This window comes from Photobacterium kasasachensis (assembly GCF_050336885.1).
GTDB lineage: Bacteria > Pseudomonadota > Gammaproteobacteria > Enterobacterales > Vibrionaceae > Photobacterium > Photobacterium kasasachensis.
Genome location: NZ_JAKJSH010000020.1, coordinates 1 through 57,671 on the forward strand (window position 1 = coordinate 1; position 57,671 = coordinate 57,671).

The following is a 57,671-nucleotide window of genomic DNA, read 5'->3' on the forward strand; positions in this document are numbered from 1 at the left end:
CATCAGCCAGGGCATCAGCCAGGGGGGGGGGGAGAATACCCCTGTTCATAAAAATTACAACGGAAATCGACTATGAAACGTGTTCTGAAAACTCTGACTCTTTGCTCTCTTACAACTGCACTAGCTTTTCCAATGGCAGCGTCTGCCATGGAAGAAGGTGAAATCCTGATTTGGATTAACGGCGATAAAGGTTATGAAGGCCTTGCAGAAGTTGGTCGCAAGTTCGAAGAAGATACCGGTGTCAAAGTTAACGTTCAGTACCCTGAGTCTCTGGAAGCTAAATTCCAGCAGGTAGCAGCAACAGGTGGCGGTCCGGACATCATCTTCTGGGCTCACGATCGTTTTGGCGGATACGCTAAATCAGGTCTATTGGCTGAAGTAAAACCTTCTGCAGAGTTTAAGGACAAGTTTGTCGATTTCAGCTGGGATGCGGTGACGTACGATGGCAAGCTGGTTGGCTACCCAATGGCTGTTGAGTCTCCATCTCTGATTTATAACAAAGACCTGCTTCCTGAACCACCAAAAACATGGGAAGAGCTGTATGCCATTGAGAAGCAAATGCAGGCAAAAGGCAAGAAAGCCATCATGTGGGATGTGAAGAATGCTTACTTCACATGGCCGATGATTTCTGCCAACGGTGGTTATGCGTTTAAGAAAACCGAATCTGGCTTTGATGGCAAGCAGGTGGGTGTGAACAGCGACGCGGGTATTGCCGGTTTGAGCTTCCTGGTTGACCTGGCTAAGAAAGATGTTATTTCACCGGATATGGATTACGCGGTCTCTGAATCTGAATTCAACAAAGGTAATGTCGCGATGACCATCAACGGTCCATGGTCGTGGGGTAACCTTGAAAAATCAAACCTAAACTACGGTGTTGCTGTACTGCCGACGCTTGACGGTGGTGCTTCTAACCCATTTGTTGGCGTACTGAGTGCCGGTATCAACGCCGCTAGCCCGAATCAGGACCTGTCTGTTGAGTTCCTTGAGAACTACCTGCTAACCAACGAAGGCCTGAAGATGGTTAACGATGACAAGCCTCTTGGTGCAGTAACACTGAAATCATTCCAGAATGTTCTGGCTAAAGACAGCCGTATTGCGGCTACGATGACCAATGCCGAAAACGGTGAAATCATGCCTAACATTCCTGAAATGACGGCTTACTGGTTCGCTGAAGGTGCAGCTATCGAAAATGCACTGCTTGGTCGTCAGACAGTTAAAGAAGCGTTGGATACCGCGGCTTCTCAGATTAACAAGTAAGACGATTGTGAGCCTTTAATGGCAATAGCAACGTCATAGCAATCAAATCAATGCGCAGCCTAGTCTGCGCATTGTGCTATCTGAATAAGACATTTTTGCATTTGATATCAAGTAAAAACGATATATCGCTTATTGATAAGGAAGATATGTGAACGGGTTAGAACAAGCTCCGTATAGCGAACAGTTGTATGTAAAGGGCACGTTTAATGGCTGGGGAGATGATACTCCAATGGCCTATATGGGCGAGGGATGCTATCAGGCGGTTATTTGTCTGTCGGCAGATCAGCACAGCTTTAAGGTTTCTGATCAGCAAGGCAGTGAACAGCTGACTTTTTCTGCTGACAAATACAAGGCAGTATCATGTTTTGTCGATCAGTCTCAGCCGTTAATCGCAGCCAAAGGGATCGGCAATGATCTATCATTCCTGGCCCCTGAGACCGGCCTTTATACTGTCTCGTTGATCGTGACAGCAGGTGAGCCTTCTTTGCTGATCGCAAAGGGCGGCGAGAATCGAGATGCCGAGCCGAGTCGTGATTTGGTTCAGGCTGATTTTTCCATCGTGGCAGAATCGGGTTCATTACAGGCTAAGCCCGAGCCAGTATTGGCACCTGATGCGTTGTTCGAGCAACTGGCTATCACTGCAGATAGCAGCGTCCCGTTTGTCTTTGGCGATAATGTTGATGGTTATTTTGAGGGTGTCACCCATGGGTTTGTAGCTGCTGGTAAATACCGACATAAACAAGGCTGGTATCTGGGGACATTTGCGTCTTTTGTCGACGGTAAGATTAATGACAAGAACGTTGCACCCGAAGCGGCGATTTTCCCTTATGGCGTGACTCATCATTACAATAATGAGGTTTCGGACACCTTTATGCTGTTGACTCAGCAGCGAGGAGCGGTAATCAAGGTTTCCTCAGTGCATGCGGCAACGCTGTCGATTGCTCCGCAACTAAACCTTGCTATAAATGCCTCGACGGTTACCCGTTTTGATAATGGCGTGGTATACGCTCTTGATCCGGCGCTGAGACAGGACAACAACCCGTCATTTATTGCTTTGAGTGCCAACCGGGCTTTCCGCTTCAAGGAGTCAACGTTTGCAGATCTTCCGGCCTTGAACGATGTGGTGCACCTAAGCGGCAGCCATGTCAAGCCTGTGATTGAAACTCTTGAAAAAGAAACCAGTATTACGCTTTATCTGGCATTTGCCGAAACGGAAGCGGAGGCGGTCGCACAGGCCAATAAGCTGTTGAAGCAGGACGGTTATACCCGCCACCAGCAAAACACTTATGACATGTTGGCGCAGTCGTACCTTTGGACATCGGATCTCGAGTATAACCGCGCGCTGATGTGGGCCAAGGCATCTGGCAAGGTGTTTGTTTCCAATGAGTTTGGCAAAGGGATCTGGGCCGGTTTACCGTGGTTCAAAGACTGCTGGGGACGCGATTCCTTCATTGCCTTGCCGGGTATTACTCTGGTAAACGGGGATTTTGATGATGCAAAAACCATCATCGATAACTTTGCCTCAATGCAGCTGACAGACGAGCAAAGCATCAACTATGGTCGGATCCCTAATCGGGTGACTAGCCTGACCAATATGATTTACAACACCACGGATGGCACACCCTGGATGGTGAGGGAGGTGTGGGATTATCTGAGGTACAGTGGTGATCTTGAGTATGCCAAATCGATTTATCCGGTAGTCCAAACTTATATCGACGGTATCGAGAAACATTACCTTGATGAGTACGGCCTGATGACCCACCGGGATCCCGATACCTGGATGGATGCCAAACTAGAAGGTAAGCTGCCGTGGTCTGCCCGGGGTAACCGCGCTAACGACATTCAGGCGTTGTGGTATACCAGCCTGAAGGTAGCTGTAGAGCTGGCAAGGTTGAATGATGATCTGGAATCAGCACTGCATTATCGCACGCTTGCCGATAAGGTGCAGTCGAGCTTCCAGGCAATGTTCTGGGATGAGAGCAAAGAGCAACTGGCAGATCGTTTGCGGGAAGATAACAGTCGTGACTTGCAGGTACGCCCTAACCAGCTGATGACACTGACCGTACCGTTTGACGGTGGTCTGGTTGATAAAACAACCGGGGCGAAGGTGGTAAAAAATGCGGTGACTGAACTGTTGTTCCCGTGGGGGATCACGTCACTTTCTCAGTATGATCCCGACTTTCACCCGTATCACGCGAACCGTGAGGAATATCATAAGGATGCTGCCTATCATAACGGCACTATCTGGGGCTGGAATGCGGGCTTTACGGTTTCAAGCCTAATCGCTTACGGCTATGCTGATTTTGCTTACCAGCTGACCAAAGATCTGTCGCGACAGATCTTGTCTATCGGCCATCGAGGAACAATGAGCGAGAACCTGGATGCGTTTCTGGACATCGAAGGTAAAGTGACGACGACAGGTACCTATGCCCAGGCATGGTCTGTTTCCGAGTTTACCCGTAACGGCTATCAGGATTATATGGGCTTTGCTCCGAACTTAATGGCTGATAGGGTGACACTGTCACCTTGCCTGCCGTCGACGTGGTACTCAGCTCATGCGTTATTGCGCTTTGGTACCGATAACGCGCTGAACGTCGCTATTGATCGTACCGAAGGGGGCGTAGAGAGCTACCAGTTGAGTTATACACATGCATCCGGCGAATTGCTTGAGCTGATCCTAACGGCTGATAACAAGGCTAAATACCTGCTTGAACTAGATCTGGGTGAGGAGCTGGTTAGTGTACGTTTTGATCCATTAGCCATTGAAGCTGAAGTAAACGGCAAACGTATGGCGCTGGTTTGTGTTCAGCCTAGCTACCAGGACCAAATTGGCCAGCTGCAGTTTGCCAGCCCAGATCTTACAACCGGGTTCCCTGTGCTAAAAGGGCAGCATGTATTGCAAAAATTCGTAGAGGATAGTGATCTCGTCAAGGCGGGGGACTAGTCATACGCCCTCCTATGAATACAGAGCCCATGGTTACAGAGAATGGCTACTGAGCCATCGTTATTGAACTATTGTTACCGAGCACCGTTCTAGCAGGTGCTTAGTTGGGGAAGTCAAAAAGGCGCAGCTTGATGAGCTGCGCCTTTCGTTTATGGCGTTGATGTTGAGCTAATCATACCGGTAAGGGTATCTAGCTTGGCTATAGGTTACTGGTCGCATAAGGTACTGGGCACCGCTTGAAAGCCGGATATATCATTGTTTACTCATCGATAAATACTTTCCCTTCTATTGAATAGGGCTCGTTATCGTCATAGAGGTGTGAGTTTCCCTTGAGCCTTTTGACTTTTGCTTCAAGCGTTTTTGCCTCCTGGTAATTGCCTTCCTGATAAGCCATATAGATCAGCTGCTCGATATCTTCAATTCTGTCGTGGCTGCTCATGTAATGATCCTCCATCAAAGATAAATCCAGATATCTTTACCGGTATTATTTGGACCGGGTGTAATTTATTCCGGGTCATTATTTGCTCGTGTATGCCTTACGGCGCCAACAACCCCAGACTGTTTAAGTTTAGGTGTGAAGCGGATTCCCCTCCACCAAACTACTGTTGAAAAGCCTCAGTTCTAGCGAGCAGAAAGTTGCCTCACCATATCAGGGAAACGCCGTGCCCAGGCACTTTCACTGTGCACGGCATCTTGTTCAACAGTAAGGCTACAGCTTAGCATGTTGCTTTTGTCCTGAAGCAACTGGTGAATACGCTTGGCACCGTTAAGATAGACAGAGGGAAATGCTGCAATCGAGTGGTCGCTGGTTTCTGCGGTGCCAATATCCATATAGATATTCAGCGGCAATAAGATAGCAGTTTGCTGGATAAAGTCTGTTATCGGTTTGTCGGCGAACCAGAATGCTGGTGAAAATACACCGGCACTGGCAAAGTTTTGTTGATAGCGAAGGGCAATGTATAAGCTGATCAGTCCGCCCATAGAGCTGCCGGCAACCGTCGTATGCTCACGTTCTTTACAGGTTCGGTAATGCTGGTCGATATAGGGTTTGAGGGTTTCAGCGATAAAGGCGCCATAGGCTTCTCCTTCGCCGCCCAGAGTGAGTTTGATGTCGTTCCATCCTTGAAGTTCTGAGTCCAGTTCACAGGCCCATGGCGAGTATTCATTCATCCGTCCGAGGCCGTCATGAAGCGGGCTGTTATCAACAGCGACAATGATTACGCCATCCGTTTCATTGTTTGCCTGCATATGATCGAGTTGCTCGCCGGCCTGCCAGCTCATACCTGAAATACAAAGCTCCGGCTCGAAGACATTCTGCCCGTCATGCATATAGATGACCGGGTATCGCTTGCTGCTGGTTGCGTAATCTTCAGGTAGGTAAATGCGTACAAGTCGGCGGCGGTTGAGCTGAGGCATGTCAAACTCTTTTAGCAAGATCATGCGATTAGGATCATAGTTTTTTATTCGGGCATCGAAAGGGCTGATGTGTAACGTCATCGCGGGCTCCAACAATTGCTTAGTTTGTGTAACTGACAGGTACAAAAAAGCGCTGTTAAAAACTAACAGCGCTTTTGTCTAGGGGGAAAGAGTTGGCTTATACGCCTGGCTCTTTGTATAGACGACGACAAGCTTTACCGTCGCTGTGGAACAGGTGACAGCGGTGGGCAGGGATACCAACCTTAAACTTGTCACCCGCTTCGAGATCTAGGGTATCCGGACGGCGGTAGATAAAGTCAGCATCCATATGCTCAAGGTGCAAGTAAGCTTGAGTCTCGTAGCCTAGTTTTTCGATGACCTGGATCTTACCTTCGACACATACATCACCTTCTTCACAAGATACCAGATGCTCTGGGCGAATACCCAGTGACATACGATCACCCTTGTTTACAGTGCTGCCGTCAACCGGGATCCAGAACGTGTTTCCGTCGCCCATCTGGACCATTACACGTTCATCTTCAACCTGCTCAACGTTCACGCTCATGAAGTTCATTTTCGGTGAGCCGATAAACCCTGCAACAAAACGGTTCTGTGGGTAGTGATAGAGTTCAAGAGGCTTACCAACCTGAGACACATAACCACCATCAAGAACAACGATTTTCTCTGCCATGGTCATGGCTTCGATCTGATCGTGGGTTACGTAGATCATGGTACAGCCAAGTTGTTTGTGTAGCTTGGCAATTTCGATACGCATCTGTACACGAAGGGCGGCATCAAGGTTAGATAGCGGCTCATCAAGCAGGAAGACATTTGGCTGGGAGACAAGCGTACGGCCGATAGCAACACGTTGACGTTGACCGCCAGAAAGCGCTTTAGGCTGGCGATCTAACAGGTGACCAAGTTGAAGAATGTCAGCAGCATGATCAACACGCTTTTTGATTTCTTTCTTGTCAGCCTTTGCCAGTTTCATACCGAACGACATGTTGTCGAACAGGTTAAGGTGTGGATACAAAGCATAAGATTGGAAAACCATGCCTACACCGCGCTCAGAAGGAGGAACATCGTTCATTCGCTCCTCACCGATGTACAGGTCACCTGATGTAATATCTTCCAAACCTGCGATACAACGAAGAAGGGTAGACTTGCCGCAGCCTGATGGCCCTACAAATACAACGAATTCGCCTTCGGCAATATCGAGATCAACATTTTTGGAAATCAGGTTATCTCCATATGCTTTACATACATTTCGTAAAGTGACACTCGTCATCGAGCCTATTCCTCTAAGTTTGTTGTAGCCTGTAAGGCGTGTTAATACGGCATGATATTCATGCCTGGCCTTACGGGTAAAGAATTTTTAGGTGTAGTGAAGAAAAAAATGGGTAGCGTGAGTATCACTCAGGCAGTGGAATGAATTGCTACCCTGACCAAATCCACCTTACTTACTTCCCCAAGAAGTAAGGCGGTGCTGTCGTTTCCAATTAAAGTGGTTACTACTAAAAAGTCAAAACTGCGAAATAGAACAGTAAAAGTCTCTTCATCTACCCCGTTGGGTATGAGGCTATTCTCACCCAGCTGTCACGGTGAAACATCCTCCTTTGTCAGAATAAAAAAGGGGGATGAGGGGGGGAGGAGTGTTTAGATCACACTTTGATATTCCTGTTGCTGATGTGGGTATTTAATCGAAGTACTATGTGCGTTGCATCACATTCAGGTGTCTTTTTTAGATCTGCGTCACTAAGCCGGACGACGCAGATCACGCTTTTAAATCTCAGGGTCAGGGGGCGTAGGGCACAGGATGATGCCGAGTGCTGATTCCTGATAGATGATACAACCTGCAAATTGTGCTGCAGAGTGTCTCTGCGGTACGACATATAACAATCATGAAGGATGTTAAAAATGAAGAAAGTCCTCAGCACTGTAGCTTTTTGTACCCTTGCCGCACTTGGCTCTGTAAATGCACATGCCGCGATTGAAGAAGGTCAACTTACTATCTGGATCAATGGCGACAAAGGTTATAACGGCCTGGCTGAAGTAGGTAAGCAGTTTGAAGAAGACACAGGTGTTAAAGTAACTGTTGCTTTCCCTGATGGCCTGTCTGAGAAGTTCCCTCAGGTTGCTGCAGCAGGTGACGGTCCGGATATCGTATTCTGGGCACACGACCGTTTTGGTGGCTATGCTAAATCTGGTCTGTTGGCTGAAATTAAGCCATCTAAAGAAGTAAAAGACAAAATCATTGACTTCACTTGGGATGCTGTCCAGTACGACGGTAAGTACATCGGCTACCCGGTTGCTGTTGAAGCACTTTCTCTGATTTATAACAAGGATCTTGTTCCAAACCCACCTAAAAACTGGGAAGACGTTGAAGCACTAGACAAGAAGCTTCAGAAAGATGGCAAGAAAGCTATCATGTGGAACCTGAAAGAACCGTACTTCACATGGCCGCTACTATCGGCTGATGGCGGTTACGCGTTCAAGTTCACTGCAAGCGGATACGACGTGAAAGATGTGGGTGTGAATAACGCCGGCGCGAAACATGGTATGAACTTCATCAAGTCTTTGGTAGACAAGAAGGTCATCTCGCCAGATATGGACTACAGCGTATCTGAAGCTGAGTTCAACAAAGGTAATGTGGCAATGACTATCAACGGCCCATGGTCTTGGGGCAACGTTGAGAAGTCTGGTATCAACTACGGTGTAACTGTTCTGCCTAAGCTGAACGGTAGCCCATCTAAGCCGTTCGTCGGTATCCTGACTGCGGGTATCAGCTCTGCATCGCCAAACCAGGATCTAGCGGTTGAGTTCATCGAGAACTACCTACTGACTGACGAAGGTCTGGGTAAAGTAAATGATGACAAGCCTCTTGGTGCGGTAGCTCTGAAATCATTCCAGAAGAAGCTGGACAAAGATGTTCGCATTGCAGCCACTATGGATAACGCAATGAACGGTGAAATCATGCCGAACGTTCCACAGATGGCAGCATTCTGGTACGCCCAGGGTAATGCAATCAAGAACGTTGTTGATGGCCGTCAGGACATTAATGGCGCGCTAGACGAAGCTGCGGGCCACATGCTTAAGTAATACCTTTTTGCGGGGAGGGGTAACTCTCCCCATTTTATTGTCATTTTTTGCTAGCAAGGAGCTGAGATGCAGTCAGTTCAAGGTGCAGGACTTTTGGAACCACAACAGGAAAGTCCTAAATTAAATTATCGCAAGTGGCTGAAATGGTCGCTTCTGGGCATGATCGGCGCAGTTAATGGTTATGCTACCGTATTAATGTATGCACAAGGTGAAATGCCTTTTGCACTTCTTACCGTTGTCCTAACCGCACTTGCTCTTTATATTTTTGGAAGCAACAAAACTTACGCCCACCGTTACATCTTCCCTGGTATTGCAGGGATGCTTATTTTCATTATTTTCCCATTGGTGTATACCGTTGGGCTTGCTTTTACTAACTACAGTGCATCGAACCAGCTATCGCTGGAAAGAACACAGGCTGTTCTGGAGCAAAGAAGCTTCCAGTCTGGCGAGAGTTTCCGCTTTGATTTGTACAAAGTGGATAACGGCCACCAGTTGATAATCAATGCGAACGGTGAACTGCTGGCTTCTGACGTTTTCGACCTTGTCGCTCCGACAGAGGACGCGATGAGCCTGCGCGCTGTTGACAGCGTTCAGGGTGAGAAAGAGAAGATCAAGACGATCGTTCAAAACCGTGCCAGCTTGTCAAAAGTTGAATTGGTTATGCCAAGCGGCCATGAGATCAGAATGAGTGGCTTGCGTAAGTTTGCAGCCGATACTCCTCTGTTTACGCTGCAGGAAGACGGCCTGACCATGCTGAACAATCAAACACAGCAGCTGTATAAGCCGAATATGGAGGTAGGTTTCTACCAGCCTGTCGATGCTGACGGTAACTTTGTTGGTAAGACAATCTCTCCGGGATTTGCTGTCGGTGTTGGTATGGCTAACTTCGAGCGAGTGATGACGGATGATGGTATTAAAGAACCATTTATCGGTATCTTTATCTGGACTGTTGTTTTTGCTTTCCTAGCGGTCGCTTTAACACTGGCTTTAGGTATGGTACTAGCGTGTCTCGTTCAGTGGGAGCCATTGAAAGGCAGCAGTATTTATCGCGTACTTCTAATTCTTCCCTATGCGGTACCGGCGTTCATTTCCATTTTGATATTCAAGGGTTTATTTAACCAGAGCTTTGGTGAGATAAACTTGTTCCTTGAAGCTATATTCGGTATTAAGCCATCGTGGTTCTCTGATCCAATCATGGCAAGGGTCATGGTGGTGCTGGTCAATACCTGGTTGGGTTTCCCTTACATGATGATCTTGTGTATGGGCCTGTTGAAATCTATTCCGTCTGATTTATACGAGGCCTCTGCGATTGATGGTGCGGGTCCGATTCAGAACTTCTTCAACATTACACTACCGATGTTGATCAAGCCGCTGACACCGCTACTTATTGCGAGCTTCGCATTTAACTTCAATAACTTTGTAATGATTCAGCTACTGACTGCTGGTGGTCCGAACATGGTGGGCACCTCGGAGCCTGCTGGATACACGGATCTGCTCGTAAGCTATACCTACCGTATCGCCTTCGAAGGCGGCGGCGGTCAGGACTTTGGTCTTGCTGGTGCAATCGCGACAATTATTTTCTTACTGGTGGGTGGTATGGCACTACTTAATCTTCGATTCACTAAGCTTTCACAGGACTAAGGAGAGACGTTATGGCTATGGTTCCATCAAAGTCATTGAAGTACAGGGTATGGGCAACACATATCGGCTTATGTATTTTCTTATCAATGATTATCTTTCCGTTATTAATGATCATTGCGATTTCCTTCCGTGAAGGTAACTTCGCCGGTGGTGAGATAATTCCAACTCATCCAACATTGGATCACTGGCGTCTGGCATTAGGTTTTGCGGTAACTAACAGTGACGGTACGGTAACACCACCACCATTCCCAGTACTGCTGTGGCTGTGGAATACAGTGAAAGTTGCAGGTATTACCTCAATTATCATTGTTGCACTGTCGACAACCAGTGCTTATGCATTTGCCCGTATGCGTTTTAAAGGTAAAGACACAATCCTTAAAGGGATGATGATTTTCCAGATGTTCCCAGCTGTTCTGGCTCTGGTTGCCCTATACGCATTGTTTGACCGTTTAGGCCAGTACATTCCGTTCATGGGACTGAATACGCATGGTGGTTTGATTTTCTCTTACCTGGGGGGTATCGCTCTTCACGTCTGGACTATCAAGGGCTACTTTGAAACGATTGACGTTTCACTTGAAGAGGCAGCAGCACTTGATGGCGCAACGCCTTGGCAAGCATTCCGTTATGTTCTGCTTCCACTATCAGTGCCAATTCTAGCGGTAGTATTCATTCTGTCGTTCATCGGTCTGGTTGGAGAAGTACCTGTAGCATCGTTGCTACTAACGGATGTGGAGAATTACACCCTGGCAGTAGGTATGCAGCAGTACCTGTATCCTCAGAACTACCTGTGGGGCGATTTCGCGGCAGCTGCGGTACTATCAGCAATTCCTATTACTATCGTGTTCTTGCTGGCTCAGAAGTTCCTTGTAGGTGGCTTGACAGCTGGTGGCGTGAAAGGTTAACTGGTTATCACATAACAACAAAAGGCCTGTCTTCGGACAGGTCTTTTTTTATCTCTTAAGAAAGTCGCTGATTATCTACCCTTCCCGCATTTCAATTGCTCTTGTTCCAGGAAATAAACATCAAATACGATAACGCCGAAGGATAAGAGGATATCTCAATTCACTGCATTTTTAGTTTTAAAGCGCGGCATTGGCTGCTAGTATAATGCGCATAAGGTATTAATTTTCCTCGTGAGCTTATTGTCAGTTATTGGTCTGGGCTCGGGTGATTAGATTTCCACGGGAAGCACTGAGATGAAAGTGCTTTCTGGTAAGTATTAAGAATAACAATAACGCTCATTTGCTTATGGTGAGCGACTCCCAAGTGCAGTTCCTGACAATGGTTTGGCCGCCGATCTGTTAGGGCTCTCTGTACTTAACCTTATATTGGCGTTGCTGCATAGCTGGACTTACTCTTCTGCTAGCAATAGGAAAAGATAAGTTTTATTGGTAACCGATACCCGATGATTTCATCGGGTTTTTTATTTCTGGTGAGAAGGTTGTTACTGACTGACTTTATTGCGGCCTGATTTTTTGGCTTTATACAGTGCCTCATCGGCAGCCTTAAGAACGGCGGCAGGGTTGTGATCGGGAAAGCTGTCGGCAAGGCCGATACTCACTGTGACGGTAACAGTCTCCTGTTTAGACTGCTTTTTCCGCATTTTTACGCCTTTCTGGTTGTTTGAAGGCCGATCATCGTATTGGCGAATGACCATCTCATAGTTGGCAATATCTTGCCTGAGCTGATCGAGATGATCGATACACTCGTTACTTTCCTTCCCTTTAAATAACACCGTAAACTCTTCTCCGCCGTAGCGGAATACCTCGGCGCCGCCTCTTACTCGCTGCATAAACTGGGCAACTAGCCGTAACACATCATCACCTGTTTTGTGTCCGTGTGTGTCATTGAATTTCTTGAAGTGGTCAACATCAAGCATCGCCAGCGTATAGGTTCGGCCTAGGTGCTTGAGCTCAGTTTCTAGTGCTCGGCGGCCGGGGATCCCCGTTAACTGGTCGACATAGGCCAGTTCATGGCTACAGGTGATGAGGTTAAGCAGCAGCAGTACTGCTGCGACCGAGAAGGCCGTTGATGATATGAAGTCCTGGTCAAACGCACTGAATGTAATACCGGCAAACAGCAGGCTGGTAAAGATGGCCTGATCGTAGCCATGATTACGTTTGAGGATTGCCGATGCGCAGGCTAATCCGATACTCAGATACAGCAGGATCAGCAAAACAGGAAGAGGGGAGACATCAGGCAATGCGTAGAGGTAGCTATCCCATAGCCCGCTGAGGTCCTGCTCGGCAAAATGATTGACAACCAATGCCCCCCAGGCAAGCTGGCAGACGAGAAAGATTAGGTAGCCCGTGCCAAAGCGGGAAAATAACCGTCGCTCTGGAAGTAGGTGAAGCTGTAGCAGGTTTAAAGGTAACAGGGTGGCCAACAACACATAGATAATATGTGTCTGATGATCTGAAAGCGGAGACTGCAGGTAGTTCTGGATGATGTAAAAGGCAACCATCATCAGCAAGGCTGTCAGCGCCGTTTTTCCCTGATTGAAGGGTTGGCTGAGAAGAATAACAAGACTTAGCAATATATACGGAAGCACCAGCAACAGGCCGCGATAAGGGGAAAAGCTGGCCAGAACCGGTTCTAATGAGAATATCATTAGAACAGCAAGTATTAACGGCAATCCGAAGCGAACGCCTGCGCTTCTAAATATTGCAAATGAAATCGATGGCATTACAACCTGTTTCTCTAATTAGGGCACATTATCACGAATCGAATAATCATCGTCCTTTGGTTATCTATTTATCGTAACTAAATTGAATTACTTGATAAGAAAAGGAAATAATTTTCGAATCTGTTCCGGGGACAAACCTTCTACGCACTCAATATTTCGCTCCGGTATACCTTCCGGATCCGGGTAGTGTTTCAGCACTTTTTCCATGCTGGCTTCACGGATCAGGTGAAAGATCGGATAAGGAGAACGATTGGTGAGGTTTTCGGCATCGTCCGGCTGGGTTCCATAGAAACAATAATCTGGATGGAAGCTAGCAATTTGGTAGGTCCCTTCTTTTCCGGTCTGGATGATCAGGGCATCGACAAGATTGAGAAACTGATTGTAGTCATCAAAATGTTCAAACAGGTTTGGGGCTACAACGAGCGTGGTTTCAAGTTCTTCGGCCGATGTGTCGTCAAGGGTGACGATCTGCTGGTAGATTTCTTCCAGTAGCTGCTCTTCTGATTTGGTTTCGCAAACATGGATCTTGATCTGCTTGTTGCGGTTTGGCTTGGCGGCAAAAGGGCATAGATTGAGGCCAATGACTACGTCTTCCAGCCATTGTTGAACATGTTGAATAACGTCTGATTTTACTGCTTCTGACATTGCTGACTCGATGTACTGCTTAAAATAATTATGGGCTAAGAGTAACAAGATTGAGCCAGAAAGAAAGCGGTATAGGCGGTCGGCTTGGGTATAGATATAAAAAAGGGCCAGTAACGACTGACCCTTTGCATGATGAAAAAGGAATTAGGCTTTTTCTTCCGACGGCTGAGCGGTGTTCTCGCCTTCGGCAACCGGAGCCGGAAACTCTTTCAGCGGCTTGGCAACCAGCTGGCGGGTTACACTACGCACTTCTGTCAGTTTCACTTCGAAAGAGTCACCGAGCTGATACTCTTTGACCTTATCGATGTTGATGATACCCAGATCACTGTTACATTCGATGCGCTGCTTGTTATCAAGGATAAGCGGAGCCGGGATGAATGCGGCAGCACCGTTCTCCAACAAGCGTACGCGCATACCCGCGCGGTTGATGTCAAAGATTTCGGCAGTAAAGACGGTTTCTTCCTTCACAGCATCTTTAAGCAGGCGTACGTATAGCCAATCTGATACATCACGCTCGGCCATACGATGGTGGCGGCGGTGAGTGGCAATCTCTTCACCAACAGAGTCATCCGGGGTCTGAGTCGGCTCGGTACCCGAAATCACTGCTTTAAGCAGGCGATGGTTAATCATATCACCGTACTTACGGATCGGGGATGTCCATGTCGCGTACACATCGAGTCCCATTGCATAATGAGGAGCAGGCTTGTTGCCTACTTCACTGTATGCCTGGAACTTGCGAAGGCGGTTATCGAGATACGGCGTCTCCTGGGCATTTAACCAGCGACGTAGGGCACTGAAACCTTCCAGCAAAGTCAGTTCTTCTTTCTCGAACGGCGCTTCTGCGTTATTAAGGAAGTCCATTGCGGCATCCAGTTTTTCTGGATTGAAGCCATTGTGGTAGTTGAAGACACCCATGCCGAACTTCTCTTGCAGCACACGACCGGCACAAATATTCGCCGTGATCATCGCTTCTTCGATCATTCGGTTCGCGGTACGACGAGGATCGGTATGAATGGCAACCACGTCGTTATCTTCGCTAAGCTCAAAGCGATAATCCGGACGATCCGGGAATACAACGGCGTTGTTGGCCCGCCACTCGCTGCGCGCGTTGGCAAAGCCATGCAGTGCATTGATCTGCTCCGCGATGATAGCGTTTGGTGCCCAGTCCTCGCACTGACCGTGTTCGATCAGATCTGATACTTTGTCATAAGCCAATCGAGCCTGAGACTTAATCCATGCCGCAAAGAAGGTAATATCGTCTTGGATAACACCATCTGCATTAATGGTCACACGGCAGCAGATCGCCGGGCGTTTCTCGTTTTCGATCAGTGAGCAGAGTTCGTCACTCAGCTCTCTTGGAAGCATCGGGATGTTTCTACCCGGCAGGTAGATGGTAAAGCCGCGCTGGCGTGCTTCGTCATCCATTTTATCGCCAACGGAGATGTAAGATGTCGGATCGGCAATAGCAATCGTGATCTCAAAGCTGCCATTATCTTTGGCGACAGTATAGAGAGCATCATCCATATCTTTGGTGGATTCACCGTCGATAGTAATGAAAGGCAGATCAGTAAGATCCTGGCGTTCCAGCTCTTCGTCGAGCATGCTCCAGCTGTCTTGAGGGGCTGGTTCGGCGTTCGGTAGCTCATGACGGGCCAGTGTTACCCACCATGGCGCAATTTTGTCGTTGCTGTCAGTGATCTTTTCTTTGATTTCACAAAAGAAGGTTTTGTTGTCGCCGACCAATGGATGTCGGGTCAAGTTAGCGACAACCCAGTCGCCTTCTTTCAATAGTTCCGGATTGAGGCCTTTGATGGTGCGTGCTTTGATCGCATCTTTTAGTTGCGGGTGATCCGGTACTACATTCAGGCGGTCGCGGATCAGTTTTACACGGCCAATAAAGCGAGTCATGAACTGTTCAACCAGCTCCTGAGGCTCAGCAACTTCCCGCTCTTTTTCAGTACGGATTACTGCCACAACACGGTCGCCGTGCATGACATTTTTCATATAAGTTGGCGGAATGAAGAAGCTTTCTTTGTTGTCTGTTTCCAGGAAGCCAAAGCCACGGTCTGTTGCTTTGATATTGCCTTCTTTTTTAGGAAGGGTTTCCTGAATTTGTTTTTTAAGCTGTGCTAATAATGGATTGTCTTGAAACATTATGCCCGGTCTCAGATTGTGAACGAACACACTATAAGGCCTTCATGCGCTAAAACCAAGCGCTATACCCGCCACGCTCCTGCCAAAAACTGTATTTCGGGAAAGTTTTAACGAGCTTGAGGCTGCAAGACCATTCACTTTGCCTACTCTCTACTGAGAGTCAGGAGATTTCTGGAAATGTATGACTAATAAACCGAAATTTGGGGTAAAACTGACTGTTTTGATATAAGCCGAAGGATAATTGGCCTAATGGGCTGATATTCGGTTGGTTCTAAGTGTATCGAGTCACAGTCTTGGAAATAATGGTTACACCATTGATGACTTTCTGGTAATTAAGGTACTTGTTATAAAGAAAAGATGTGTTCAGCACACCAGTCACCCGAGGAAGGTTCGCGTAGTTATGGTTGTAAAAGTGAAAAAGACGTTTGATCAGCTCGTGGATGTGCTGGCTCGTGAGGCAGACATGGAGCAGTGGTGCCGATGTTTGTTATCGACCTTAAGCCGTGAGCTTAAATTTAGCTATCTTACACTGATGGTCGAGCAAAATTACCAGACAAAAGTGCTGTCGAGCCTAGTGGATGAAGACTTTAAGTACTACCTCACCACGCTTTCCCTTGATGACTACAATGGTGTACCGAAAAAGCTGCTGAAACAGGCCAAAGACCAAGGGCGGTTTGTCAGCGCGTATGTTGATAAGCCGTATAAAGCGATCTGGCGAGAGAGTAATAGTGAATGGTTTCAGCTGCTATTGCCGATCACGATGCATGGCAGCAACATTGGGTTTATTTATGCAGAAACTCAGGAACCCCACTTTTTCGAAGCGAGAGAAGACTACCTCAATAACCTGTTGCTAATACTCGCATCTGATATCAGTGCCCGTGTGCTGCGAAAGGAGTCGCTCGATCACCACCTGACCCGGCGTAGTGTTGAAGCCGAGCTGGAGGTTCGGAAACACTCAATCAGTGAATACTTGTCATTATTGAGACGTCTGCAGGAGCTGACACTGGCCTTGTCGAAAGCGAGCGATCTCGACCAGCTCTATCACGATGCCATTTTGCTGGGAAGGAAGAACCTGTCCATTGACCGGATGGCTATCTTCCTGACTGACTTTAGCAAGAACACGATGCAGGGAACGTATGGCACGGATCCGGACGGTAACCTTGTGCAGCGTTTTGATTTTACCAGCCCCATTCCGGATCACCCTTTGGTGAATGAAGCGCTGAGCCGTAAAGATCATGTCGTCGTAAAAGAAAATGCGCCCCTCTATTTTGGTACCCAGCAGGTTGGTACGGGCTGGAATGCGATGATTGCGATGTGGAACGGCGATGAATGTATCGGCTGGCTGGCGGCAGACAACCTGATAAACCAGCGTGGGTTAACCGAGCACCAGAAAGAGATACTCAAGTTGTTTGGTGTTGCATTGGGACAGCAAATAGTTATTAAACGCAACCATGAGCAACTCACCAGCTTAAATGCTCAGCTGGAAGAGCGGGTGTTAAAGCGAACAACCGAGCTACGGGAAACCAACCGGGCACTTGGCGATGTCAACCGGCGCTTGGAACAATGGTCAATGCAGGATGGATTGACAGGCGTCGCCAACCGGCGCTTGTTTGATTTGACGCTTGCTCGCGACTGGAAAAAAGCCCTTAAGAATCAAGAGCCACTCAGTTTGATCATGATAGATGTCGATCATTTTAAGCTATTTAATGATACTTATGGACACCTGGAAGGGGATCATTGCTTAAGAAAAATCGCCATTTCTTTGGAAAAGCTGATGGAAGCGTATAAAGAATCACTCTTTACTCGCTATGGTGGTGAGGAGTTCGCTTGTTTGTTGCCAAATACGGATACACAAAGAGCGAGGGCTGTCGCGGCTGAGCTGCAGGCGGCTGTCGGTCAGTTGGCACTTACCCACGAAGGCGTTGCTAAAGGGAAGGTCACAATCAGTCTTGGCTACCATACGCTCACTCCCGATGGTCTATCCGAGGCTGATAGATTGATTGAAGGAGCTGATCGCGCCTTATATATGGCCAAGAAATGCGGCAGAGATCAGTTTTATCAATGGGATGAACAAAATGTAGACCCTAAATAATGTGAAACATGTTTAACTGACAAGCTTATTGTTCAATAAATAGGTTTTTGAAAGTTAATTTGTGACAACGCTCAATTTTTTCTGGCATTTTATCGAGTAATAGCGCACAATGCGCGCCTCAAATCGTCGAGGCCCATGCTTGTGGTTGCTGTTGCAGAACCGTTTAAAGTTAAAGGGGCCCCGCTTAAAGTTAGATTACAAATTGGGATCCCAATGCAAGAATCTGTTACAGAATTTCGCCAGTTAGAACTGGCCGACACACTACTATCCGCACTTGACTCAATGGGCTTCGTTGCGCCGACCCCTATTCAGGCGGCGTCAATTCCTCTTCTACTAACTGGTACCGATGCGCTAGGTAAAGCTCAGACAGGTACTGGTAAAACAGCAGCGTTCTCTCTACCGCTACTGAACAAACTTGACCTAGGCCAGCACAAGCCACAGGCAATCGTTATGGCTCCGACCCGTGAGCTTGCGATTCAGGTTGCTGCAGAAATTAAAACGCTAGGCCAGAACATCAAGGGTCTTAAGGTACTGGAAATCTACGGTGGTGCATCTATCGTTGATCAGATGCGTGCGCTTAAATCTGGTGCTCACATCGTTGTTGGTACTCCAGGTCGTGTAAAAGATCTAATTACTCGTGATCGTCTGCACCTTGATGAAGTACACACTTTTGTACTTGATGAAGCTGACGAAATGCTAAAAATGGGTTTCGTTGACGACGTTACCTGGATCATGGAGCAAGCACCAGAGTCAGCACAGCGCGTACTGTTCTCTGCAACTATGCCTCCAATGGTTAAAGAGATCGTTGACCGTTTCCTTCGCAGCCCGGCTCGTATCGACGTTGCAGGTGAAAACCGTACTGTTTCTCAGGTAGAGCAGCAGTTCTGGGTAGTGAAAGGTGTCGAGAAAGACGAAGCAATGAGCCGTCTTCTTGAAACTCAAGAAACTGATGCGTCAATCGTATTCGTACGTACTCGTCAAGATACCGAGCGCCTGGCTGACTGGCTATCTGCACGCGGCTTTAAAGCAGCGGCACTACACGGTGATATCCCTCAGTCTCTACGTGAACGTACAGTTGATCATATCAAGAAAGGTGTTATCGACATCCTTGTTGCAACTGACGTTGTAGCTCGTGGTCTTGATGTGCCTCGTATTACCCATGTGTTTAACTACGACATCCCATTCGATGTTGAGTCATACATTCACCGTATTGGCCGTACTGGCCGTGCTGGTCGTGCTGGTAAAGCGATCCTTCTAGTTCGCACTAACCAGATTCGCATGCTACGTACTATCGAGCGTGTTACTAAGTCCCGTATGGAAGAAATTCAACTTCCAAACCGTGATCTTGTTGCAGCTTCACGTTTGAACCGCCTTGGTGAAGAATTAGCGACGCAAAAAGAGCAGGTAAATGTTGAAGCATTCGTCGAGCTTGTAGAAAAACTACAAGAATCTATCGAAGTAGATGCAACAACACTTGCAGCAATGCTTCTTCAGCGCCAGCAGGGTAACCGTCCTCTGTTCTACAAAGGTCCAGACCCGATGATTGCTGCTATCGAGCGTGACAAGCAGCGTCGTGAGCGTCGTCGTGATGACCGAGGTGGCGAGCGCGGTGAGCGTCGTGAACGTCGTTCATACAACAATGCTGACTGGGATACTTACCAGCTTCAGGTTGGCCGTGAGCAAGGTGTTCAGGTTAAAGATATCGTTGGTGCAATTGCAAACGAGCTTGGCCTAAGTAAAGAGTTTATCGGTGCGATTAAACTTGCCCCTGCACACACTTTTGTTCAGCTTCCTAAGAAGATGACAGCAGAAGTAGCAGCACAGCTTAAGAAACTACGCATACGTCAAAACGATGTGAAAGCTGTCGTGGTTGAAGGTGAAGTTCTTCGTGAGCACCGTGGTGGTGGTCGTGATGGTAACCGTGGTGGCTACCGTGGCAACCGTGATGGAAACCGCGAAGGTGGTCGTGGTCGTCGTGAAGGCGAGCGTCGCTTTGACCGCAACCGTGGTGGCGATAATCGTGGCAGCTTCCGTGGTGAACGCAATCATGGTTCAGCAGACCGTCCACGCCGTGACCGTAAGCCTCGTTACGAAGCTTAATCACTAGCGTATTAAAGAAAACCGGGCTTTTGCCCGGTTTTTTTGTATTTGTAGTAAATGAAAGTGGCAGTTCTCCCTTTGCCAATGCTTGGGTATAAATATATTTCAGACGACCCTCTCAACGCTTTAATTCTCTGATTGTTACAAACTGATGAAAATAACAGTGAAATATTGTTGTTTTGATTGTTTGCTAAATGTATGCAGTTAATTAGCAATAATTTTAGCTTATCAACAAGTTTCATTGTTTGCATGAAATGACTCGCAAATACATAAAACTGTCAAATCAATCGATAGTGAATTGTGCATAATTGAATGCTCATACGGATTATATTTAACGTTGGGGGAGCCATGAAAGTTAAAGAATTCATTCAGACATTATTAGGCATGAGAGGTTTTCAACCGGAACAAACAACGTGGGAAGAACAATATAAAAATAACCAGTGGAATCACCTTCATCAATTAGATGAGTTAGCGCACTATAATGTTATTCGTGGTTATATAAGTTTCTTTAAACCTAACGCTGATATTTTAGATGTAGGTTGCGGCGAAGGTGTCCTTAATCGTGAACTGAGCTCGTCGGACTATAACTATTATAAAGGTATTGATTTTTCTGATACGGCAATAGAGAACGCCAGGTCTAACAGGGAGAATGAGAAAACCTTCTTTGAGCAAGCCGATGCGCATGCCTACCAGCCGGATAGGAAGTACGACTGTATTGTTTTTTGTGAGAGCCTAAACTGCATAAATAATCCAGAAAAGCTGGTTGAACGCTTGAAAGAACACTTAAAACCAGATGGTATTGTAATCATATCATTGTTTAAGCAACTTTGGATTGACAAAATAATGTGGAACAAGGTTCAAACCAGTTTTGAAATTATCGATAAAACCACAGTTAAAAATGGGAAGGGAAGTGCTTGGCAATGCAAAGTGTTAAGGCCTATTAATAATAGCTAAAGCGTTATGGCTTCGTGCTTATCTTATATTCGTATTGGATATCGGCGTTTAAGTTTATCTGTTGCGAGGCCATTATATTCTTTTTAATAATAACTATTAATTGCTTGATGGTATTTCTTAAGTAGTGGTGTTGGCGTTAATAGTTAATTTCCGGTAAAGGTAATAAAGGGAGTTAACGTGAGTAAGTCGGAATTATCCAATATCAATGAACATCACCTTGATGGTGATGTCTTTCTTTTGCATCCAGCTCAAGAGACGGTTTATTTTGATCAGCAACTTCACCCTGATAACCCAATGTACAACATCGGTGGATATCAGGTCATAGAAAACGCCTATGACCTTAAAACAATGCGTCAGGCATGGCAGTATCTCTATGAGAAAGTAGATGCGCTGAGGTATTCATTGGCTTCAGGCGATGATCACTTACCCCGCCAATATATCCTGGACTCTTCGTCAAACCGTGTTGCTGTGGAGTACTATGATTTTTCGGAATCATTATCACCGCATGATTGTGCCGTACACTGGGTCCGTGAGCAGTTCGACACGCCTATGGATGTTATTCATGGTGAAAGACATCAAGTTGCCTTATTGAAAGTTGAAGAAAAGAGATACTACTTAGTGTTGCGGTTTCATCACCTTTTTATCGACGGGCTAGGCGTCTACCGCCTGTTTGAGCGGTTCCATCAGGTATACGATTGTCTTCGTCACGATAAGTCGCTTTTATGGCTGGATTATCTGCCTCAATATCGTGAGCAAGTCAGCAGTATGCGGGAGTTTCTGGGTTCTTCACGCTATCAAAGGAGCAAGGAATACTGGCAGCGATTGTTAGATAGCAACGAAGTGACTCGCCTTCCCCGGTATTATCAAGAAGCGGGTAGCGGCGAGTCTCGCTGTGAATTGGCCGCCTGTCTGTCCCGTCAACTGGAACACTATTGTGATGATCAGGGCATTAGCCTGCTGGCTTTGTTAACCGGGGTTGTGAGTATTTATTTCGGGCGAACACTCGGAAAAGAAGATGTCGTGTTGGGCACTGCAGTCCATGGCCGTACCAATAAAAAGAGCCAGCAAGTGATTGGGATGTTTTCGAATATTATTCCGATGGTTTGCAATATTTTGCCGGGAGAGCGCTTTAATGACTATGCCCGTCAGGTCGCCGGACAACTGACCAAAAGTTTTCGCCACAGCCGTTTCCCGGCTAGCCATATAGCCCGTCTTTCAGATAATGAAGGCGGACACCTGTCAGACATTCATGTGCTATATGAAAAGTTTGAAAATAGCCCTCAGGGCAGCAGTGTCCCTCGCGGCGCGGTTCTCATCCCTGATACTGACCACGCGATGGATATTATTTCGATAAGTAGCCGGTATGATATTCAGCCACTGCAAATTCGGCTAATAGATTTCCAGAGTAATCATAAGCTTGCCTTAAGAGTTAATTACCTCAACCAATGTTTTGATCATCAGGAGATAGCCCAGTTAATCTCCAGAGTGATCAACATGCTTAAAGTCGTCGTGGCTGACGAAAATGTCAGGGTTGATGATATACCCTTGCTACTCAATTCTGATACTGAGTTTGAGCTTAACAAACAGCCGCTGGTAACGGGGGCATTACATCAGTATTACTGTCTGCATCAGCTTGTCGAGTGTCATGCGAAGGCGACACCAATGAATACAGCCTTGATTGTTGAGGGGGAGCGCCTTTCATATGATGAGCTGAATAAAAAAGCCAATCAGTTGGCAAGACGGATCCGAGATACGTATCAAGCAGCAGGCGAACCACTATCACCCGATACCTTGATAGGCCTCTGCATCGAGCGCAGTATCGACATGGTAGTGAGTATACTGGCTGTGCTCAAGGCCGGCGGTGCCTATTTGCCAATCGACCCCAAAGCGCCGGTTGAGCGTACCCAGTTCATGCTCGAAGATGCCCGGACCGCCCTGGTGCTAACCCAACGAAGCCAGTTTGGCAGACTGGATGATATCATTTCTTCGCTTAATCGCCCGCCGCTGCTGATTGCGGTTGATGACGGCACTGGCTGTGAATTTTCCGATGATAATTTATCATCTAAGGTCAACAGCTCTCATCTTGCTTACGTTATTTATACCTCTGGGACTACAGGGCAGCCAAAAGGCGTGCTGCAGACCCATCAGAATGTTCTGCGCTTGTTTGAGGCAACAAGGAATGACTACCAGTTCAACGCAGATGATGTCTGGGTTTTATATCATGCCTATACGTTTGACTTCAGCGTTTGGGAGCTATGGGGGGCGTTATTAAACGGCGGGGCCCTGTTCATTCCGACGGCAGATATGGTCCGCGATTTACCGGCTTTTATTGAGGCCTGTGCGCAGTATCAGGTGTCGGTTCTTAACCAGACGCCAGCTGCTTTTTACTCGTTTGCCGGGCAGGTAACGCGGTCTAGTCTACTATGGCCACAACTGCGGTATGTGATTTTTGGCGGAGATAAGCTCAACCTTGCACAGTTAGTCCCGTGGTGGCGACAATACGGCGACAAGCACCCCCAGCTCGTCAATATGTATGGCATTACCGAAACGACCGTTCATGTCACCCATAAACCATTGCGTTTAAGCGATGTTCACGGGGTATCACATATTGGCCGCCCGCTCCTGGACATGCGTTGTTATGTCCTTGACGACAACTTGCAGCCCGTCCCGCCGGGTACGCCGGGTGAGCTCTATGTCGGCGGAGCCGGTTTGGCCAGAGGCTACCTGAACCGACCGGCGTTAACGGCCGAGCGGTTTGTCGAGAATCCATACGCAACCGAGCATGACCGTCGTTTGGGCTATGATCGGCTCTATAAATCAGGCGATCTGGTTCGCAGGCTGTCTGACGGCAATCTTGCGTATCTGGGGCGAAATGATTTTCAGGTGAAGATCCGAGGATACCGCATTGAGCTGGGAGAAGTTGAGGCGGCTCTGGTCTCCTTGCCTGAGATCACGCAGGCGGTGGTTATCGACCGTGAACGTGACGGGCACAAATATCTGGCGGCCTATTTGGTCTTTGAGCCTTCGTGTTCACAGAACGCTGTTGAGCTGCAAGATACGTTGGCCACTGTACTTCCCGATTATATGATACCGGCCTCTTTCTCTGTTATTGATGCAATTCCGCTCACTCAAAACGGTAAGCTTGATCGGCAACGTTTACCAGAGCCTGAGTTTATCGATAAGGACAGTTATCTGGCTCCCCGTTCTATGCTGGAAGATCAGCTATGCAGAATCTTCCAGCAAGTGTTAGGTATGGAAAAAATAGGTATACGGGACAATTTCTTTCATATCGGCGGAGATTCTATTATCGCTATCGAGCTGGTTTCGGTGATCCGCCGGGAAGGATTGCGCGTAAGCACGAAGGATATTTTTGACGCACCAACTATTGCCCAGCTCGCCGTGAGGATCTGTCGAAGCGATGTTGAGAGAGAGGTGAACACGGAGCAGGGTGAGCTTGTGGGCGAATTTGGCCTGCTGCCTATTCAGCAGCAGTTTTTTGACAAATCGCTTGCCCGACCACATCACTGGAATCAGGCATTTATCGTTGATATTCCGACTGCGATTGAGGTGACAGTTCTCGCTCAAGTGATCGAGAGGTTAATTGCCCAGCATGATGTGTTGCGATGCCGCTTTAATCCAGGTACCGATGGAACCTATCGGCAAGTCTTTTTGTCGGTGTCCGAGGTGGCGGTGACGCCTTTCGAAATAGATACATCATCGCTGAGTGATGATGAGCTAGAAGATAAGCTAACTTCTATTCAAAGCAAGCTGAATTACTCGACAGGGCCGTTATGGCAGGTTGCTCATTTAACCGGATACAGTGATGGAGTAAACCGGTTATGGTTTGCCTTCCACCATCTCATCATTGATGCGGTGTCCTGGCGTATTCTGGTTGATGATATTCGGTATATGTTCAACGGTGGGGAGCTAGGAAATAAAACAAGTAGTTATCGCCAGTGGGTTGCAGGGATAGCCGATTACGCGACTTGTCATAAGGATGAGGTTAAGTATTGGCAGTCAGTGTTGGATGATCTGGTGGTCAGAACAGCCTCCAATGAACTCAACCAATACAGGTTGTCATTGTCTGAAGGTATGACGGCATCGCTGCTGAGAGAGTCAAACTCCGGCTATAAGACAGAAATCAATGATCTCTTATTGAGTGCATTGGCGATAGCGCTGAACCATATTTTCAATACTCCTGTCTGTCACATTGTCCTTGAAGCTCATGGTCGAGAAGGGGCTGATACCTCTTTTGATGTGAGTAGAACGGTAGGGTGGTTTACGACCCTCTATCCTGTACGCCTGAAGGACGAAGGCGATATAGGGGCCACGATTATTGGGATCAAGCAGATGCTAAGAGCGATCCCGAATAAAGGCGTTGGCTACGGGGCATTGTGGCAGAGTGGCAATAATCTCGGCGGCCCACTGCCTGACATCAGCTTTAATTACTTTGGCCAGTTCAATAATCGTCAGAGTGATACCGGTAACACCGGATGGACTATCCGCTCGGAAGGCTGCGGCCAGACGATTGCCAAAGTGAATCGTAAACCAGCCTTGCTGGATATCAACAGTGTGATAAGTGATGGTGTTCTAGAGTTCAGGATAGAGTCTGGCTTGGCTGATGGGCAGGGAAAGATTTTTGTTCAAGCCCTAGAGAAGGCATTGATTGATGTTATCGAGCATGCGAAGTCAGTCGATTCGTCTCTGTCTGCTGATGATGAAGCGAATACATGGTTGAGTGATGGCTATCGGTTGCCCGGTAATCGTCAGTGGTATTTTCAGCGGACGAAAGCGTTAGAACGCTGGGGGCCATGTGTGCTCTTTGAGTTTGGTACAAAGGATAGCTATCGACAACAGATGCAACAGGCAGTCGAGGCTGTTGTGAATCATCATCAAGGGCTGAGGATCAATATCATCGATGATGGTGATAATCGTCTCGAAAGGGTAAGACTAAGTGCTCGCTTTGATTGTTTCGATTATTTAGATTGCGCGGCTATGCCAGAGGAAGAATTTGAAAGCGTGTTAGCGCAATGTCGGCATAGCCTCGATTTATCTCAGTCATTGCTTCGCTTTCTATATTGCGACCGCGGAGCGGACAGGCAGGATCAGCTTTATGTTGTTATTCATCATCTGACGATGGATCGCTATTCATTGGGCATTTTCTTCCGTGACCTGATAACTACCCTTGAGCTCATTACACAAGGCCAAGCGCCCGCCTTAAGTCGGGCTGGTTCAAGCTTCGGTGATTGGGTGGAAGAAAGTTCTCGCTGGTTAAGCAGCAATGAAGCCAGTGATAGTCTGCAATTTTGGCAGGCAAAGCTTGAGCAGCAGGTTATACCATTGCCAACTGACTACCCATTTAGCCATCAGGCAAACAATATAGGTACCCGCAGGGAGCTTGAGTATGTGCTGTCCAGAGAGGAAAGCAGGAGACTCAAAAAACTGGCGACCTCTAACGGGCTGAATGAGTATTTTTTTGCGATTACGGCAATTACCAAGGGACTTTCCGAGTGGTGTGGCGGAGGGCAAGTCTGTTTTGAGGAAGTGCTGATCGGGAGAGAACACTTTGACAGCTTGGATTTATCGGACACGGTAGGCTGGTTAAATGATTATCTGCCAATTTTTGTCACGCCAGAACCGGCTAAAACGGGTGTGGAATTTGTACAATCGGTTCGTGAGCAGGTAATGGCATGTAAACAATTCGGCAAAGGGTTCAGCGAGCTTAAGTATAATCGATACACGCAGTCCGAGGGCAGCATTGTAGGGCTGATTCAACCTGAGATTGATATTAACTTTATTCCGGAAACCTTATCGATTGATCAAGGTGTATTGGATCATCGTCTTATTAAGCTTGTCCGTTACGATGAAATGATTGGCCAGGAAAGGGAGGCAATGCACAAACTGTCTTGTACTGTTTCTTTTGTCGATGGAAAACTCGTATTTACCTGGGAGTATGGGGAATTGATATATAACTCAGCAACGGTTGAAAAGTTAGCAGCATCTTGCGCCGAGCATTTGCTGGCGCTAGTGGCGTCAAGTTGTACCTAACGCGTTAGGGAGTGTTTATTATCCTACCTCTATTCAGTTACCAAAGTGGGTTGCTGGGTATGTCTATAAGCACTCCATTTTTTTTCCTTTTCAATTTCACCGACTCGTTGGATAAGGTAATCCTTAAAGTTCGCACAGCGTGCTGGCATATATTTTCTTGGTTTGAAGTAAAGGTTCAGTTCAAACTCACTACTGACATAGTTTTTTAATACGGGAACCAAATTGCCTTTCGCTATTTCTGAACCTATCAGGCTATAGGGCAAATAGGCGATACCACCATGGGCCAGGGCAATATTTCTTAATACTTCGCTATCATCGGCTTCAACGGTCTGAGATATTTCGACTGAGTTATATTCACCGTCTTGTTCAAAGATCCACTTGTTACCCCCAACCAGAGTAGTCGCGTACAGGCACAAGTGCTGGGTAAGATCATTGGGTATAGTCGGCTCGCCAAATTGCTTGATATATTCCGGCGAGCAGCAGGCCGTCAATGGCTCACGCAATAAGGAACGCTTAACCAGCAAACTGTCCTTGTCCTGAAAGCCGCGATAGGTCGCATTGGCTCGTATTGCAAAGTCGACATCATGGACGTGATCAACTTCAAAAGCGGTTTCGAGCACAACAAAGTTAACGGACGGATGTTCCTGCAGGTATTCACCGATGATTTGGCTCAGATAGTGCTTGGCAAACAAAGGAGTACTTGCAATTTTGATCGTCCCCTTATCGCCGTTGCTCAAGTTTTGGACTTCATTGAAAACATCATCAATTTCAGTATGAATAAGACTGAAGCGATCATAAAGACGCTGACCTGCCTGTGTCGGGCTTATTTTTCTTGTCGTGCGCTTTAATAAGCTTACTCCCATATTCTCTTCAAGTTCGTTTAGCCAGCGACTGGCAGCAGATGCCGAGATTCCATTTTTTTTGGCCGCTTCGCTGATGGAGCCTGAACGTATGACATGAAGAAAAAAGACAACCTTGTCTAACATTTCCTTTCCTGATTAATAATTAGCCACATACAATTTATAGCAAACTACGCCATTGGAAACCAATGAAATAGAGATGACACAAAAATTACAGGGTTATTTCCTTTATTCGCAAATGTGAATTGCAACAATGTTGGTAATAATTTTTCATCATTCATCTAAGATATGTAGACATGAAGTGAATTAGTGATGATTGTGTTTCCCAGCACGCTAATTGGAGCCATTTTTTGTATTCATACCTGTTATTGGTATTAAGGATGAGGGAAATGATGTTAAAAGATAAGATCTGCGTTGTTACCGGTGGTGCGCAAGGAATTGGGCGTTGTATTGTTGAAGCCTTTGCGTCTAACGATGCAAAGATGGTATTCGCCTGCGATATGAATGCTGCGGTTATGGCAGAACTTGAGTCTCAGTACACTAATGTACGTGCTGTTGAGCTAAATGTGTGTGACCGTTCGAGCATTGCCAATTTTGTCGAGAAGGTGAAAGCAGAATTTGGTCATATAGATGTATTGGTAAATAACGCGGGTATTACTCGTGATAATTTGATTGATAAAATGACTGAGGATGACTGGGATCTCGTATCGGATGTTAACCTCAAAGGCGTTTTCAATATGACTCAGGCTATCGCGCCTGTGATGATGGAGTATGGGGCCGGTTCGATTATTAGCATGTCTTCTGTTGTGGGAACAGACGGTAATGTCGGACAGAGTAACTATGCGGCCACCAAAGGCGGCGTGATAGCGATGACTAAAGGCTGGTCGAAAGAATTTGCCCGCAAAGGGGCAAAGGTTCGTGCCAACTGTATCGCTCCAGGCTTTATCGAAACCCCGATGACTGTTGATTTACCTGAAAAAGTCTTGGATTACATGAAGAAGAAAACGCCGTTGCAGCGCATGGGGACGCCTGAAGATATTGCCGAAGGTGCTTTGTTCCTAGCTAGCGATCGTTCCTCGTTTATCACGGGCCAGACATTGAAGATTGATGGCGGGTTGGTAATTTAATTCTCGTGCTGTTAACAATAGCCACTGGGTAAATACCCGGTGGCTTTTTGGTTATGAGCCACAGTTTAATCGCTTTACGCATATCGATTACCATTTCATCATTGGGGCTGGCTATAAGAGGGGGCTTCTCTACAACTAATACTGACAATTAAGCGAGTAAAACAGACAGAGAGCCTCGGGTGTTGGGGTAGTTATCTGATTTGCGCTAAGTGATTGAACAGGAGCTAAACAAAGCATGAAATAAATGATAAAAACACTATACAAAGCGTTAAATGCTGGTAGTATAAACCCCGGCCTGTAATCAGACCTATTTATATGAAATACAAATTATGCTTTTAGAACGCTTCTCTACACCTGCTTACCAGCTAGTTTCATGAAGTTTCCATTCATAATTATTCCTCACATAAGTAATTCTTTTCCCGGCTATACACGCATTATGCGAATTATTTGTTAAAAAATTAGGATATAATCATGTCTAAATCTACTGGTACTGTTAAGTGGTTTAACGAAGAAAAAGGTTTCGGTTTCATCACTCAGGACAACGGCGGCGCTGACGTATTCGTTCACTTCCGTGCTATCGCATCTGAAGGTTTCAAGACTCTTGCTGAAGGTCAGAAAGTTTCTTTCGAAACTGAGCAAGGCCAGAAAGGTCTTCAGGCAGCTAACGTAGTTAAGCTGTAATTTAAAGATTATTCTTTAAATGACAAAATGCTGGCCAAGGCCAGCATTTTTTGTATCTGGTGAGTCAAATTCGCTCTTCATTTACTCACTACAGCTTTCAATAGCCTCTCTTCGTAAGTCTTTTGTACCTGGCATCTATCGCCACCCAGTCTCCCACCCCCACCTCAAGATCTGATTTACGTACTGTAGCTGTCTTTTTCACCATCCCTGACTGTCTAATTGAAGTCACCCGTCGTTTTATACCTATGTTCACTGTTATCTTGTGCTGAAAACTGTTTTGGTCCGATTGGTCTAAAATATGTTGATGTTGTTGTGGCGGGGTGATAGTTTAATAGTCCGTGTGGTCTATTAAAGTGTTTTGGCGAGGGTGTAGGGGGGGGGAAGAATGAAAAAGGTACTTGTAGCAGGAGCAACGGGCTATCTGGGGCGCTATATCGCCCACGAGCTGCAGAGCAGAGGTTATCGGGTCACTGTAGTCGTTAGAAATTCAGCAAAGCTTACCGCTTTCGAGAAAGCACATTTCGAGGTCATAGAGGCTGAGGTGACAAACCCAGACTCATTGGTGGGCTGTTGTAATGGTGTAGATACTGTTATCTCAACTGTCGGTATCACCAGGCAAAAAGACGGCCTGACCTATATGGATGTTGACTATCAGGTCAATAAGAATTTATTACAGCAGGCTAGGCAGAGCGGGGTAGGGAAGTTTATTTATGTTTCCGCCCTGAATGGTGAAAAACTGAAACACCTGAAGATTTTTCAGGCCAAAGAAGCTTTCGTCGATGAGCTTAAAGCTTCTGGGCTTGAGTATTGTGTTATTCGTCCGAATGGCTTTTTCTCTGATATGGCTGAGATCTTTCATATGGCGGAAAAAGGGTGCGTGTACCTGTTTGGTGACGGCTCGCTGAAAGGAAACCCGATACATGGCGAGGACTTGGCGGAGTATTGCGTTAATGCGATTTCAGGAACCAAACAGGAGCTTAATGTTGGTGGGCCGCAGACGCTGACACAAAATGAGATAGCGAGTATAGCTTTTGAGGCTTTGGGGACGCCCCCCCAGATAACCCATATTCCAGACTGGTGCCGTGTTGCTATTTGTAAACTACTTACTACGTTTACCAGCAGCAAGTTTTACGGGCCGTTTGAGTTTTTCCTGACGGTAATGGGGCGCGAGATGGTAGCACCGCAGTACGGCAATCGTACGTTGAAAGAATACTATCAGGGCTTAAATGATAAGACGCCAGAGAGTACTTCTTAGCCGCTATTTTCAGGTAGGTTCAATACCGTTGGGAACGAAAATTCCGGACAGCCGTCCGGAATGTATCGTCTTGTTGCCGTAGATTACGCGTTCGTGAGTTATTGCAGCTGTTTGACGCTGTCGCGTTCTACCAGGGTTGGCTCAAGTTGAATGACCTGGTTGCTCTCACGTTTACTCTGGATCTTATCCAGCAACGTATCAACGGCTTGCTGACCAAGTCGGTGCTTGGGCTGGTGGATAGTGGTCAGAGACGGCGTGATGTATTTGGCCAGCTTGATATCATCGTACCCAACGATGGAGAGATCCTCAGGGACAGAGAAGCCTTTTTTGTGTGCCGTGTTGATCACTCCCATTGCCATCATGTCATTACAGACAAATAGCGCAGTGGGAAGCGGGCCACGCTCGTAGAGTTTGTTAAAGGCTATTTCTCCGCCTTCACACTCAAAGCTACCGCTAACAATCCAGTCTTTGTTGATTTCAAGCCCGGCTTCTTCCATCGCCTGTACAAAACCAGACAGTCGCTGCTGGGCGGGAAGTTTATCCAATGGGCCGGTCAGGCAGCCAATCTTCTTGTGACCCTGTTCGATTAGGTGTCGGGTGGCCAGGTAGCCTCCATGGTGGGAGTTATCCTGAATTTTATCGCTTGGAAAATCAATTGGTCCCCAGTCCATCACCACTGTCGGTACAGGTTGGTGGCGAGTAAACAGATCGAACTCTTTGCCTTCGACTTCACTGCACATCAACAGCAGGCCGTCGACCCGCTTTTGCAGCAAGGTATCCAGGTTGGAATGCATACGTTCGACATCACCTTCGGTATTGCAAAGGATCAGGTTATAGCCCTGCTGATAGCAGCGGCGCTCGACGCCTTTGACCACTTCACCGAAAAACGGGTTGGTCGAGGTCGTGACAAGCATGCCAAACGTTCGAGTATGGTTGACTTTCAGGCTGCGGGCGAGGGCTGACGGGGCGTAATTAAGCTCTTTAACAGCAGCCTGCACCCGTACGGAAATATCTTCGCTGACAAAACGGGTCTTATTCAGGACGTGGCTGACTGTGGAGGTGGATACCCCGGCATGCTTTGCAACATCTTTGATTGTCGCCATTGAGTTCTCCTGATAATACCAGATATCTGGTACAGCCTATATAGCCGCCCCGGTCAGTGACATGGGAAGCTATACAGGCGATTGACTAAATTAGTGCTCAATCAGAAAGCGTTCCACTTCTCTACGGTGTGGAATGGAAGTCTGAGCACCCATACGTGTAACTGAAATTGCAGCGGCTGCATGTGCAAATCGAATTGCCGGCTCTAATGCTCGCCCTTCCTGCAAAGCAGTAAGCAGTGCGCCATTAAATGTATCACCGGCAGCGGTCGTATCTTTTGCCTCAACACGGAAGCCCAGAACTTGTTGCCCTTCACCATTCTGGCTTAGCCACACGCCCTGACTGCCGAGAGTGATCATTACCTGCTTGATACCTTTAGTATGCAATACATCCGCGGCCTTTTGTGCCGATGCCATATCTTCGACTTTTACACCGGTCAGCAGTTCTGCTTCAGTTTCATTTGGTGTAATCATATCAACAAGTTGCAATAAGTCATCTGATAATGGCTGTGCAGGGGCTGGATTGAGAACCACGCGCGTACCAGACTGCTTGGCAACCTTGGCGGCTGCTTCAATAGTTTCGATAGGTGTTTCCAGCTGCATTAACAGGGTATCGGCATTTTCGATCAGGTGATGGTGCGGCTGAATACGGGCCGGGCTAAGGCATCCATTGGCCTCGGCTGAGATACAGATACTGTTTTCGCCGGTTGCGGCAACCTGGATCATGGCGATACCTGTCGGTACACCTTCTTCGATCATTACTGCTTCGGTGTTCATGCCTTCTTTGGCAAATGCCTCACACATCTCGCGACCGAAGCTGTCATCGCCAACGCTGGCGATAAATGCGATGTCTGCGCCAAGGCGCGCTGCAGCAACTGCCTGATTAGCCCCTTTGCCGCCGGGAATAACACAATAGCTGTGGCCATGCAGAGTTTCTCCCGGACGCGGGAAAGAGGCTACTTGCAATACATGGTCGGCATTGACGCTACCAAGAACAACTAATTTATTCATATCGGGACCTTTTATCACTAACTGCCGTTTTTATCTGGCCAAAATGTATGGGTTAGCATTGCGGGATAGAGGCTGCTAAACGATAAATTCTGGTGTTGAGAGGGGAGTCACGGGTTTTAATAAACCCGTGACTCGTTACCGAAGATTACTTAGTAATGACTTTTAGAGGAACAGGAATGTTTGCCTCTACAGATTCACCTTTAAGCATCTTGTCAGCTGTTTCTACACCCAAAGCACCAATCATATCAGGCTGTTGGGCAATTGTAGCGCCTAGTTTGCCGCGCTTAACTGCTGCAATACCGTCATCTGTACCATCAAAGCCAACGATAAGAACGTCTTTGCCTGATGCCTGTACCGCGCGCAGGGCACCCAGTGCCATTTCGTCGTTCTGGGCAAATACCGCCTGAACATCTGGGTTAGCCGCTAGCATGTTTTCCATAACGTTCAGACCTTTGGTGCGGTCGAAGTCAGCCGGCTGGCTGGCAAGCAGGTTCATACCGTTTGCTTTAACCGCATTCATGAAGCCTTGGCCACGCTCACGTGCAGCTGATGTACCAGCGATACCTTCTAGCTGGATAACGCGAGCTTTTTCACCCACTTTTTCCATGATGTATTTACCGGCCATTTCACCACCGGCAACGTTGTCGGAAGCAATGTGGCTAACAACTTCACCACGGCTTGCACCACGGTCTAGTGTCAGGACAGGGATCTTAGAGCGGTTAGCCATGCGAATGGCGTTAGAAACTGCGTCGGAATCGGTTGGGTTGATAAGGATGGCCTTCACACCGCGAACGGTAAGGTCTTCGATGTTAGAAAGCTCTTTGCTTGGGTCGTTCTGAGAATCAAGAACAATCAGCTTGTAGCCTAACTCTTGTGCTTTCGCCTCTGCACCTTCCTTCATGGTGACGAAGAATGGGTTATTTAGCGTTGAAACAACCATTGCCATAGTGTCTTGTGCAGCAGCAGTTGTGCTGAATGAAGCGGACAATACAGCGGCAGAGATTAGAGTTGCTAACTTTTTCATTCTGTTTTCCTTTCTACATATGTCGGGTTGGTTGCGGGCAGGGGAAGCCGCCCGCGTTACTAGTTTTACCTAGCTACAGAGGTTACTTATTTTTGTTATCTACCAAGACGGCCAGCAAGATGACGACTGCTTTGGCAATCATTTGGTAGTAGGACGATACGTCCAGTAGGTTTAGCGCGTTATTTAGGAAGCCGATGATAAGAGCACCAATCAGGGTGCCCATAATACGGCCCTTACCACCTGCCAGGCTGGTGCCACCCAGTACGACGGCAGCAATTGCGTCCAGTTCGTATCCCATACCGGCCGTTGGTTGCGCCGAAGAAAGGCGAGAGGTGACGATGATGCCAGCCAAGGCTGCTAACAGGCCGCAGATTGCGTAGACGCCAATCTTGACGCGATCTACATTGATGCCCGAAAGACGAGTTGCTGATTCGTTACCGCCTAGTGCGTAGACATAGCGACCGAAGCGAGTGTGGTTCAGTACGTACCAGACTGCTGCGAATACGATAACCATCAGCCAGATTGGCACCGGAATACCCATAGCATAGCCAGTACCGAACCAGGCAAAGCTGTCTGCTACGTCAGTAAAACCGGTAGAAATTGGACGCCCGTCAGTGTAGACCATAGTGACACCGCGAAGCAGGGTCATGGTCACCAAGGTCGCAATAAAGGCCTGGACTTTACCCTTGGCAATGATCACGCCACTGATTGCTCCCAGTGCCGCACCAGCCAGCAAGGCGGTTGGTACTGCAATGATCACCGGAATCTCCAAGCCGATCATGGTTGCGGCAAAAGCGCCACAAAGGGCCAGTACCGAGCCGACACTGAGGTCAATTCCGGCTGTCAGGATAACCAGTGTCATACCTACTGCGATAATCGCGTTCACCGAGGTCTGGCGCAGGATATTGAGGATGTTATCGACGGTAAAGAAGTTAGGGTTAAGGAAAGACACTACCACGATAAGGAAAACCAACGCGATCAGTGATTTCTGTTCAATTAACCATTCTTTGCTAAATAGCTTGTTCCTACCGGTTTCTTGTGTTTTGGCCATAGCGTTGGTGCTCATGCTGCTACCTCGTTGATTTGTTTACCCACAGCGCAGGCAAGTAATTTTTCTTGATCGGCATCAGTGGCCATAAACTCACCGCTGATTTTACCTTCATGCATAACCATAATGCGGTCACTCATACCGAGAACTTCTGGCATTTCTGAAGAAACAAGGATGATGCTCATTCCTTCTGATTTGAATTGGTTAATTAGCTGATATATTTCTTTCTTGGCACCGACATCGACACCTCGGGTAGGTTCATCGAGGATCAGAACCTTAGGCCGGGTCATTAAGCCTTTGGCAATAGCCACTTTTTGCTGGTTACCACCAGAGAGGTTGCCAATGATCTGGTTACGGCTTGGAGTCTTGATGTTGAACAGGCGAATAAAGTCTTCGACAGCCGTGACTTCATCATAGTGATTGATCTGTACGCCTTTCGTCAGGTGATCGAGCGAACAGATAGACATATTTTCTTTGACTGAAAGCCCCAAAATCAGGCCGTCGCCCTTACGGTCTTCGGAAATGTAGGCGATGCCGTTGGCAAGACCGTCCTGCGGACTGATTGGGTTGATGGTTTTGCCATCAAGAATGATGTCGCCGGACTCGCGGGTTAGGGCACCGTAGATGACTTTCATCAGCTCGGTACGACCGGCACCCATCAGGCCTGAGACACCCAGGATTTCACCGCGATCCAACGTGAAGCTCACATTGTTGACGCCGGAGCCTGTCAGGTTTTTAACCTCTAGGCAGGTGGTACCATGCTTAACATCGATGCGAGGGTATTGCTCGTCCAGGCGGCGGCCTACCATCATTTCAATCATGGTATCTTCATCGATATCGGCAACCTGGCGTTCGCCAATGAACTTTCCGTCACGCAGTACGGTGATGTCATCGCAGATCTCGAAGATTTCTTTCAGGCGGTGTGAGATATAGACAATACCGCAGCCTTCTTCGCGCAATTCATTAATCACCTTGAACAGTGATTCTGTCTCGGTATCTGTCAGGGCATCTGTCGGTTCATCCATGATGATAACCTGCGACTTGAATGACAGCGCTTTGGCAATCTCGACCATTTGCTGTTCACCCAGGCTCAATTCACCCAGCAACTGGCGTGAGCTGTGCTTGACGTTCAGGCGCTTGAGCAGAGTATCGGCTTCGCGGTACATCTCGGACCACTTGATACCACCGAAGGCATTGGTTTTCTCACGGCCAAGAAAGATGTTTTCGGCAATCGTCAGCTCGGGGATCAGGTTGAGTTCCTGGTGGATGATGCTAATACCTGCTTCCTGAGAGTGGCGCGGGCCGTTAAAGTTCACTTGTTCGCCCTGGTAGCGGATTTCACCGGCATCCATGGCGTAAATACCGGTAAGTGCCTTCATTAGGGTCGACTTACCTGCGCCGTTTTCACCCATCAAAGCCATTACTTTGCCTGGGTAGACATTCAGGCAAGCGTTGTCGAGTGCCTTTACACCCGGAAACGCTTTATCAATGCCTTTTAATTCTAAGATTGGCTGTTTCATGTCAGTTCCTTGCAACTAAGCAGAAGAGTGAGGTTTAGAACACTACGCCGGACTGAAAAATCACATTGGCATATGGGGTACATTCACCGGTACGGATCACTGCTTTGCTGTTTTGGGTATGGACCTTGAATTCTTCGTGGCTGACATAGGAGATGTTGATTGACTTACCGCACAGCTCTTCTTCGTTACGGATAAGCTCGATCAGAGCATGGTGATGGTCCGGGCTTACGTGGAGGAATTCTTCTGCCAACACAATCCCTTCAATCTGCATTTCGCCAAGAACGGCTTTCACTGTATCAATGAAAGCAGGTACACCAGGAATAAGTGCGAGGTCGATACGTTGGGTTTCATCAGGAATAGGAAGTCCGGCATCACAGATAGTGATCTCGTCGGTATGACCTAGGGTCGCGACGATGTAAGACAATTCAGCATTGATGAGTGCGCTTTTTTTCATGGGTTGCACCTTATTAATTCATGGTGGTGATGCGTTGTGTCAGCCAGCCTTGGCTATTTTTCCTTGCTGTTTTTTTGTACATCGAAACGGTTACGCAATCGTTTCGATGGCTGTAAATGTAAAAGCAAACGTTTCGATGCGCACCTGTAAAGATAGCAAAGTGTGACTTGGCTCAGAACAAATATGCTTTTTCTGAATAAATGGCGGAGTGGATCACATTAAAAAGTATGAGAGTTCATATTCTTGATATATGGTATCTGTACAATGTTTCATATAATGAATGGTTAGCGTCAAGTTTATGTAATTTTATGCAAATTACGCCTGAATGCTTTGAATTAGGAGCAGAATCAGGCTTATCATTTGCTTCTGCTCTTATTCAATGAGGTATGGTGCTTGATATGTCACTTTCGGCAGTGAACTTCTTACCGTTTTCCCTACTGCTTGCGCCGGTATCGGCATTGTTGCTGTGGTTTGCGCTGAAAAAGAAAAAAGTCTGGTTGATAAGGCTGGCGATGGTTGGTCTGGTATTCGCCGCCTTGCTTTTGGTTGTTTTCCAGTATCTGGATTTCAAGCAGTTCGAGAATTGCCTGTCACAAGGGGCAAATTACGGTGTTTTCCGCGGTTCTTGTATTCAGTTTAACTAGCATAGTGTCGCGATGATAACCTGAGAGGAAGAAAAACAGGCGAGGGCCTTACTGCCTGGTTTCAACTGTTCAAGGCCATTCTCGTTCTTGTTGATAAGTGCACATACCTCCTCCCCGCCATCGAGTCTTACAGATATTTCCGCGGTGCTGTCTCCGTTCTGAATATCGCCGATAGTACCGGACAGCCGGTTATCCAGCAGCGGATCATCAGGTTGCTCGCGACAAACTTGAATGGACGGCCCTTTTACCAATGCCACAACATCCTTGCCGGCACTTAGCTGTAAGCGCGTCGTACTGCCGTGGGTAACGGTTGCGATAACCTGTTGTTTATTTTGCAATGAGATAAATACGCGATCATACAAGGCGTGGTTTTCGATGCTGCTGATGGTACCGAAAAACTGGTTTCGAGCACTGGTCTGCAACGAGAATTTTGCCATTACACCAAGCAGGCTATGAAGCGGTGCGTCTTTATCATTCAGAGCCTGGAGCCCCATGTTCTGAATCGTATCCAACAAGTCATACATTTGGAGGATACGCTGACCAAAATTGGTCAGGGATGCACCACCGCCGCCTTTTCCGCCTTTTTCGCTGGTGATCAAGGGGGTTTCAGAACGTGTATTCATATCCTTGATGGCATCATAGGCGGCTTTATAACTGATCCCTGCCTGCTTGGCTCCCTTGCTAATAGAGCCCGTTTGCTGGACGGCCTTGAGCAAAGCTACACGGCGGGGATTGGCAAAGACCTTTCCATTTTCCGATAGGGTGAGCAGGGCGTCGAAATCCATAATTGAAGGGCCTGTGTAAGCGAAAAGTAGAGCTAAATCATGAGTGTAATAGCATATTTGGCGTAGAGTATAGCGGATTATTCTTTCAGGCATAAGGTTGCCTCAGCATTCATCAGGACATAGCGATGCTAGATATGGCTAAACAAACGTTACTTTTTATTCTCAATGATGCCCCTTATGGCTCAGAGCGATCGTTCAACGCGCTGAGACTGGCAATTAATCTTAATGAACATGAGAAGACAGAGACCAGCATCAAGATTTTCTTGATGTCTGATTCGGTTTCCTGTGCCCTTGTGAAGCAGGCTCCTTCAGAGGGCTACAACATTCAGCAAATGATTGAAATCCTGCTTGCCCAGGGGGCAGAGGTAAAGCTGTGCAAGACCTGTACAGATGCTCGCGGGTTAACGGCGCTGCCGCTGATTGAAGGCGCAGAGATAGGAACGCTGGATGATTTGGCGACATGGACGCTCGCATCAGATAAAGTTGTTAGTTTTTAGCACAAGATTTAGGTTCACCTTCTTACATTGTAATTTGAGGCAAAATGGCAATATTAGACATACTGACTGTTCCAAATGAGAAATTGAAGCGCAAAGCATCACAAGTGGAAGACATTACTGCCGTGCAACCACTCATTGATGACATGCTTGAGACTATGTACAGCACGGATAATGGTATCGGCCTTGCAGCCACTCAAGTAGGGCGAACAGAAGCTATTGTTGTAATAGACATTTCTGAATCCCGCAATGAACCACTAGTGTTGGTTAACCCGCGTGTTGAAGGTGGCGAGAATATCGCTGCTGGTCAGGAGGGCTGTCTGTCAGTGCCTGGCTATTACGCCGATGTTGAGCGCTATACCAAGGTCAAGGTGTCAGCGCTCGATCGTCATGGTAATGCGATCACGATTGAACGTGATGATTTCCTGGCGATTGCGATGCAGCATGAGATTGATCACCTCCATGGACAGCTGTTTATTGACTACCTGTCGCCGCTTAAGAAGCAAATGGCGCTCAAGAAAGTGAAAAAACATTTGAAGGTACACGCCTAGATAAAGCGCAAGATAGTAAAAAGCGAGAACCCTTGGGTTCTCGCTTTAATTATAAGTAAAGGTTATGCGTGTAAATTACGCTGTTTGTAGCTCTTCTTTGGCTTCCTGCTCGGGATCGGCCTCAATCAGCTTGTTCAGGCGAGGAGCCAGGATAACGCAGACCACACCGACAATAGCGGATGCAACGGCTAGGGCGTAGAAGTAGTTACCGTAAGATACCAAGCTTTCTACTGGTGTCATCTCAGCTTCGCCAGATGAAGACAGGCCTGCCACCCAAGCACCTGCTACGGATGCCAATGCCAGTGTCATGTTCCACGCGCCGTAGATAAAGCCACGGATACGGCTTGGGAACAGCTTGGCGATGGCAGAGAGGCCCAGCGCCGAAATCAGTAGCTCACCAATGGCAAATAGGAAGTGAGGAGCGGCAATCCAGAATGGATTGAGCATGCCTTTCTCGTCGCCAAAGTACTGGGAAAAACCTGCACAGGCAAACGCCGCCGCACAAATCAACATACCCAGCGCGAACTTACCCGGCATCGACAAGTCTTTGCCTTTCTCGCCCAGCGTCGTATAAATGTGAGCAAGAATCGGACTGAGGAAGATAACCCACATCGGGTTCAGGGACTGGTAGGAAACAGGATTGACAGCAATACCGAATACTTCAGGGACAATATTGTTGATTGCAAAGAAGTTAAGCGATGTCGGCATCTGATTGTAGAGCACAAAGAACGCCAGTGCCTGACCCATTAAGACAAGTCCAACAATCATACGCTTACGGCTGGTTGGTTTTTCTCTCTTCATTTCTTTGGTAATAAGGAAAAGAATAACCAGAGCAGCGACTGCCAGAACAAACTGCGCCAATGGCAGGTTAGTTAGCAGATAGCTAGCCGCGGCAACGGCGAGCAATGCACCTGACAGGAACAGGCTGTTGGTCTTGAATGGAACAGCGCGTTTGTCGGCTTCGGTTGCTTGCTTGATTTTCTTGTTTAACAGCAAGTAGGTCACCACGTTCACTGTCATACCAACGGCTGACAGGATGAAAGCAGATGTCCAGCCAATGCTGTAGGCCATAATTGGAGCACCTAGCTGCGCAAGGAAGGCACCAATATTGTTGACCATGTAGAACAAGGTATAGGCCCCATCAAGGCGTGGATCGTTTTTATCGTAGGACGCGGCAATAATAGTGGGAGGAGCTACACTACCAATACCACGACCGACAGCGACCGTACCCAAACCGATAAATACGAAGTGCGGCTGCGCCGTTATCGCGGAATAGGCAATGATAAAATAACCCAGTCCCTGGAAGAAAAAGCCCCAGGCAAGCGTTCGCTTTGCGCCAAGGATTTTATCGGCAAGCCAGCCACCGACAAATAGCATAGCTGCGCCCAACGCTGCAAAGGCACCGAAGGTTGCAAACGAGGTTTTCTGGTCGATTCCCAGCTCTTCACCCAGAAAAACCGGCAAGATAGCCCATAGGCTATAAAAAGACAGCGCCCACCAGAACTGGCATGAACATAGGATATAAAAGGTCAACGGATGACGTTTTTTCATTGTTTATTCTCCATCACAGCAGAGGACGCTACAGAGCTTCTGTATAGAATGTCTTGTAGGCACGGTACAATTCGTAAATATCGAACTTGGAGGCCAGTTCGAATGGCGAGTGCATAGAAAGTAAGGCTGCACCGGCATCAATGGTATTAATGCCATAGTGCGCGAGGTATTTAGCAACAGTACCGCCGCCGCCTTCGTCCACCTTGCCAAGCAAACCGGTTTGCCAGGTGATTTCGTGGTCGTCGAAAATACGGCGAAGAGCCGCGACATACTCGGCATCGGCATCATTCGATCCGGCTTTGCCGCCATGGCCAGTATATTTGGTCAGCACAAGCCCGTAGCCCAACTTGGAGGCGTTTTGTGCATCATGCACAGATTCAAATAACGGGTTAAGCCCGGCATTGACATCTGAGGACAGGGCATAGGATTTCCACAGACAGCGACGCAGCATCTGGTCGTTATACTGTGTGCCTGCCTGACGGATTAATAACTCGCCAGTGAAAAATTCAAGATAGCGGGACTCTAGACCTGTTGCACCAGACGAGCCAATTTCCTCTTTATCTACCAGGAAGCAGACAGCTGTTTGTTCCGGAGTCGGAATTTCCAGGATGGCTTCGAGTGATGTATAGGCGCAGATACGGTCGTCCTGGCCATAGGCACCAACGATACCCTGATCAATACCAACATCACGTGCATCACCGGCAGGGACTAGCATTAGCTCGGCAGAGATGAAGTCAGGCTCTGTGATTTCATACTTCTCGTGCAGCTTGATAAGAATGTGCTGTTTGACCTTGTCTTTGATCTTTTCGTCATCGAAGGACATAGGTACAGAGCCGACGATGATTTGCAGTTCTTCACCTTTCAGGACTTCTGCAGCATTACGTTCGCGCTGAACTTTCTTGTCCAGGTGCGGAAGTAAGTCCGGGATAGTGAAAACAGGGTCTTGAGGATCTTCACCGATAACAATATCTACGGTACGGCCCGACTTGGTTACCACAACACCGTGCAAGGCCAACGGGCGGGAAGCCCATTGATACTTCTTGATGCCGCCGTAATAATGAGTACGCATTAGCGCCAGCTCATTCTTCTCGTACATCGGGTTAGGCTTTAGATCCAGGCGAGGGGAATCGATATGGGAAACGACAAATCGAATACCTTCACAAATAGGACGTTTGCCGACAACAGTTAACACAACGTTCTTATTGCGGTTGATGAAATATACTTTATCCCCAGCGACTAATTGCTCAAATTCTTCAATAGGGCGGAAGCCATGCTGCTTGGCTTCTGCAATAGCTGCTTTCACGCATTGGCGTTCTGTTTTTCCTGCATTGAGAAAATGTTTGTAGTCTTCACAGAAATGATTGATCTCATCGATTCGGTTATTTTCAAGATTGAGCCAACCATTAGTGTATTGCAGTGTATCCATTGCGTAACTCCAAATGTCTATATGAACTTCGGAGCGGAGATTATCATTCTATCAAACAGGGGTTTTGTGAGCATTATCCTCTTATCGTTCAAAATTAACGTGGAAGATTCTGCTGGTATCGACTGTGTGTGTAGCTACTGCTATGTGTTATTGCTGTTTTTGATGATAGGTGCTTTAAATTTAAATGAAATGATTGTTTAACTAAGTTGTTTGCTTGCAGGTAGTGAATTTACTGAATTTTAATCTTACTATTTATAGCCATAATAAATAAAAATAAAACATATTTCATTGGGTAATCATAATAATTTGCGGTGGAAAATTAATCTCTCGTGCTACTGATTTTTGATGTGCAACTGGTTCACTATATTTTTTTAACTTAAGCATTAGTTATTCTAATGGTAAATGTTATTTGTCAGCTTTGTTAAAATTTATAAAATATTGGTAATTAAAGTGTCAGATCGTAGAAAAGAGAGAGAAAATGACACTATAGGGGTATGTTATTTCTTATAGTGTAACGGTTTTTCTGATTTTAATTACCTTTTGAGCCTAAAAAGACACCTGTTATGCATAATGCTTATAGTTGAATATGATCTATGTATCATTAGCAGTTCTATTTCAGTGTTTTATCCTGTAATTGGGCATTGCTCACAAAAAAATAAACATTACTAATTATAATCGCCTACAAGTTGTTAAGGATGAGAGCCAATCATCTATATATAGGTGAAACTAATAAAATTAATTACTTGCTTATATAGAGAATACAATACCTTTTACTATCTGATTTTAAATGATGAGAGTGGCGATTAGTTATCTCGCATTGTTCGTATAAACCGTAGGGCTTATAAAGCTTGCGTCGAAGACTGATTTATTTTGAAGTGCCATAGATATTCGTAACACTTATTAAAAGTGAATAAGTGCTAGGTGTAGATGGCATGTGGTAGTGAAAATAAAAATCGGTGATAAATATGTCAGAACTATACGATGTCATCATTATTGGTGGCGGCTCGGGCGGTATGTCAGCAGGTGTTTATGCAGCCCGCGGCAAAATGAAAACGCTAATTCTTGAAGATAAGCGTAATACCGGTGGCCAGGCAGCAACAACCAGCGAAATGGAAAACTATCCGGGAATTCTTGAAGCAACCGGCCCGCAGCTCATGGATATGTTCCGTGACCACTGCAATAAGTTTGGTGTCGAGTTTGCCCGCGGTTTGGTTACGGATATCAGTATTGCAGAAGATGGTTTCATCAAAACACTGAAAACCAATAAAGGCGAAGAGTTCCAGACCAAGAGCATCATTATTGCAACCGGAGCAACGCCTCGCATCCTGGGTATCAAGGGTGAAGCAGAATTCCGTGGCAAAGGTGTTTCTTACTGTGCAACCTGCGATGCAGATTTCTATGAAGAGCTGGATGTTGTGGTTGTTGGTTCAGGTAATACGGCAGTTGAAGAGTCCGTCTTCCTGACCAAGTTCGTGAATAAAGTGACCATGATTGTCTTGCACGATCAGGGCATTCTGGATGCGGACCGTACGGCACAGGAACAGGCTTTCGCCAACGACAAAATCGAGTTTGTATGGAACTCAGTGGTGGAAGAAATCTGTGGTGACGAGCTGGTTGACGGCGTGAAGCTGAAGAACCTGAAAACAGGTGAGATCACTGAAATGTCGACCGACGGTGTGTTCATGTTCGTTGGTACCGTGCCGAAGACTGAATTCGTCAAGGAGCTGATTGAGCTGACACCGCAGGGCTACGTGATCACCAACGAGAAGCAGGAAACGAGCGTTCCGGGCATTTTCGCAGCTGGCGACGTAACCGACAAGTTCTTACGCCAGGTAGTAACAGCGGCAGGGGATGGCGCAGTTGCAGCAGTAGCAGCCGACCGCTATATCGAAGAAGAAGAGAGTTGGCGTAAGTCTGTTGCCGAGTTTGACGGCACAGCAATGGTGGCATTCTGGAATCCGCTAAGTAAAGAAAGCCTGGATGTTATCAACGAACTTGAAGTGCACTGTAAAGATCAGCCGGATCAGCGTGTCGTGACTATCGATACCTACAAGAGCCAGAACATTGCCAACCGCTTCAATGTGAAAGAAGTGCCCGTAGTAATCAGATTTGACGCTGGGCAGGAAGCCAAGCGAGTTGATGTGAAGGATATCGCTGAGTTAGAAACTCTGTATTAAGGGAAACGCAATGATCGAATTGAACAAAGAAAATTTCGATACTGAAGTTAACGTCGACGGTGTTGTCTTGGTTGATTTCTGGAGCGAAAACTGCGGCCGATGCATTGAGCTAATGCCTGATGTCATCAAACTGGCTGAGCAATACGGCGAAGAGATCAAATTCTGCAAGCTAAACATCCAGGGTAACCGTCGTTTGGCAATGGCGCAGAAAGTGATGGGTCTACCTTCAATTGTGTTCTACAAGAACGGCGAAAAAGTGAAGCACCTGTCTGGTGAAGAGCTTGAAATTGAAGAAATTGCACAAGAAGTCGAAAGCTTCATCGCTGAAAAAGCGTAAGGCTGACTGAAAAGAATTTGTATTGAATAGGTTATCTAACCTATTGAACAAATAGAAAAACAACGTTTCACACTGAAACTGCGTTTTTAGAAAACATGTTGTACCGGGTAACTGGCAACAACATAACCTTAGTAATCTGTACCCTTGGAGTGAACAATGCTCAAAGATAAGAAAGTTATTATCTTGGGAGACAGAGACGGTGTACCAGGACAGGCTATCGAAGCTTGTATCAAAACTGCTGGCGCACATGTTCTTTTCTCTACAACTGAGTGTTTCGTCTGAACCAGCGCAGGTGCTATGGATCTGGAAAACCAAAAGAGGATTAAAGGTTTTGCTGACGAGTTCGGCCCAGAGAATCTGGTTATCGTACTTGGCGGTGCCGAAGCAGAAGCTTCGGGCCTAGCATGTGAAACCGTGACAAACGGCGATCCTACTTTTGCCGGACCATTAGCCGGAGTCCAGTTAGGACTCTCTTGTTATCATGTGGTTGAGCCGGAAATTAAAGACAATGTGGATTCTGACGTCTATGACGAGCAGATAAGCATGATGGAAATGGTACTTGATGTCGATGCCATCGTGGCAGAGGTCAAAGAGTATCGTGAGCAATTCGGAAAGTATGTTTAATCGGGAGAAAGATTGTGTTCGCTAATAAAACAGTGATCATTCTTGGAGACCGCGATGGCGTACCTGGTCAGGCAATTGAAGCTTGCATGAAGACCACAGGTGCTCACGTTGCTTTCTCTACTACAGAATGTTTCGTTTGAACAAGCGCAGGCGCAATGGATCTTGAGAACCAAAAGCGGATTAAAACCCTTGCCGAGGAAAAAGGCGCAGAGAATCTCGTTGTGATTCTTGGCGGCGCAGAAGCAGAAGCTTCTGGCCTGGCATGTGAAACCGTCACCACCGGCGATCCGACTTTTGCAGGACCATTGGCGGGAGTCCAGTTAGGACTTTCTTGTTATCACGTGGTTGAAGACGAAATTAAAGAAGCCGTCGATCCGGCAGTCTATGACGAGCAGGTCGGAATGATGGAAATGGTACTTGATGTCGATGCGATTAAAGCGGAAATGCAACAATACCGCAGCGAAACTGCATTAGCATAAGTATATCTCAATGCTGGTTCGGGTCAGGCCTCTGGCTCGAACCTACTATCCGGCTCGGATGCAGGAGTAACAATGGGATACGCAGTAATTAAAGGTGTGAGCTATGTGCTCGCCCATACCCCAGATGTATTGATTCAACATGGTTCGGTACAGGTGCAGTCTCGGGCTAAAGACCCGGCAGACAGCTATTTACAGCAGCTAAAAGACCACCTTCGTCCATACGAAGACGTGGTTTCTTACCCGGCCAACCAGTGTTATATCGGTAACCTTACCCCACAACAGTTGGCAGATATTCCCCAGCCATGGTTTGAGAACAAAGAACATACTTCTCACGAAGGCAAGTTCGGCGAAATTTATAGCCAGGAAAGTTTCTATGCCATGTTGAACCACGTAGACGTGTTCAACCTGGTTCATTTTACTCAAGAATTTATTGACACCTATCAGCCAAAGGCTGGACAGCATGCCCTATACGGCGATGTTGACCTGTTTGCCGGCCATCAGCTTATCACTACCGATGAGATCCTGGCGCTGGTTGAAAATCATCAGGCGGAAGTGCTGATGATGAACGGTGAGTTGGTCGGCTGTGTGAAAGCTGCCCACGATGAGGATGAAAACCTCTCTGCCCATATCATGCTAGAAAACTTGTGTACCAAGGCTTCTGGCGTGATGGCGGCGATGCACCTGAAACAGCAGGGCATTGAGCTAGACAAGGTTGATTACCTCATCGAATGTTCGGAAGAAGCATGCGGTGACATCAATCAGCGTGGTGGTGGTAACTTTGCCAAGGCAATCGGTGAGGTCATCGGTTGTAACTCCGCGACAGGCTCTGATGTTCGTGGCTTCTGTGCTGCACCAGCACATGCGATGACACTGGCTGCAGCCTTGGTTAAATCAGGCATATTCAAGAACGTTATGGTTGTAGCAGGTGGCGCCGTTGCCAAACTGGGCATGAACGGTCGCGACCATGTTAAAAATGACATGCCGGTACTGGAAGATTGTCTGGCTGGCTTTGCTTGTATGGTGACAGAAAACGACGGTATCAGCCCTGAAATCAATACTGATATTGTTGGTCGCCATCAGATCGGTACCGGCTCCTCTCCGCAGGCTGTAATGACAGCACTGATTGCCAACCCGCTGAAAAATGCCGGTATGGCGATGACAGACATCGACAAGTACTCTGTCGAAATGCAAAACCCAGAAATTACCAAGCCAGCAGGCGCAGGTAATGTTCCGGAGTCAAACTACAAAATGATTGCGGCGCTAGCGGTCAAAGAAGGCCAGCTAGAACGTACTCAGCTCCCTCAGTTTGTTGCTGAGCATGGTATGACAGGCTTTGCACCGACTCAGGGCCACATCCCGTCAGGCGTTCCTTTCCTAGGCTTCGGTCGCGAAATGATTGTCAGCGGTGAAATCAACAACTTCATGATGGTCGGCAAGGGCAGCTTGTTCCTGGGCCGTATGACCAATCTGTTTGATGGTCTGAGCTTTGTGGTTCAGAAAAACAGCGGCAAGCAGGAAGAAGTGTTTGATGAGGCTCAGGTCAAGCAGGTTGTTGCCCAGGCAATGCGTGATGTGGCTGAGAACTTGTTAAATCGCGAACAGTAATCGGAGGTTGCTATGAGTAACATCAATCAACAACTGTCCGATACCTTCAACGCCATGGCTGATGGCCTGCTTAGCGGCCAGTTTGGCAAGAAGACCCGCATCGCCCTGACATTAGTTGGCAGCGAGCATGGTCCTCAGGAGTTACTTCGCGGCGCTCAGTTGGTCGCTCGCCAGTATAGCGATATCGAACCGGTACTGATTGGCTGTGACGATCCTGAGTGCGGATTCGAATGCTATCCGGCAGCCGATCTTCACGAGTGCCACAAGGTGATGGAAGGGCTGTTCGTTGACAAAAAGATCGATGGTTGTGTGACCTTGCATTACGCATTCCCGCTGGGTGTGAGCACCATGGGCAAAGTGGTAACCCCGGGAGCAGGTCGTGAAATGATCATTGCCTCGACAACGGGTACCACAGATACCAACCGCCAGGCAGCGCTGCTGAAAAATACGATTTACGGTATTGCACTGGCCAAGGCGAGCGGTATCAAAAAACCATCAGTCGGTGTTTTGAATATCGACGGTGCGGCACTGTGCGAGCGTAGTTTGCGTGAGCTTGCCGAAGGCGGCTATGACATCCACTTTGCGGAGTCTGGTCGTGCTGATGGCGGTATCGCAATGCGGGGCAATGACCTGCTACAAGGCACACCGGATGTCATGGTGACAGATAGCCTGACCGGTAACCTACTTATGAAGATGTTCTCTTCGTTCACCACTGGCGGCAGCTATGAAGCATCAGGCTTCGGCTACGGTCCGGGGTTGGGTGAAGGCGCTTCCGACAAGCTGATAAATATCATTTCAAGAGCCTCAGGCGCCCCTGTTGTAGCCGGCGCGATGAGACTGTGTGCAGATGCTGCAAAAGGAAGTGTTATGAAGCGAGTCGATGAAGAGTGGGAAGCGGCGTCGTTGGCCGGGTTGAACAGCGTGCTGGCCAAGTATCGCCAGCCCAAGCAACCGGTAGAGGCCAAGGCAGAAGTGACTGCGCCACCGGAGAAGGTTACTGACGCAGAAATTGGCGGTATTGATATCCTCGAGATTGAAGATGCCTGCCAGGCGCTGTGGAAGGCTAACATTTTTGCCCGCACAGGCATGGGCTGTACCGGCCCGATAGTGTTAGTGGCGAGAGACGATTTGGAGCAGGCACGGGCACAGTTAACCGAAACTAAGTTTATCGGCTAATGGTGACAGTCGCCAAAACCTCCAGCCAATCTACTTTGATGGCAAGAGAAGTCACACACTAGGAAATTCGCGAGCGCGAAATCGGCAGCAATGAGAGTAGCGCTATTACCGTCCGTTATTAAGGATATAGAGATGACAGAAACAGTAGTGCGTCTTACGCAGATGACCAAAAAAGCTGGGTGAGCGGCGAAAATTGGCCCTAAGGCCATGGCGCAGGTTCTGCAGTCCATTTCACCCCTATTTCCCGAACAAGCGTATCCCGATCTGATGGTTGGGTTGACGGTAAGTGATGATGCTGCCGTCTACAAAATCACTGATGATGTTGCCGTCATCCAGACATTGGATTTCTTTACTCCAATCGTCGATGACCCGTATGACTTTGGCGCCATAGCTGCTGCAAATGCACTCAGCGATGTTTACGCCATGGGCGGCCAGGTAACATTGGCAATGAACATATTTTGTGTTCCGAGTGATCTTCCCCAGGAGATCGTTGGCCAAATCCTCAAAGGCGGTGCGGAGAAAGTCCGTGAGGCCGGAGCGGTATTGGTCGGTGGTCATACCGTCGAAGACGATGAGCCGAAATTCGGTTTGTCGGTAATGGGTACGATCCATCCCTCTAAAGTGCAAACCAAAGCTGCTGTCGACAGCGGCGATATTCTGGTACTCACTAAGCCGATTGGTACAGGCTTAATTTCAACCGCAGCAAAACGGGGTAAGGCGAGTCAGAAGGCTATTGCAGCCTCAACCGACAGCATGAAAAAGCTTAACCGTAAAGCTGCTGAAATTTTTGCCCGCTATCCGGTGAAAGCTTGTACCGACGTTACAGGTTACTCGCTTCTTGGCCATGCCTTGGAAATGGCCGAAAAGAGCGATGTATGTATGCACTTTAACGCAACCCAGGTGCCGTTTCTGATCGAAGCCGAAGACTACGCAGCCCAGGGGCTATTCCCCGGTGGTGCCAAGCGTAATCTGGATGCTTACCGAGACGAGATTGAGTTCGCACCGGATCTTGATGAAAGCTGGCAGCGCAAGCTGTGTTGTCCGGAAACCTCCGGCGGCTTGCTGGCAGCGGTACCCAAAGATTGTCTGGACGCTTTATTAACTGAATTTAGCAATAGTGAAGAACCATGTTGGGTTGTCGGGTACGCCGAGGCAGGAGCCGGCATCAAAGTAAGCCATTAGTACGGATATTGAAGGCTACCCATCCCAATTGACGCTTGTTTGGAGATATAAATGAAACTCGAACTAGGCAATATTCATGTTCGTGATTTGGCTTTCGGGCCAGTGAGCGAAGTAAAAGAAAATACTGTGGTGATTGAACAGCAAGCACTTTTGAACCACCTGTGCGAACTGGATCACCGTATCCGCTCGATTGAACTATCAATCGCAAAACCAGGCGATAGCATCCGTATCATGCCGGTCAAAGATGCTATTGAACCTCGAGTGAAAGTCAGCGGTGGTGGCGACATCTTCCCTGGCCGTCACTTAGGTGAAGAAGCTATGGTGGGTGAAGGTCGTACGCATGTGCTGAAAGGCATGGCGGTGATCACTACCGGTGAGGTTGTTGGTTTCCAGGAAGGTATCTTGGATATGAGCGGCCCAGGTGCGGAATATACACCATTCTCTTCAACCATGAACCTGGTTATTCAGTGTGAAGTGGATGACTCATGCAACCAGTACGACCACGAAAGTGTCCTTCGCCTGGTAGGCCTGGAAGCAGGTCGCTGGATTGGTCAACTGGCTGCTAATGTTGAGCCGGATGAGATCCACACTTATGAAACGAAACCGCTACTAGAGCAGGCGGCTGAGTATCCTAACCTGCCAAAAGTCGGTTATGTTTACATGCTGCAAAGCCAGGGCCTATTACACGATAGCTACTATTACGGCGTTGATGTGAAAGGCATGCTTCCTACACTGATGTACCCAACAGAAGTGATGGATGGCGCAATTATCAGTGGTAACTGTGTATCTGCCTGTGACAAGAACACCAGCTATGTTCACCAGAACAGCCCGGTAATCTACGACCTTTATCGTCACCATGGTACGAAGTACAACTTCATGGGCGTAATCGTCACTAACGAAAACGTTACTCTGCGTGACAAAGAACGCTCATCTAACTTCGTAACTAAGCTTGCCAAGCAAATGGGTTGGGATGCAGCGATTGTCAGCGAAGAAGGCTTTGGTAACCCTGATGCCGACCTGATGATGAACTGTGCCAAGCTAGAAGCTGCCGGTATCCAGACTGTCTTGCTGACAGATGAATATGCCGGTCAAAACGGTGAAAGCCAGTCATTGGCGGATTCTCACGAAAGTGCGAACGCTGTTGTAACTAACGGTAACGCCAACCAGCTAGTGACACTACCTGCAATGGACAAAGTGATCGGTCACGACCGTTATGCAGATATGGTTGCAGGTGGCTTCCAAGGTAGCTTGCATGAAGATGGCTCTATCACTGTTGAAATTCAAGCAATTCTTAGCGCAACCAGTGAACTTGGCTACCATCACCTCACCACTAAAGCAAGCTAAGCGAGGATACTCACATGACATTGAAAGTAGTTTATTACTTGAACCAGTTCTTCGCCCAGAAAGGTGGTGAAGAGATGGCCCACATTCCGATGGAAGTGGTAGAAGGTACAGTTGGTGTTGGTTCACAAGTGAACACAATGCTGCAGGACAAGGCAGAAATCACACATACTATTATCTGTGGTGACTCCTACTTCAACGAAAACGAAAGCCAGTGCTGCCACGGACTGCAAGAAATCCTAGCTCAGCTGAAGCCGGATCTCATCATCGCAGGTCCTGCTTTCAACGCCGGTCGTTACGGCATGGCTTGTGGTACGGTTGCCAAGGTTGCTCACGAAATGGGCATCACTACAATTTCGGGTATGTATCCTGAAAACCCTGGCTATGAACTGTTCCGTCAGTATGCGTACATGGTTGAAACAGGCAACAGTGCAGCGAGCATGCGTAAAGCCGTTCCTGCAATGGTTAAGCTGATTAATCGTTATGTAGAAACTGATGGCGAAGTAGGTTCTCCAGAAGAAGCTGGTTATATGCCTCGTGGTATCCGCGTGAATTTCTTTGCAGAAAAACGTGGTTCTGAGCGTGCCGTTGACTTGCTGATTTCCAAAATTGGTGGTCAGGAGTTCACAACTGAATATCCAATGCCAGTGTTTGACCGCGTTGAGCCTCAGCCTCCGGTTGAAATGATGAGCACAGCTAAGATTGCGCTTGTTACTTCAGGTGGTGTGGTACCTAAGGGCAACCCAGACCATATCGAATCTTCAAGTGCATCTAAGTATGGCGAATACAGTATTCGTGGTTTGGAAACCTTGACGGAAGAGACTCATGAAACAGCGCACGGCGGATATGACCCAGTTGCTTGCAACCAGGACCCTAACCGAGTTCTTCCAGTCGACGTGTTGCGAGACATGGAACGAGAAGGTGTTATCGGAAGCCTGCATGACATGTTCTACACCACGGTCGGTAACGGTACGGCGGTCGCGAAGGCGAAAGAATACGGCGCAGAGATTGCGATGAAGCTACAGAAGGCAGGGGTGACAGCGGCTATATTCACCTCCACTTGAGGCACTTGTACTCGTTGCGGCGCAACGATGCTCAAAGAAATCGAAAGAGTAATGCCTGTAGTTCACGTTCTAACTGTCGTGCCTATTTCTAAAACGGTTGGTGCAAACCGTATCGTTCCTGCTATTGCAATCCCTCACCCACTGGGTGATCCAACAATGCAGCCGAAAGAAGAGAAATACGCTCGTCGTCAACTAGTCGAAAAAGCACTAAGTGCACTTCAGACTAAGATTGATGAGCAAACAGTGTTCTAAGCATTAGAAAACGATAGAACAAGAAGCACTCAAGCCAGCCGGTTTACCGGCTGGCTTTTTTAGTGTCAGAGTGCAGTATAAAGATAGATTTCCTTTTATTCGGGATGAGAGTGTATTGTGTTTTAGTATTGAGTTTTCAACCCCATCTAGCTTCCCCTTCTATCAACTCTCTCGATCTCGTTACCTTTTCGTACAAGGGGAAGAATATTCTCTGATGTTGAACAACCACGCTCATCTACAATCATTTCTGTTAGCGGAATAAGACTAACTTCCTATTGATGAAAAATGTACAGGTACAGAGAATAACTCTCCCCCTTGACTGAAATAGTAACTTGGCAACGGTTGTCACTAGAAGGGGGAGTTGGAGGGGGTTGCTTAGATTAGGCTCAACTATATAACCTGAAGCCGGAGATAGTCGGCTGGTGAAAGGATCCCCGCCATGGCGGGGATAATGGTTTGGAGAAAGGGGAGGGCTAGTAAATACCCTTGAAGCCAAGAGAATCGAGACAGGATTTGATCAGCTGCAGATCGATGAAACGAAAATCAGTTTGTTGTTTTTCGGGGAACCGGGTATCAATCTCTTCATCGGTAAGAGTCAGGTGTGTTGGGTTAGCTTTGCATAGGGCTTGGTAACGTTCGATGGTCTGCTCGATAAGGTTTAATGATTCTATATCCAGCTCATCATGGTTATTAAGCACGATGATACTGCGATAGGGTGTTTCATGCGGTTTAACACTTCCTGCGAGAGGGTGGGAGATAATTTTCCCGCCAAGATGTACTTTGTCTCTGGTAAGCATCAATACATCTTCAATATGATTTCTGGATGTGCATTGTATTTTGGTGTTTAGCTCAGCAATGCTTGGGTTGTTAGTAATTATTTCGAGTCTATCGTATCTCATGTTTATCTCCCTAAATAACCAAGCCAATGAAAAAATAAAGCTTTATTGGTTATAAATTGTTCTGTTGGTAGTGGTTATTATAATAAAAAGATCAATTCTAATAGCAGGCAAATATCTTGTTTTTGTTATTTGTTAATCAATATTAGGATATCTAATGACACTCATTAATTTGTTAAAGGCTAATGTGAACGGTTTGTGATTCTGCTGTTTTATTTCTGGGTGAATAAATGTGTTACTAGCGGGATATGACTGCAAAAAATGTTAGCTAGTTAACCAAAATAGAAATAAGTTTCATATAAAATCATCTTTGCCGGAAAGGTCACAGAATGATTGTTAAACACTTTCAAATCATAATCTTATTAGGTACATTACACCCATCGAAACGCGGAAGTGGATGGGGTCTGGTGGCCCTCCCGGTCTTCAAAACCGACGTGAGCTGAATAGGCTTTGGCAGGTTCGATTCCTGCTCCTTCCGCCAACTCTTTTTAACGTTACAGTCAGTTGATTGTCCATTCAAAACGTTATAGAGACTAATTTTTTAGAGCGAGTATATATAAGATTCTTATACTTGTTTACTCAGGGTTAGAAGAATGACGGTGACAACGTTACTCGCCAACTAATAATAGAAAATTAGTTTTTATCATTATACTTGTCCCTGAAATCTTCCTTGTTTGCCCCCTGAAATAATCAAAACATTTTCTTTAATGGTTTCTTAGTTAATTATCAAAAGTTTATCAGTGTGGTCTGCTTTTATTATTAGTTAAGTTTCTGTTTTTATTAATTTCCAATCGGAGCTTGATTATGACAGTAAGCACCTTATCTTCCATTCCACAAGTTGAAAAAATACTTCAGCAGGCTTTTTTGTCACCCTATATCGAGCGGTTAAGCCGTCCGGTCGTGACGGATATCGTTCGTGAGCAGGTGCAAACCTACAAAAAGAAGCATTTAAGCGATCCTGAAGGTGTTCCTTTTTCAGTAGACCAGCTGTACCACTATATAGAGCAGGGCTGTTGGGTTATGAACCAGCAGCGATTGCAGCGGGTTGTCAACGGCACCGGCGTGATCGTTCATACCAACCTTGGGCGTTCGCCGCTAGATGCCGAGATCTGGCAGAGTGTTGGCGAGGTCAATACGCACTATAACAACCTTGAAATCGATCTTCATACCGGTAAGCGAGGAAAACGCAAGGGGATGTTGCAGCAGCTAATGCAGCACCTGGTGAAAGGAGAGGATACGCTGGTCGTCAATAATAATGCGTCGTCAATCTATTTGATGCTGCATGAGTTGGCGAAAGGCAAAGAGGTGATTGTCTCCCGCGGTGAGCAAATTCAGATTGGTGGCGGCTTCCGTATTCCCGATATTCTGGCGCTCTCCGGGGCCAAGTTGGTGGAAGTCGGCACGACGAACATCACAACGGCACAGGATTATCTTGATGCTGTTACCGAAAATACGGCGATGGTGCTGATTGTCCATACCTCCAATTTCAAGATCCGCGGCTTTACGGAATCGGCTGATATTAAAGAGCTAGCAAGGGATCTCCCGGATCATGTCGTACTTGCTGTCGATCAGGGTTCGGGCACGACGACCGAAGATATGCCGGATGAACCTACCGTTGCCAGCTATATCCAGGCCGGTGCTGATATCGTTTGTTTTTCTGGTGATAAGATCCTCGGCGGCCCGCAGGCCGGGCTGGTTACCGGTAAGCAAACGTTGATCAGCCAGCTTGAAAAAAATCCGATGATGCGTGCGTTCAGACCGAGCCGTATTGTGTATTCATTGCTTGAAGAGCAGGTGGTTCGCAAGCTAAACCAACTGGAAAGCGGTCGTGGTGTTGCTGAAAGCAAGCGCTCGATTGGCGAGGCGGAGCTTGAACAAAGAGCCTGTCTACTAGCGGAAGGTTTTGGCGACCAGATCCGGGTTGTTAACTCGGAACTAACCGTGGGCGGTGGTTCGTTGCCGGATCAAAGTGATCCTTCTTGGTCGATTGAGATCGTCACAGATAACGGACGAAACAAGCGCTCTGCGGAAAAACTGCTGAAAATTATGCGTAGCTGGCCGCTACCAGTGATCGGCGTTATCAAGCATGACAGGGTACAGCTCAATCTCGCCACTATAGAAGAATCTGAAATTCCGTATCTACGTAGCCAGCTGGCGGAGGTGTTGTTATGAGTTATGTCGTTGGAACCGCCGGTCATGTCGATCATGGTAAATCGGCGTTAATCAAAGCGCTGACAGGAATCGATACTGCGCACTTGCCGCAGGAAAAGAAGCGGGGAATGACGATCGATCTCGGTTTTGCCTACTTCAAGCATCAAGACGGCACGCCAGTAGGGGTTATCGATGTACCGGGTCACGAGCGGTTTATCCGAAACATGGTGGCCGGGGTGTGGAGCCTCGACATGGTGTTGTTTGTGGTAGCAGCCGATGAAGGCTGGATGCAGATGTCGACTGACCACCTTAAGGTGATTGCATCTATGGGGATCGACAATGTGACCCTGGTTATCTCCAAATCTGATTTGGTCGACGATGACATGCTTGCGTTGGTCGAGGAAGAAGCGCTGGAGCAGTTCCTTGAGATTGCAGGCTTTATTCCGGACTCTGTGGTGGTATCGGCCCATCAGCAAAAAGGGATCGACGAGCTTCGCCAGCATATCTGCCGCAAACTGGATAATCATTCGAATGATGCACGTCAGCAGACAGCCGTTCAGCGTCAGGCTCATTTGTATATTGACCGCGTATTTACGGTCAACGGTGTGGGGACGACAGTAACGGGAAGTCTGTGTGGCGGTGAATTTCATGTTGGCCAGAAGCTGATTCTTCAGCCATCCGGCAGGGAAGTGCAGGTGAAGAGCCTGCAGTCTTATCACCAGAATATCGAAACAGCCCAGCCGGTTTCCCGCGTTGCGATCGCACTGAAAGGTGTGAAGAAAAAAGAAGTCGAACGTGGTTTTTGCCTTATGGCCTCGAAGGAGTCCGGCTTCATTGTTGATGAAGTGATTGTTCGCCTGGATGGCATGTTGTTTGAGAACAAGTGTCGTAATAACAGCGAAGTCGAAGTGGCGTTCGGTACGTTTAATACCCTTGCCAAGATATTTGTCTTCAAGGGGACTAACTTGGCTCGCTTAAGGTTGAAAGAGCCGGCCTGCTGTTTTTGGAATCAGCGCGCGCTGCTTATCCAGCATGGTGGTAGTAGCATCATAAACTGCGGGGCAGTTGTCTGGGGAGGCGAGGTAGCTAAGCAGCACCGCAATAAATTGTATGATTTGTTAATGGCAATGCCAGATCAGCCAGCATGGGAAGACTATGTCACCATTAACATGTCCCTGTATGGCTACGCCAAGCGTGGCGATCACCAGCTTGATGAATCCGGCTATAAAGCCTGTGGTGATTGGCTCTTCACCGAGGAGTGCTATAACAACTCTCATCAGATGCTCGAATCAATCCTCAAGCAAGAGCAGATTGACTTGTCTGTCAACGAGCTAAGCGGCAAGATCCAGTTGCCGATGAATGTATTGTCAGCCTTGCTACAGCAGCTTGTTGAAGAGGGCAAACTAAAGCAGAGCGGCGAACTCTTCTCACTTGGCAGTGGTCGTAGTGAAGCCCAGCTTTCTCCAACGGCAAAGCAGATCCTTGAACGTATGAGTCAGGCTGAGAAGCAGGGCTATGAAGCGGATAAGGAAAAGATCCCGGGGGCGCAAAAAGAGTTGCGAAACTTGGTGCGTCTTGGCTTCGCTGTACCGCTTGAAGGTAAGATTTACTATGAGAAAGCGCTTTACGATGATCTGGTCAACGACATTATCGAAGGACGGGAAGTCAATGAGCGTTTTAAGATCTCCGATGCCAGGGAGCGAACCGGTTTATCGCGGAAGTATATGATCCCGGTATTGAACCGAATGGAATCCGACGGTTGGATCAAGCGAGTCGAGAATGATCGTCAGGTACTTCGGGCTGCTGAAACGGCGTTAGCC

General features: G+C 47.3%; 43 protein-coding genes and 1 tRNA gene (1 of these 44 running past the window's edge). 27 read left to right on the forward strand and 17 right to left on the reverse strand.

Annotated features, from left to right (window positions below):
- Positions 1 to 72: 72 nt before the first annotated feature.
- The gene (gene malE / locus L4D19_RS23420; protein WP_428454466.1) at positions 73 to 1,257 is read left to right on the forward strand and encodes a maltose/maltodextrin ABC transporter substrate-binding protein MalE; all 1,185 of its coding nucleotides are present in this window, start codon (positions 73 to 75) and stop codon (positions 1,255 to 1,257) included.
- 148 nt (positions 1,258 to 1,405) lie between these two features.
- Entirely contained in the window at positions 1,406 to 4,201 is a 2,796-nt protein-coding gene (locus L4D19_RS23425; protein ID WP_428454467.1) for an amylo-alpha-1,6-glucosidase, read from the forward strand.
- A 259-nt stretch (positions 4,202 to 4,460) separates the two neighbouring features.
- Here the strand turns inward: L4D19_RS23425 and L4D19_RS23430 are convergent, their stop codons facing one another.
- The 3 genes from L4D19_RS23430 to malK form a co-directional block, all read right to left on the reverse strand.
- A complete protein-coding gene (locus L4D19_RS23430) occupies positions 4,461 to 4,640 on the reverse strand; it encodes a hypothetical protein (protein WP_428454468.1) in 180 nt (59 codons plus the stop codon).
- 182 nt (positions 4,641 to 4,822) lie between these two features.
- Positions 4,823 to 5,698, reverse strand: a complete 876-nt coding sequence (locus L4D19_RS23435; RefSeq protein ID WP_428454469.1) for an alpha/beta hydrolase — start codon at positions 5,696 to 5,698, stop codon at positions 4,823 to 4,825.
- A 97-nt stretch (positions 5,699 to 5,795) separates the two neighbouring features.
- Positions 5,796 to 6,905: a maltose/maltodextrin ABC transporter ATP-binding protein MalK gene (malK, locus tag L4D19_RS23440; RefSeq protein ID WP_428454470.1), complete on the reverse strand. Its 1,110-nt coding sequence runs from the start codon at positions 6,903 to 6,905 to the stop codon at positions 5,796 to 5,798.
- A 629-nt stretch (positions 6,906 to 7,534) separates the two neighbouring features.
- Here malK and malE (L4D19_RS23445) point away from each other — a divergent pair.
- The 3 genes from malE (L4D19_RS23445) to malG all read left to right on the forward strand — a co-directional run bounded on the left by malE (L4D19_RS23445) (position 7,535) and on the right by malG (position 11,259).
- Complete coding sequence (gene malE / locus L4D19_RS23445) at positions 7,535 to 8,716, forward strand: maltose/maltodextrin ABC transporter substrate-binding protein MalE (RefSeq protein ID WP_239413431.1); 1,182 nt, start codon at positions 7,535 to 7,537, stop codon at positions 8,714 to 8,716.
- 66 nt (positions 8,717 to 8,782) lie between these two features.
- Positions 8,783 to 10,357 carry a maltose ABC transporter permease MalF gene (gene malF / locus L4D19_RS23450; protein ID WP_428454471.1) on the forward strand — a complete coding sequence of 525 codons (1,575 nt, stop codon included), beginning with the start codon at positions 8,783 to 8,785 and terminating at the stop codon, positions 10,355 to 10,357.
- 11 nt (positions 10,358 to 10,368) lie between these two features.
- Positions 10,369 to 11,259, forward strand: a complete 891-nt coding sequence (gene malG / locus L4D19_RS23455) for a maltose ABC transporter permease MalG (RefSeq protein WP_160655899.1) — start codon at positions 10,369 to 10,371, stop codon at positions 11,257 to 11,259.
- Positions 11,260 to 11,801: 542 nt separating this feature from the next.
- Here malG and L4D19_RS23460 read toward each other — a convergent pair.
- The 3 genes from L4D19_RS23460 to L4D19_RS23470 form a co-directional block, all read right to left on the reverse strand.
- Positions 11,802 to 12,968: a GGDEF domain-containing protein gene (locus L4D19_RS23460; protein WP_428454472.1), complete on the reverse strand. Its 1,167-nt coding sequence runs from the start codon at positions 12,966 to 12,968 to the stop codon at positions 11,802 to 11,804.
- 162 nt (positions 12,969 to 13,130) lie between these two features.
- On the reverse strand, positions 13,131 to 13,688 hold the full coding sequence (locus L4D19_RS23465; protein WP_428454473.1) for a DUF1415 domain-containing protein: 558 nt from the start codon (positions 13,686 to 13,688) through the stop codon (positions 13,131 to 13,133).
- A gap of 144 nt (positions 13,689 to 13,832) precedes the next feature.
- Entirely contained in the window at positions 13,833 to 15,842 is a 2,010-nt protein-coding gene (locus L4D19_RS23470) for an exoribonuclease II (RefSeq protein ID WP_428454474.1), read from the reverse strand.
- A gap of 412 nt (positions 15,843 to 16,254) precedes the next feature.
- Here L4D19_RS23470 and L4D19_RS23475 point away from each other — a divergent pair, with 412 nt between their 5' ends.
- The 4 genes from L4D19_RS23475 (at position 16,255) to L4D19_RS23490 (ending at position 27,036) form a co-directional block, all read left to right on the forward strand.
- Complete coding sequence (locus L4D19_RS23475) at positions 16,255 to 17,934, forward strand: sensor domain-containing diguanylate cyclase (protein ID WP_428454475.1); 1,680 nt, start codon at positions 16,255 to 16,257, stop codon at positions 17,932 to 17,934.
- Between the two features lie 213 nt (positions 17,935 to 18,147).
- Entirely contained in the window at positions 18,148 to 20,034 is a 1,887-nt protein-coding gene (locus tag L4D19_RS23480; RefSeq protein WP_428454476.1) for a DEAD/DEAH box helicase, read from the forward strand.
- Between the two features lie 348 nt (positions 20,035 to 20,382).
- Positions 20,383 to 20,988: a class I SAM-dependent methyltransferase gene (locus L4D19_RS23485; RefSeq protein WP_428454477.1), complete on the forward strand. Its 606-nt coding sequence runs from the start codon at positions 20,383 to 20,385 to the stop codon at positions 20,986 to 20,988.
- Positions 20,989 to 21,165: 177 nt separating this feature from the next.
- Complete coding sequence (locus L4D19_RS23490) at positions 21,166 to 27,036, forward strand: amino acid adenylation domain-containing protein (RefSeq protein WP_428454478.1); 5,871 nt, start codon at positions 21,166 to 21,168, stop codon at positions 27,034 to 27,036.
- A gap of 29 nt (positions 27,037 to 27,065) precedes the next feature.
- Here L4D19_RS23490 and L4D19_RS23495 read toward each other — a convergent pair whose 3' ends face one another.
- Positions 27,066 to 28,022 carry a LysR family transcriptional regulator gene (locus tag L4D19_RS23495; protein WP_428454479.1) on the reverse strand — a complete coding sequence of 319 codons (957 nt, stop codon included), beginning with the start codon at positions 28,020 to 28,022 and terminating at the stop codon, positions 27,066 to 27,068.
- 266 nt (positions 28,023 to 28,288) lie between these two features.
- Here L4D19_RS23495 and fabG point away from each other — a divergent pair, with 266 nt between their 5' ends.
- The 3 genes from fabG (at position 28,289) to L4D19_RS23510 (ending at position 30,959) form a co-directional block, all read left to right on the forward strand.
- Entirely contained in the window at positions 28,289 to 29,023 is a 735-nt protein-coding gene (gene fabG / locus L4D19_RS23500) for a 3-oxoacyl-ACP reductase FabG (RefSeq protein WP_428454554.1), read from the forward strand.
- A 471-nt stretch (positions 29,024 to 29,494) separates the two neighbouring features.
- A complete protein-coding gene (cspE, locus tag L4D19_RS23505; RefSeq protein ID WP_075766136.1) occupies positions 29,495 to 29,704 on the forward strand; it encodes a transcription antiterminator/RNA stability regulator CspE in 210 nt (69 codons plus the stop codon).
- 385 nt (positions 29,705 to 30,089) lie between these two features.
- Positions 30,090 to 30,959 (forward strand): SDR family oxidoreductase, encoded by an 870-nt coding sequence (locus L4D19_RS23510; protein ID WP_428454480.1) that lies wholly within the window; start codon positions 30,090 to 30,092, stop codon positions 30,957 to 30,959.
- 98 nt (positions 30,960 to 31,057) lie between these two features.
- Here L4D19_RS23510 and L4D19_RS23515 read toward each other — a convergent pair whose 3' ends face one another.
- The 6 genes from L4D19_RS23515 to rbsD form a co-directional block, all read right to left on the reverse strand.
- Complete coding sequence (locus L4D19_RS23515) at positions 31,058 to 32,062, reverse strand: substrate-binding domain-containing protein (protein ID WP_428454481.1); 1,005 nt, start codon at positions 32,060 to 32,062, stop codon at positions 31,058 to 31,060.
- Positions 32,063 to 32,152: 90 nt separating this feature from the next.
- Positions 32,153 to 33,070 carry a ribokinase gene (gene rbsK, locus L4D19_RS23520; protein ID WP_428454482.1) on the reverse strand — a complete coding sequence of 306 codons (918 nt, stop codon included), beginning with the start codon at positions 33,068 to 33,070 and terminating at the stop codon, positions 32,153 to 32,155.
- A 145-nt stretch (positions 33,071 to 33,215) separates the two neighbouring features.
- Positions 33,216 to 34,094, reverse strand: a complete 879-nt coding sequence (gene rbsB / locus L4D19_RS23525; protein ID WP_428454483.1) for a ribose ABC transporter substrate-binding protein RbsB — start codon at positions 34,092 to 34,094, stop codon at positions 33,216 to 33,218.
- Positions 34,095 to 34,176: 82 nt separating this feature from the next.
- Positions 34,177 to 35,160 (reverse strand): ribose ABC transporter permease, encoded by a 984-nt coding sequence (gene rbsC, locus L4D19_RS23530; protein WP_428454484.1) that lies wholly within the window; start codon positions 35,158 to 35,160, stop codon positions 34,177 to 34,179.
- Positions 35,157 to 36,662: a ribose ABC transporter ATP-binding protein RbsA gene (rbsA, locus tag L4D19_RS23535; RefSeq protein ID WP_428454485.1), complete on the reverse strand. Its 1,506-nt coding sequence runs from the start codon at positions 36,660 to 36,662 to the stop codon at positions 35,157 to 35,159. The genes rbsC and rbsA overlap by 4 nt, the downstream gene beginning before the upstream one ends.
- A gap of 34 nt (positions 36,663 to 36,696) precedes the next feature.
- Positions 36,697 to 37,116, reverse strand: coding sequence for a D-ribose pyranase (gene rbsD, locus L4D19_RS23540; protein WP_160655974.1), 420 nt, complete (start codon positions 37,114 to 37,116; stop codon positions 36,697 to 36,699).
- A 398-nt stretch (positions 37,117 to 37,514) separates the two neighbouring features.
- On the opposite strand from rbsD, the gene L4D19_RS23545 reads away from it, so the two are divergent.
- Positions 37,515 to 37,760: a hypothetical protein gene (locus L4D19_RS23545; RefSeq protein ID WP_428454486.1), complete on the forward strand. Its 246-nt coding sequence runs from the start codon at positions 37,515 to 37,517 to the stop codon at positions 37,758 to 37,760.
- On the opposite strand, the gene L4D19_RS23550 is transcribed toward L4D19_RS23545, so the two are convergent.
- Complete coding sequence (locus tag L4D19_RS23550) at positions 37,757 to 38,545, reverse strand: TOBE domain-containing protein (protein ID WP_428454487.1); 789 nt, start codon at positions 38,543 to 38,545, stop codon at positions 37,757 to 37,759. The two genes, L4D19_RS23545 and L4D19_RS23550, sit on opposite strands and share 4 nt — an antisense overlap.
- 125 nt (positions 38,546 to 38,670) lie before the next feature.
- On the opposite strand from L4D19_RS23550, the gene L4D19_RS23555 reads away from it, so the two are divergent.
- Together L4D19_RS23555 and def are read left to right on the forward strand one after the other, a co-directional pair.
- Positions 38,671 to 39,042, forward strand: a complete 372-nt coding sequence (locus tag L4D19_RS23555; protein WP_428454488.1) for a DsrE/DsrF/TusD sulfur relay family protein — start codon at positions 38,671 to 38,673, stop codon at positions 39,040 to 39,042.
- Between the two features lie 44 nt (positions 39,043 to 39,086).
- The gene (gene def / locus L4D19_RS23560) at positions 39,087 to 39,590 is read left to right on the forward strand and encodes a peptide deformylase (protein WP_428454489.1); all 504 of its coding nucleotides are present in this window, start codon (positions 39,087 to 39,089) and stop codon (positions 39,588 to 39,590) included.
- A 75-nt stretch (positions 39,591 to 39,665) separates the two neighbouring features.
- On the opposite strand, the gene L4D19_RS23565 is transcribed toward def, so the two are convergent.
- Together L4D19_RS23565 and L4D19_RS23570 are read right to left on the reverse strand one after the other, a co-directional pair.
- Positions 39,666 to 41,141 (reverse strand): oligopeptide:H+ symporter, encoded by a 1,476-nt coding sequence (locus tag L4D19_RS23565; RefSeq protein ID WP_428454490.1) that lies wholly within the window; start codon positions 41,139 to 41,141, stop codon positions 39,666 to 39,668.
- 28 nt (positions 41,142 to 41,169) lie between these two features.
- Positions 41,170 to 42,567 (reverse strand): aminopeptidase, encoded by a 1,398-nt coding sequence (locus L4D19_RS23570; RefSeq protein WP_428454491.1) that lies wholly within the window; start codon positions 42,565 to 42,567, stop codon positions 41,170 to 41,172.
- Between the two features lie 965 nt (positions 42,568 to 43,532).
- On the opposite strand from L4D19_RS23570, the gene trxB reads away from it, so the two are divergent.
- The 9 genes from trxB (at position 43,533) to grdB (ending at position 52,804) form a co-directional block, all read left to right on the forward strand.
- A complete protein-coding gene (trxB, locus tag L4D19_RS23575) occupies positions 43,533 to 44,744 on the forward strand; it encodes a thioredoxin-disulfide reductase (RefSeq protein ID WP_075766112.1) in 1,212 nt (403 codons plus the stop codon).
- Positions 44,745 to 44,754: 10 nt separating this feature from the next.
- Positions 44,755 to 45,081 (forward strand): thioredoxin TrxA, encoded by a 327-nt coding sequence (trxA, locus tag L4D19_RS23580; protein WP_075766110.1) that lies wholly within the window; start codon positions 44,755 to 44,757, stop codon positions 45,079 to 45,081.
- Between the two features lie 156 nt (positions 45,082 to 45,237).
- Positions 45,238 to 45,705, forward strand: a complete 468-nt coding sequence (gene grdA, locus L4D19_RS23585; protein WP_160655988.1) for a glycine/sarcosine/betaine reductase complex selenoprotein A — start codon at positions 45,238 to 45,240, stop codon at positions 45,703 to 45,705.
- A gap of 14 nt (positions 45,706 to 45,719) precedes the next feature.
- Entirely contained in the window at positions 45,720 to 46,184 is a 465-nt protein-coding gene (gene grdA / locus L4D19_RS23590) for a glycine/sarcosine/betaine reductase complex selenoprotein A (RefSeq protein WP_089153690.1), read from the forward strand.
- A gap of 72 nt (positions 46,185 to 46,256) precedes the next feature.
- A complete protein-coding gene (gene grdC, locus L4D19_RS23595; protein ID WP_428454492.1) occupies positions 46,257 to 47,789 on the forward strand; it encodes a glycine/sarcosine/betaine reductase complex component C subunit beta in 1,533 nt (510 codons plus the stop codon).
- A 12-nt stretch (positions 47,790 to 47,801) separates the two neighbouring features.
- Positions 47,802 to 48,965: a glycine/sarcosine/betaine reductase complex component C subunit alpha gene (gene grdD / locus L4D19_RS23600; RefSeq protein WP_428454493.1), complete on the forward strand. Its 1,164-nt coding sequence runs from the start codon at positions 47,802 to 47,804 to the stop codon at positions 48,963 to 48,965.
- A 132-nt stretch (positions 48,966 to 49,097) separates the two neighbouring features.
- Positions 49,098 to 50,147, forward strand: coding sequence for a selenide, water dikinase SelD (gene selD / locus L4D19_RS23605; RefSeq protein ID WP_428454494.1), 1,050 nt, complete (start codon positions 49,098 to 49,100; stop codon positions 50,145 to 50,147).
- Positions 50,148 to 50,198: 51 nt separating this feature from the next.
- Positions 50,199 to 51,491 carry a glycine/sarcosine/betaine reductase component B subunit gene (locus L4D19_RS23610; protein ID WP_428454495.1) on the forward strand — a complete coding sequence of 431 codons (1,293 nt, stop codon included), beginning with the start codon at positions 50,199 to 50,201 and terminating at the stop codon, positions 51,489 to 51,491.
- Between the two features lie 14 nt (positions 51,492 to 51,505).
- Complete coding sequence (gene grdB / locus L4D19_RS23615; RefSeq protein ID WP_428454496.1) at positions 51,506 to 52,804, forward strand: glycine reductase complex selenoprotein B; 1,299 nt, start codon at positions 51,506 to 51,508, stop codon at positions 52,802 to 52,804.
- 473 nt (positions 52,805 to 53,277) lie between these two features.
- On the opposite strand, the gene L4D19_RS23620 is transcribed toward grdB, so the two are convergent.
- Positions 53,278 to 53,703, reverse strand: coding sequence for a GrdX family protein (locus tag L4D19_RS23620; protein ID WP_075766092.1), 426 nt, complete (start codon positions 53,701 to 53,703; stop codon positions 53,278 to 53,280).
- A gap of 386 nt (positions 53,704 to 54,089) precedes the next feature.
- Here L4D19_RS23620 and L4D19_RS23625 point away from each other — a divergent pair.
- From L4D19_RS23625 to selB, 3 genes are all read left to right on the forward strand, one after another.
- A tRNA-Sec gene (locus L4D19_RS23625) sits at positions 54,090 to 54,181 on the forward strand.
- 323 nt (positions 54,182 to 54,504) lie between these two features.
- The gene (gene selA, locus L4D19_RS23630; RefSeq protein ID WP_428454497.1) at positions 54,505 to 55,872 is read left to right on the forward strand and encodes an L-seryl-tRNA(Sec) selenium transferase; all 1,368 of its coding nucleotides are present in this window, start codon (positions 54,505 to 54,507) and stop codon (positions 55,870 to 55,872) included.
- On the forward strand, positions 55,869 to 57,671 hold the 5' portion of the coding sequence (gene selB, locus L4D19_RS23635; protein WP_160656012.1) for a selenocysteine-specific translation elongation factor. The gene runs 3 nt beyond the window's last position; only the first 1,803 of its 1,806 coding nucleotides appear in the window; it begins with the start codon at positions 55,869 to 55,871; its stop codon lies off the right edge, out of view. The genes selA and selB overlap by 4 nt, the downstream gene beginning before the upstream one ends.

Coding starts and splice junctions, on each gene's coding strand:
- malE (WP_428454466.1), top strand. CDS start 73: ATGAAACGTGTTCTGAAAACTCTGACTCTTTGCTCTCTTACAACTGCA.
- L4D19_RS23430 (WP_428454468.1), bottom strand. CDS start 4,640: ATGAGCAGCCACGACAGAATTGAAGATATCGAGCAGCTGATCTATATG.
- L4D19_RS23435 (WP_428454469.1), bottom strand. CDS start 5,698: ATGACGTTACACATCAGCCCTTTCGATGCCCGAATAAAAAACTATGAT.
- malK (WP_428454470.1), bottom strand. CDS start 6,905: ATGACGAGTGTCACTTTACGAAATGTATGTAAAGCATATGGAGATAAC.
- malE (WP_239413431.1), top strand. CDS start 7,535: ATGAAGAAAGTCCTCAGCACTGTAGCTTTTTGTACCCTTGCCGCACTT.
- malF (WP_428454471.1), top strand. CDS start 8,783: ATGCAGTCAGTTCAAGGTGCAGGACTTTTGGAACCACAACAGGAAAGT.
- malG (WP_160655899.1), top strand. CDS start 10,369: ATGGCTATGGTTCCATCAAAGTCATTGAAGTACAGGGTATGGGCAACA.
- L4D19_RS23460 (WP_428454472.1), bottom strand. CDS start 12,968: ATGATATTCTCATTAGAACCGGTTCTGGCCAGCTTTTCCCCTTATCGC.
- L4D19_RS23465 (WP_428454473.1), bottom strand. CDS start 13,688: ATGTCAGAAGCAGTAAAATCAGACGTTATTCAACATGTTCAACAATGG.
- L4D19_RS23470 (WP_428454474.1), bottom strand. CDS start 15,842: ATGTTTCAAGACAATCCATTATTAGCACAGCTTAAAAAACAAATTCAG.
- L4D19_RS23480 (WP_428454476.1), top strand. CDS start 18,148: ATGCAAGAATCTGTTACAGAATTTCGCCAGTTAGAACTGGCCGACACA.
- L4D19_RS23485 (WP_428454477.1), top strand. CDS start 20,383: ATGAAAGTTAAAGAATTCATTCAGACATTATTAGGCATGAGAGGTTTT.
- L4D19_RS23495 (WP_428454479.1), bottom strand. CDS start 28,022: ATGTTAGACAAGGTTGTCTTTTTTCTTCATGTCATACGTTCAGGCTCC.
- fabG (WP_428454554.1), top strand. CDS start 28,289: ATGTTAAAAGATAAGATCTGCGTTGTTACCGGTGGTGCGCAAGGAATT.
- cspE (WP_075766136.1), top strand. CDS start 29,495: ATGTCTAAATCTACTGGTACTGTTAAGTGGTTTAACGAAGAAAAAGGT.
- L4D19_RS23510 (WP_428454480.1), top strand. CDS start 30,090: ATGAAAAAGGTACTTGTAGCAGGAGCAACGGGCTATCTGGGGCGCTAT.
- L4D19_RS23515 (WP_428454481.1), bottom strand. CDS start 32,062: ATGGCGACAATCAAAGATGTTGCAAAGCATGCCGGGGTATCCACCTCC.
- rbsK (WP_428454482.1), bottom strand. CDS start 33,070: ATGAATAAATTAGTTGTTCTTGGTAGCGTCAATGCCGACCATGTATTG.
- rbsB (WP_428454483.1), bottom strand. CDS start 34,094: ATGAAAAAGTTAGCAACTCTAATCTCTGCCGCTGTATTGTCCGCTTCA.
- rbsC (WP_428454484.1), bottom strand. CDS start 35,160: ATGAGCACCAACGCTATGGCCAAAACACAAGAAACCGGTAGGAACAAG.
- rbsA (WP_428454485.1), bottom strand. CDS start 36,662: ATGAAACAGCCAATCTTAGAATTAAAAGGCATTGATAAAGCGTTTCCG.
- rbsD (WP_160655974.1), bottom strand. CDS start 37,116: ATGAAAAAAAGCGCACTCATCAATGCTGAATTGTCTTACATCGTCGCG.
- L4D19_RS23545 (WP_428454486.1), top strand. CDS start 37,515: ATGTCACTTTCGGCAGTGAACTTCTTACCGTTTTCCCTACTGCTTGCG.
- L4D19_RS23550 (WP_428454487.1), bottom strand. CDS start 38,545: ATGGATTTCGACGCCCTGCTCACCCTATCGGAAAATGGAAAGGTCTTT.
- L4D19_RS23555 (WP_428454488.1), top strand. CDS start 38,671: ATGCTAGATATGGCTAAACAAACGTTACTTTTTATTCTCAATGATGCC.
- def (WP_428454489.1), top strand. CDS start 39,087: ATGGCAATATTAGACATACTGACTGTTCCAAATGAGAAATTGAAGCGC.
- L4D19_RS23565 (WP_428454490.1), bottom strand. CDS start 41,141: ATGAAAAAACGTCATCCGTTGACCTTTTATATCCTATGTTCATGCCAG.
- L4D19_RS23570 (WP_428454491.1), bottom strand. CDS start 42,567: ATGGATACACTGCAATACACTAATGGTTGGCTCAATCTTGAAAATAAC.
- trxB (WP_075766112.1), top strand. CDS start 43,533: ATGTCAGAACTATACGATGTCATCATTATTGGTGGCGGCTCGGGCGGT.
- trxA (WP_075766110.1), top strand. CDS start 44,755: ATGATCGAATTGAACAAAGAAAATTTCGATACTGAAGTTAACGTCGAC.
- grdC (WP_428454492.1), top strand. CDS start 46,257: ATGGGATACGCAGTAATTAAAGGTGTGAGCTATGTGCTCGCCCATACC.
- grdD (WP_428454493.1), top strand. CDS start 47,802: ATGAGTAACATCAATCAACAACTGTCCGATACCTTCAACGCCATGGCT.
- L4D19_RS23610 (WP_428454495.1), top strand. CDS start 50,199: ATGAAACTCGAACTAGGCAATATTCATGTTCGTGATTTGGCTTTCGGG.
- L4D19_RS23620 (WP_075766092.1), bottom strand. CDS start 53,703: ATGAGATACGATAGACTCGAAATAATTACTAACAACCCAAGCATTGCT.
- selA (WP_428454497.1), top strand. CDS start 54,505: ATGACAGTAAGCACCTTATCTTCCATTCCACAAGTTGAAAAAATACTT.